Origin of the sequence: Paraburkholderia sp. GAS348, from assembly GCF_050434205.1 — a bacterium.
Classification (GTDB): domain Bacteria; phylum Pseudomonadota; class Gammaproteobacteria; order Burkholderiales; family Burkholderiaceae; genus Paraburkholderia.
Window position 1 is genome coordinate 460,224 of the sequence record NZ_JBNPVT010000003.1, and the last position, 57,509, is coordinate 517,732.

A 57,509-nucleotide genomic window follows, 5' to 3' on the forward strand; every position below is an offset into this window, starting at 1 on the left:
CGCATGGCGAAACACGTTCATGCCGCTGTTCGAATCGTCCTGATTGTAGGCGGCACGTGCGCCACGGCACGCCGCGAGCGAATCGAACTGCGCCTCTGCCCGCGTGACCAGTACGCTCGAATACTCCGCGCCTTTGCAGCCGGGCGCGTCGAAGCGCGGCGTGGCGATCAACTGAACCTGTTCGTTCAAACCATGCATCAAGGGATAGCCGCAGGTTTGCGAGAGCAGTACGTTGGGGCGCCGCCAGAAGCCATGCAGTTCCTCGTCGGGTTCGACGACGCGGCACGCCGGCTTCACCATGCGCAAGACGTCGTCCAGCCACTCGCGCCACGCAGTGGCGAGCGTGGGCGTCACGTTGTACATCGGCAGGGCGGCGATCCAGGTCATGGACGCGATTCTGGCATGCCTAATGTCTGACCATTCGGAATTCGTCGAGCCCCAGCCGCACGGGCTCGATCTGTTTGAACGGCCATTTACACACCACCACCTTCAATATTTCCAGTTGCGCGTTTTCGAACGCGATGAGCAAATCGCGGCGCCGCTTGCTGGCGGCTCCGCAATAGGTCATCAGTGCCTCGGCGCTGACCTCGAAGATCTGCACCCGTTCGTCAAAACAGACCCGGAAGGCGACCGTTGCGCATTCCGTGACACAGGGCCTGAATCCTTCATCGACATATACCGACATGGCTTTCTCCTGCCGCCCGCCCGAGTAATCAGGATAACCGGCCGTCAGTTTTCGGTATGTGGGAAAGCCGGCATTCGGTGTGAAAATGCCTGACACCCGCTTCACCTTGCTGACCTTGCCGGTCGGAAACAGAACTCGCCCGCGTGGAGGCGTGCGTAATCCGATTTTGCGCTAGGATGCCGGGCCCGTCATTCAGCGTTCGAGCGACAGTCCGTCCGGCGCGGCAACGTCCTCGGCAACCGGTGGCCCCATGCAGAAGAGCGCATGGCCTTCGTCGATGGTGGCGTCTGCGGGTTCTTCGTGCACGGCGGCGAGCCTGAGCTTCTTACACCGCGACTTGATCGGTGCAGTCGGCAAGGAGGCGGCCAATGCAGCAGGCAATCAGGCGGGTGTCGCGAACCGTGGCGCATAGGCGACGTCAGACCAGCGAAACGGCAACGCCTCGCGACTGCGCCGCACTTCGGTAATACGAAAGCGCACCAGGCGCTCGGCCAGGGGGAATCGATGTGATCAGGAAAAGGCTTGAATCGCCGGTGGACGGCTAGCGTCTGCCAGACCATCGTCTTTAAAGCGAGTCGGATCGATCTTCCCTGAAACCCGGCAGTAGTGCGGGATATCTCAACTGTTCTTCGCGCGTGCGGATACGCGGGTCCGATTGCCGGACTTGCGCGAACGTGATTCGACCGTGTCCGAACGTTGCGTCTCCGGTTGCTTGCTAAAGACGAGTGCCTCGACCATCTGCCAATACGCCTCAACGACCTTGGGATCGGACGCAGAAACATTGCTGGTGGCGAGCATTTCCGGGCCGAATCCAGAAAGCGTTGATGTCAGGCTGATCATGAGATAGTGCAGGAGGATCGGTTCGACTTGGGGCAAGGTGTGTTCATCCTGCGCCTCGCGAATCTGCGGAATGATCCAGCTGATCAATGGCTTGAGCACCGTGTCGGCGAGCCACTGTAACCGAGGGCTGTACACCAGGAACTCCTGGAGCATGAAGCGATGAAACTCGGGGAAATCAACCGTGAAGCGAAACAAAGACCGATACACAAGTTTTACGCGGTCCGCCGCCATGGCAGGGGGCGTATCGGTCAGATAGGCATCCCACTCATGGCGAATGCGTTCGAACACATACTCCGCTACCGCCTGCCAGAGATCGTCCTTGGATCGGTAATGGTATGTGATAAGCGGATGTTGCAATCCGATGCGATCCGCGATGCTACGAATACTCGCAGCCTCAAAGCCCTTCGAGGCGAATTCGGCAAGTGCCGCGTTCAGGATCGCGGAGCGGGTTTCCTGCGACCGCTGCTGCTCTGCGCGTTTGAGTTCGGTTGGTCTGCTTTTGTTACCAACGCTCCTGGAACCTGTGCTGTCCGCCATTTGGTTTCTCGATTCGGAATTTCGTTATTCAGTTGCGTCCGTGCTCCAGTGCCGTTCGCCTTCCGACAGACCAACACCGTGCAGGCGTTGCAGGATCCGCGATCGTCAACAAAGGTATCACACACTCGCACCGGATCTTGAGCGCCGCTGAACCCGTTGAGCGCAGTCGATTTGCGCCGGCACAGTAACACACTATTTGCATCGCACATGCCGCATGCCCAGTCGATCCGCCGTCCCATGCTGTCCATTTTCCTTTTAAATTTACTGTTCGTAAAGTATAATATGCGTAAGTTGCCGGCTCCTGGTGTTCCGCCCGGCCCACGACAGAACTGAGTCCGACTACAGATTTACAGATTTGATTCACGGATCAAGGGCACATGGAAAGCAAAATCACGCTGACGTCAAATAACGACATCGCCTTCGTTACGATGGTGAACGAAACACGCGCGAACTCGATCGACAAGGCGTTCTGCGATGAGCTGCTGGGCGCCTTCGAGGATATTGAGGCGTCGTCCACGTATCGCGCAGTGATACTTCAAGCCAGAGGCAGAATATTTTCAGCCGGCGGAGATCTTCGTCAAATTCTTGACGGGCTGCAGCGTTCCGATTCCTCCCTCGAATCGTTGATTAGCGCACTGAACACCACGATCATGGCGATGCGGCGCTTGCCAATACCTGTGATCGCTAGCGTTCAGGGAGCGGCGGCAGGTGCGGGTTTTTCGCTGGCAATGGCGTGCGACCTGGTGGTGGCGTCGAGCGCTGCCCGCTTCGTCGTCGGCTATGCCAAGCTAGGAACATCCAGCGACGGTGGTCTGTCTTTTCATCTGGCGCGTCGATTGGGGGCCGCGAGGGCATTGGAGATCATGCTGACGCGGGACTCGTTGAGTGCCGACGAGGCTAGCCTGCTAGGACTCGTCCAGCGTATTGCCGAACCCGCTTCCTTGCAGGACGCCACCCTGGCGCTCGCGCGGAAAGTCATGGATGTACCCGCGGCGGCGGTTAGAGAAACAAAATCGCTGGTTGGAATGGCAGCCGAAGATGGCCTTGAGCGCCAGCTTGAAGAAGAAAAACGTGCGTTCCTGAGATGCGCGTCGACGAAAGCGTTTTCCCAGCGAGTCGCACAATTCGTCGCGGACTCTGCTTCGCCCAGAAGCGCATCGACCTGACGATAAAAACCTGGTCTCAAGGAAGGTCAGCAAACGTCCTGACCTGATGGCGCTTTTGTCCGATGCCGGCGTGCCGGGTTGGACGGCCGCGTGACGCTTAAGTTGGTCGAATGCACGATCCTGTGTGCAAGCCGATGCGGGATAACAACGCGTTGGCGTCCTCGTAACGTCGCTACCACACGACGCCACCATCGGCTTCCGATCCGTTGGACTGCCAGATTCAATCCCCTTCTCGTGGTGTCACGCACCCGTTCTCTTCATCATCAGGCGAAATATACCTGGGGATACTCCTATCCAAATTAAACTATACGACTGGAAAATTTAGACCTATCCTTCTTTCAGCGCCTCTGATGTACCGGTTGGTAGTGAATTCAAAATTGCAGGGGAGACTGGAGATGAAGAGATTGTCCTGGGCCGCGGCGCTGCTTTGTATCACGCCTGCGGTGGTGTACGCCCAAAGTTCCGTGACACTGTACGGTCTGCTGGATGAAGGCTTGACCTACTCAAGCAATCAAAACGGACATTCTGCGTGGTTGCTTCAGAGCGGAGGTGGATCGTTGTCCAGATGGGGACTGCGCGGTGCCGAAGACCTGGGGGGCGGTTACAAAGCGGTTTTCACATTAGAAAACGGCTTTGATCTGTCTAGCGGAAACCTCTCGAACAATGGGCGTCTGTTTGGACGGCAGGCGTACGTTGGCATTTCAAGTCCGTATGGGACGATTACCCTGGGTCGTCAGTACGAGGAAGTGGCCGAAATGCTCTCCACCGTCGCTGCCGGGTTGAACTGGGCGGTCTACTTCGCTCATGCCGGCGACGTTGACAACGCTGGAGGGAGCATACGAATCAACAACTCGGTCAAATACGCCAGTCCGAAAATCGGCGGCTTCACATTCGGTGCGCTCTATAGCTTTGGTGGGCAGCCCGGACAATTCTCCACGAATAGCGTGACGTCGGTGGGACTGAGCTACACGGGAATAAACCTCCCGCTGTATATAGCGGCCGCCTATACGATCATCAAGAATCCGTACGCCGCCGCATTCGATAGCACCGCGCCGCGAAACATCATTTACGCCCCGTACGTGCAGAGCGCGGAGAGCGAATCCATCGCAGGGGTAGGTACATCGTACAAGATCGGCAGTGCTTCAGTTGCCTTTGAGTACACAACGACGCGATTCAAGAAAGGCTTCCTTGGCAGTGACGTGCGGTTTGACAACTACGAGGCAAACGTCGGTTATTTCATTACACCCTTTCTGTTCGCAGGTGCGGCGTACATCTACACGCACGGCAAAGTGGGGGCGACCTCCGCGAGCCCAATCTATCGGGCAATCGATCTCTACACCAATTATTTCCTGTCGAAGCGGACGGATATTTACTTTGCCGCCGAACTGCTGAAAGCGGCGGGCTCGGCGACTCAGGCGCAGATCACGCTGATTCCTTCACCGTCGAGCGGACAGACTCAGGGCTTGTTGCGAGTCGGAATCCGTCACCGGTTTTAACGGCCCTGTGATGTCGGTGCTGTCGAGCGACAAGTGAAACCCGGTCGACCCCGGAACCCGGTGGTCGATCATCAAGGATGATGCGATGAAAAGCATAGGCTATGCCCAGCGGGATGTGCGCAAGATTTTTAACGATATGCCCGTGGGGCGAAAGCAGTGGACGGTGCTCCTCATCTGCTTCGCCGCAACGGCAATCGAGGGTTTCGACACGATCGTGATCAGTTTTATCGCGCCTGCAATAAGCCAGCACTGGCAGCTTTCGAGCGCGGCGCTCTCGCCTCTGGTGGCCTTTGGATTAACCGGACTGCTGATTGGCTCGATCGTTGGAGGAACAATGGCTGACCGTGTCGGTCGTCGAACGGTAAGCATCGTGGCCATCGCCTGGTTTGGAATCGCGGGTGTGATGTCGAGCGAAGCGCAGTCGATATTTCAGCTGGTTGCCTGGCGTTTTATAACCGGCCTCGGCATCGGGGCAGCGATGCCCGCTACGTCAGCGATCGTCGCGGAATATAGCCCCGACCGTTCACGGTCAGCGATGCTCGCATCGACATACTGTGGATTTCTTTTCGGTGCGGCAGCCGCTGGTTTCGTGACGTCGTCGGCTATTGGGACGTTGGGTTGGCGAGGCATGCTTGTATTGAGTGGTCTTATGCCGCTTGGCGTTGCCGCGTTATTCGCATGGCAAGTACCGGAGTCACCGCTCTACATCGTGGCCAGCCGGAAGTCCAGCGAGCAGGCGAAACGAATTCTTGGCAAAGTGTTTCCGGCCTTAGACCTTTCTGGAATGCATTTATTCATCGCCGAAACGCGCGAATCGTTCAGCGGAAGCGGGGCGCTATTGAGCGGTGAATACCGGCTCGGCACCGTGTTGACGTGGTTTACCGAGTTTGCCGGTTATCTGGCGTTCTTTCTGATTGGGAGCTGGTTGCCGACGCACCTGAAGCAGGTGGGGCTATCGATGCACGACGCCTCGCAGGTATCGTCGATGTTCCAGTTCGGTGCGCTTGGCGGGGCGGTTCTTTTCGCTATCCTCGTGCGTCGCTATAACGTGGCGTCGGTCATTTCAGTGGCTTTCGGCGCAGGCTCCCTGCTTGTCATCGCTTTAGGCATGTCCGAAACCAATCAGTGGCATACGGGCGTGGTCTTCTTGTCCGGGATAGCTGTTGGGGGCCCGCTGATCTGTGTCAACACCATTCCGGGCATCTTCTATCCCACTGCGCTCCGTGCCTCCGGTGGGGGCTGGAACGTTGCGATCGGACGGCTGGGATCAATTGTCGGTACGTCGTTGATTGGCTTGATAGTCATATCGGGCTTTCCATATCTGTTCACCTGTGTGCTGTTGTCGATACCGCTCTTGATGGCTTGCGTATGCATGACCGTCATGGCGCGAGTTCTCTCTGCGCAACGGCGAAAACTGAACGAACACGCACTGAACATCAGTACGGTATCGGCAGGGGATCCACCGTTGCCGAACACCACCATGCAGTGACGTAGGGCACCGGCAGGAGCGGCCGATTGTGCTCCTGTTTTTCCGGCACTTTGACGGCACATGGCACGTTTTTCCCCAGGAGAGTCGCGGTCCAACAACGCGGATCTCCTGAACGGGAAAATGCTGCCCGGTTGCTCGCACGTTAGGTGTACGGGCATTCAGTCCACCAAGCTTTACAAAATTGCAGACGAAGATGCTCTTTGGACTTGAAGAGGCACGTAGTTCGTCTTGCATACTTTACGAACGTGAAGTATAGTGAATTGCGGAACCTGCTTGATCGTGCGACTTTCCCAAAGAGCGAACACGAAAGCGCATGTCGGCAGGTAAGGAATATTTTCAGACCGGACACGGCTGTCTGTCGAGGCCATACGTGCCAACGAAACAGGAGGAGAGATGATTGAGCAACGCGACGTTATCGTAACGATGCGGGACGGCACCCGTCTTGCGGTAGACGTCTATCGGCCGGATGCGGATGGTAAGTATCCCGTACTGTACGCTTCGGCTCTGCACAACAAGGATCTTCAAGGTCCGGATATTGCGGATGTCTTGCCCCCGCAGCCCGCGCATGCTCCGCTCTGGTTCGGACCTATCGAAGCAGGGGACACGCGCCGCTTTCTTGCGAATGGTTATATACACGTTATTGCGCAACCGCGCGGCTCAGCCAAGTCGGAAGGCCACTATGGCGAGGAGAATACCGACCATTACGACATGATCGAATGGATCACGCAGCAGCCGTGGTCAGACGGCAAGGTCGGGATGGTGGGTATCTCGGGCTTTGCCGGTGAACAATGGCGTGCGGCGGCGCAAGGCCACCCCGCGCTCAAGGCGATCTTTCCGTACGACGCTTGTAGTGCGTACGGCGGTATGTTCGGGTTTCGGGACTTCAATCCTGGTGGTGTCGTCCACACATTCCCTTACTTGCTCGACGTTTTCAGTACTGTGCACGAGCCGCGCGGTGTGCCGGGTACGTTACCCGATGCGCAGGAGGAGCTCTGGCGCGCAGCCATGCGCAATCCCGACTACAAGATGTACATCAACCTGTACAACATCCTGACGCAGAAGGGGCAGAGAACGGGGGTGATGTACCACATCATGACGAACCCGTGGGAGCCGGACGGGACAGTTGAGCGAGCCGAAGAAGTCTTCAAGTCGATCAAGGTGCCGTTCTATACGGGTTCCGGCGCCTATGCCTACACCTACAAATTGCACTGGCTTGGCGCCCAGCATTACTTCAAGAATGTCAAACAGCCGCGTAAGCTGATCTTTACGGGTCCCGCGCATCTGGAACGGCCATTCCATCAATACCACGACGAGGTCATTCGCTGGTACGACTATTGGTTGAAGGGTATCGATACGGGCATCATGGATGAGCCCCCGGTCCGCTACTGGGTCATGGGCGCCAACGAATGGCGAACAGGTAGTGACTGGCCGTTGCCTGAAACGCAATGGGCGAAGTACTACCTCGCAGGCTGGGAGCAGCTTTCTACAGACGCCCCTCGGCCTTCGGCGGAGGTCGGCAATGCACATCGGGAGCCGGATGTCTTCACGCAAATGCCGCTCAAAAAGACATCCAGGGTTGAGCGCCTGCGCTACATGACCGATCCGCTTGCGCAAGACGTATTGGTAGCGGGGCCGATTTCGCTGACGCTTTACGCAGAGATTGACCAGCCAGACACGAACTGGATCGTCGTCCTCAAGGACGTGGGTCCGGACGTATCGGTCGTTACCGCACGCGTCGGCGAACGGACGGTTGCGGAGACGTTGCCGGAGCGTGAACTTACCCGCGGCTGGTTGAAAGCGTCATATCGCGCAACGGATCCTGACCGATCTACGCCTGCGGAACCGTTCCACAAATTGACGAAAGGTTCGATCGAGCCGGTCACACCAGGCGAGATCGTCAAATATGAAATCCAGGTGCTCGCGACGGCAAACCAGTTTAAGGCCGGACATCGAATCTGTATCGAGATATGTAGTCTCGACGTGCCTACGGGAACGGGCGCGATGACCGACGTCGAGTACATTCCGTATCACGTTACCAGCAGCAATACGGTCACTCACAAGATTTACCGGGACGCGGATCGCCCCTCACATTTGCTGCTTCCAATCATTCCCTTGAATGGACAGTAATCCTGCATTGCGAATTCCAGCGGGGCGTCATGGACGCGTGGTGACTTTGACTGAAAAACGAGGTTAGACGATGAAAAGCATACGTTTTGAACGCGACGGGAAAGTTGGGAATATCGTCCTGGCGAATCCGCCCTACAACCGGCTCGATACGCGGTTTGCACAGTGTCTCCGGGAGGCGGTTCACGAAGCTAGCGAAAGCGACATTCGGGTGCTGGTGATCCGGGCAGAGGGGCCGAACTTCAGTCTCGGTGGAGAAGTTCGCGAATGGCCAGATAAGGATCTGAACTGGTTCCGCACATTCGTCGCGGAAATCAACAGTTCGTATCGTGCAATCGAAGCGCTTCGCGTCCCGACGGTAGCGGTGGTGCAGGGCCTGGCTTTCGGCGGTGGCTTCGAACTCGCATTGAACTGTGACTTCATTGTGGCGGCGACCGACGCGGTGTTCCGATGCGTCGAGGTAACGACGGCGATGCTTCCTATTGCGGGAGCGCTGCAGCGGTTGGCCGAGCGAGTAGGGCGTAGCAACGCGTCCCGCTTCGCGATGCTGGGCGAACCGATTCCCGGCAGCGTGGCCGGAGAGCTCGGGATTGCGACGTACGTGGCTGAACCGGATGCGCTCGAACGTGTTGCTGCGGAGCTGGTTACGCGGCTTTCCGACGGCCCCACGCTGTCGTACGCAGCTACCCGCACACTGCTCAAGGTGTGGTCAAGCGGTGGCGTCAATGGTGCGGATGCCGCCATGCTGGATGTTTGCATGGACTTATACAACACCGAGGACGCCACGCGGGGTTTCATCAACTCGGCCAAGGCATTCGACGTCGACCAGGAGCCAGCGGAGATGGTCTTTCACGGGAAATAGGCTAACGTTTCCCAGTCATCAAGTTACGAAATCGTAACAATGATCAGCAATCCTGACCGTGAAATCGACCTACGCGTCTTTGCCGTGCAGCGTTCGGTAAAGTCCGGCGGCATTGCAAACACGACATAGCCTCGGTTCCACGGACTCCTGGTTAGAAACGTGTAGCAACGATTGGAGGATGGTTTCATGCATACTTTACCCGGTTCCCTTACGCTCGATGCGCCTGCCGATGGCGTTGCCTACGTAAGGGGTTCGACGGACGTTCCGTTGAGCGAGTCTACAGTCGGCCAGTTTTTAAGGGAAACAGCACGCCGGTTGCCTGATCAGCAAGCCGTGGTATTCCGCGAGCAACAGGTGCGGTGGACATGGAGGAAATTTGACGATCATGTCGATCAACTCGCCGCAGGTTTCCTGTCATTGGGAATAGGAACGGGGGATCGGGTCGGCATCTGGTCTCCGAACCGGTTCGAATGGTTGCTCACGCAGTTTGCGACGGCACGCATCGGCGCTGTATTGGTCAACATCAACCCTGCCTATCGCGTAGCGGAACTCGAGTACGCGCTGCGGAAAGTAGGATGTAAAGCGCTCGTCACTGCCGAGAGTTTCAAAACGTCGAACTACATTTCGATGTTGCTCGACATAGCGCCTGAACTGGCGTCGCAGAACCCGGACGAGTTGAGGGCCGCACGCCTGCCCGACCTTCGTGCGGTGATTTCCATGGGTGATTGGCGCGTGTCGGGCGTCATGTCATTCCACGCGGTGATGCAGCACGGAGAGGAGATTCTTCGAGACAAAGGGCGTGAGGCAATCGATAAAATCGAGCAAACACTTTCGCCCTACGACCCGATCAATGTCCAGTTCACGAGTGGCACCACCGGTAGCCCGAAGGGTGCAACGCTGACACATCGGAACATCGTCAACAACGCGCGTTTTGTCGCTATGGCGATGAAGCTGTCCGAAGCCGACTCACTTTGTATTCCTGTCCCGCTATACCATTGTTTCGGAATGGTGCTCGGCGTACTTGCGTGCGTGTCGGTTGGCGCGCAGATGGTCTTCCCGGGCGAAGGATTCGACGCAGGTGCGACTCTCGCGGCAGTCTCGGAAGAGCGTTGTACCGCGCTTCACGGGGTGCCGACCATGTTTATCGCTGAGCTTGGGCATCCGGACTTTTCATCGTTCGACCTGAGCAGTCTCAGGACCGGCATCATGGCGGGATCGCCTTGTCCTATCGAAACAATGAATCAGGTTGTGGCCAAAATGCATATGCGGGAGGTCACCATTGCGTATGGAATGACAGAGACCAGCCCCGTGTCGTTTCAGAGTGCAACCATGGATCCGCTAGATAAGCGCACCACAACAGTCGGGCGGATTCAACCTCATCTCGAGGTCAAGATCGTTGATTTCGATGGCAATACTGTACCTGTCGGTGAAACCGGGGAACTCTGTACAAGAGGATACTCTGTGATGCTGGGGTACTGGGAAGACGAAACGAAAACGCGCGAAAGCATCGTTGACGGATGGATGCATACAGGCGATCTCGCAACGATCGACGCCGATGGCTATTGCAATATCGTCGGTAGGCTGAAGGACATGGTGATTCGAGGGGGAGAGAACATCTATCCCCGCGAAGTTGAGGAATACCTCTTCAGGCATCCAAAGATACAGAACGTGCAGGTGTTTGGCGTGCCGGACGAAAAGAACGGCGAGGAGTTGTGTGCCTGGGTCGTGCTTCGGCAAGGTGAGGGTTCCACCGAGGAGGACATCAAAGACTTTTGCCGAGGGCAGATCGCTCACTATAAGGTGCCTAAATATATTCGCTTCGTGAGCGAATTGCCGATGACTGTTACCGGAAAAGTACAGAAGTTCGCAATGCGTGAGGAAATGATCCGCTATCTTAATCTGACCGAGCACAAGACCGCCTGACAGGTTCGCGAAAACCGAGCAGGTTCGCAAAAATCGAGACTCGTAAACTCGCTATGGATTAGGTATCCGAAATATATGGGCGCGGCGGGGTGCGAAAGTTTGAAAAATGGAGGTGTCGAATGTATGAAATAACCACGGATGTACTCATCGTCGGGACGGGGCCAGCCGGCTCCGCCTCTGCCGCGCTGCTTTCGACGTACGGTATCGATAACCTGGTCATCAACCAATATCGTTGGTTGGCCAACACGCCCCGAGCGCACATCACAAACCTGCGCACTATGGAAGTCCTGCGCGACCTCGGCCAGCAAGTGGAGCAGGAGGCTTACCTGCACGCGACCGATCAGGATCTGATGGGCGGGACGGTTTTCTGCGAAAGTCTGACCGGTGAGGAGATTGGCAGGGTGCCCAGTTGGGGACTGCATCCGCTGTCACGAGCGGAACGTCAATTGTCGAGTCCGACAAAGATGAACGATTTGCCGCAGACGTTCATGGAGCCGCTGCTGTTCAAGACGGCCTGCGCACGCGGTACTGAGGCGCGGATGAGCACGGAATATCTGAGTCATACGCAGACCGGAGACGGTGTGATCACGCTGTGTCGCGATCGCTTGTCGGGGGAGGAATTCACGGTCAGATCAAAATACCTGATCGGCGCAGACGGAGGAAATTCCAAGGTCGCAAAGGACGCGGCTCTGCCTTTCGAAGGGCAGATGGGTGTGCGGGGGTCGATGAACATCTGGTTCCGCGCGGACCTGTCTGAATTCGTTGCGCACCGCCCTGCAGTGTTGTACCCGATCATGCAACCGGGCGCGGAAGTGGGCGGTATCGGAATGGGCCTGATCCGGATGGTTCGGCCTTGGCACGAGTGGTTGATTGTTTGGGGTTATGACATCAATGAGCCTGCTCCGGTTGTGGACGAGGCAAAGGCCACCACGATCGCACGCCAACTGGTGGGCAAGCCGGATCTCGAAATCGAACTGTTGGGCGCGAATACCTGGACAGTGAACAACATGTACGCAACCCGCATGCAGGCGGGGAGAGTGTTCTGCATGGGCGATGCGACTCACCGACACCCACCTTCCGGCGGATTGGGCTCCAACACATCGATTCAGGACGCATTTAACCTCGCGTGGAAGCTTGCAGCAGTCATCAAGGGTCACGCAGGCGAAGCGCTTCTGGATACCTATACGGCTGAGCGTGCGCCGATCGCCAGGCAGGTCGTCACCCGCGCGAACCAATCGATTGCCGAATTCGCCCCGCTCTATAGCGCGCTTGGCATCGACAAATCGAACGACGCGGAAGTCTTGCAAGCGAATATGCATGCTCGAAGCGCGAGCACGGAGGCGGCGGAAAAGCAGCGGGAAGCCATTCGGGAAGCGTTGGCGTTCAAGCGATATGAACTGGACGCCCATGGCGTGGAGATGAATCAGCGCTATCAATCGAGCGCTGCGGTGACCGACGGGCAAGCCGAACCGACGTTCACGCGTGACCGTGAGCTGTATTACCACGCCACGACATGGCCCGGTGCGCGTCTGCCGCATGCCTGGATTTCCGACTCCCGTGGACGGCCGCACTCCACGCTTGACCTCGCGGGACATGGGCGATTCGTGCTGTTCACCGGGCTTGGAGGCGAAGCATGGGTTGAAGCTGCCTCAAGAGTTGGCGAGGAGCTGGGGTTGAAGGTCGACGTACACGTTATTGGTCCGCGGCAGCCCTATGCGGACCACACTGGCGACTGGGCTCGCGTGCGCGAAATCAGCGACAGTGGTTGCGTATTGACCCGCCCCGACCATCATGTGGCGTGGCGTAGCCTCACGTTGCCGAATGATCCGGCAGCGGAGCTTCGCCGGGTATTGGCGCAGGTGCTTTCGAGGTAAATGCTGAAGGCGAGCGTCTCGCCTGGATTCGTGTGATGACCAATCCACGGCGAGACGTATACACAATTCGAGCACCGTCGGTCCTGCTAGTGGCAGGCATGCGGTCTCATTCTTTCACGGAGCTGCTTCTGCGGTGTCGCAATCGTGCCCCATGTCGCGGGTGTTGCTCCTTGCCACGAAATGGAGTCCAAAATGAATCAACAGGAGCCTTTGAGCGCCGGCACGGTTAGTGGTCTTCCACGGCACGTACGCGTTGTTGAGGTCGGCCCCAGGGACGGTCTGCAGGCGGAAAGCAAGTTCATACCAACCGACACCAAGATTGAACTGGTCAATCGGCTCGTTGGTGCCGGCGTACGACGAATCGAAGCGGCTTCCTTCGTGTCGCCAAAATGGATTCCGCAAATGGCCGACGGCGCGGCAGTCCTGGCTGGGATCGATCGCGAAGCGGGCGTCTCGTATGCCGCACTGACACCCAACATGAGAGGGCTTGAGGCCGCGCTTGAGAGCAAGGTCGACGAGGTCGTCATTTTCGGGGCGGCGAGCGAAGCATTTTCGATGCGCAACATCAATTGTTCTGTCACGGAATCCCTCGAACGCTTTTCCCCGGTGGCACGTATGGCGAAAGCAGCGGGATTGCGATTGCGCGCCAGCGTTTCATGCTCCTTCGGATGTCCGTATCAGGGGCCGGTGAGCGTTGATGCCGTCGTCGATATGGTCAGGCGCTTTCGCGATCTGGGGTGTGACGAAATCGACATTGCCGATACGATTGGGGTGGGCACGGTACACCATGTTCAGCGGGTTGTTGAGGCGGCTGCCAGAGAGTTTCCATTGGAGTGTCTCGCCGGCCACTTTCATGACACTTATGGGCAGGCATTGGCCAATATCGTCGGCGCGCTTCAGGTCGGAATGTCGATGTTCCACGCATCCGTTGGCGGACTGGGCGGTTGCCCCTATGCCAAAGGCGCCACCGGCAATGTTGCGACAGAAGATCTGCTCTACCTGCTGGACGGTCTCGGGATTGAAACGGGAATTGACCTGGACGCCATCGTTTCGATTGGCGATTGGGTGAGTCAGGAAATGGACAGGGAGAATGGCGCGCGCGCGGGTAAGGCACTGACAGCGCGCAAGGCACGCAACTGAGCTTGGTACCTGGTGTGCCAACGGGGATCGCCTAACGTGATGCAGATGCGCCAAACACGAGCTGCTCCACGGTGCACCAATATTCTTTAGCCAGCGCCGGATCGGACGGTGATAGATTACTGGTCACCGAAATTTCCGGAGCGAAGCCCGACAGGGTCGACGTCAGACTAATCAACATGTAGTGGAAAACAATCGGGTCGACGTTGGGTACCGCGTGCTCCTCCTGGACCGCGCGGATTTGCGGCAGCAGCCAATCGAGCAGTGGTTTCAAGATGATATCCGCGAGCCATTGCAGCCGCGAGCTGTAACCTAGCGATTCCTGAAGGACGAAGCGGTGAAATTCGGGAAAGTCTACAGTGAAGCGAAACAGCGCCCTATACGCCAGCTTGAGCCGATCGACTGCACTAGCTGGGCCAAAACTGAGTAGACTTGCATCGCGTTCTTGCTGGACACGTTCGAATACATATTCGGCCACCGCCTGCCACAGAATTTCTTTGGAACGAAAGTGATAGGTAATGAGCGGATGCTGCTTCCCGATTCGTTCTGCAATGCTGCGAATACTCGTGGCCTCGAAACCCTTTGATGAAAACTCGGTAAGCGCCGCATTTAAAATGGCCGAACGAGTTTCCTGCGCACGTTGCTGCTCAGTACGCTTCAGTTTCGCCGGGCGACGCGCCCGGGCGATTCTTTCATCAGGGAGTGCTCGTGACGCCATTTGCGAATACGCTGCGACATTTTGAAACGAATATCAATGAGTCACAGTAGCATAAAATTAAATAATCTACCGATTTTAAACCAGGGTCTGCTCCATAATTATCGATTGTGTCGACAGTACTTTGTATGAGCGCTGTAAATGCACTTTTGATAGAGTGACACGCAAACCGGAACTCGCTTTACAAGCCATCATTTGGCGCGCTACCGTCGAATGCCCGCTGCAACAATGCGCGAATCGCGCCGCGTTCTAGCGGACGCGGATTCCAGTAAGCGTTGTTGCACGCAATGTCGGCGGCCTGGTCGAGTTGTTCCTCGAGCATGCCGATTTCCTTCAGTGCGACGGGCGCACCGTTTGCGCGCGCGAGTTCGTATAGACCTTGCGCGGCATTGTCGTGTCCGATCGCCCGCGCGATCCGTCGCACCGCGTCGGGCACAGCGTCGGCGTTGTACGCCAATGCGTGTGGCAGCACAATGGTGTGGGTGGGTGCGTGCGGCAGATTGAAACTGCCGCCGAGCGTATGGCATAGCTTGTGATGCAACGCCATACCGACGCTTCCGAGCACTGTGCCGCAAAGCCAGGCGCCATAGAGCGCATCGGCGCGCGCAGATGGGTCGTTGGGCTGTGCGACGATTTTGGGTAAGCTGCGCGCAAGCGCCGCGATGCCCTCTTCGGCCATCAGGCTGGTAAGAGGATTTGCATCACGCGAATACAGACCTTCTGCCGCGTGTGCGATTGCATTGATGCCGCTTGTCACTGACAGGCTTACTGGCAGGGTCAGGGTCAGGTCTGGATCGTAGACTACCGTTTTGGGCAATACGCGCAAATCAGTGCCAGTCCGTTTCAGGCCTGATTCGGTCAACCCGAATATGGGCGTCATTTCACTGCCAGCGTAGGTGGTCGGCACGGCGAGAATGGGCAGGCTCGTCTCAAGGGCAAGACCCTTCGCGAGGCCAATTGCGGAGCCGCCGCCCACGGCGATGACGCAGTCGGCATTCAGCGATGCGGCAAGCGTGCGCACTTCCGTGACCAGCTCAACCGGCACGTGCATGGCAGCGCGATCAAACACACCCGCTGCGAGCGAACCTAACTGGTCGGCAACCGCTACACCCAGTGTGCGCTGCTCCTGACTACAGAGAACCAGAGCGCGCCGTACGTGCAGCGTGTGCAATTCACGTTCGATGTGGGTGCGTGAGCCGCTCCCAAAGACGACGCGTGTAGCGCGCCCGTTATAGACGAATTCAGATGTTGACATCGTGGGTCCCTTCTTCGGTGTGCCCGTTCTCTGGCACGTGCTGCGTATCGATATGCGCGCTCATGCTCCCTGCTCCGAAGGGTTAAGAACGAAGTCATAGTCGAGCGTGTAAAACCGGGTCTCCATCGCAGTGCCGTCCGGTGCGATACCCGGCGGATGCTCGACCCAGTCGACGATCAACGTTGAGCGCACGCCGAACACGGCGTCCGAGTCGAGATACTTGTCCCCATTCCGGAACACGTGTGTAATCAAAGGTTCGTACCCTGGCGCCTTGATCCAGAAGTGCAGGTGGGCCGGGCGCCACGGATGGCGTCCGAGCGCATCAAGCATTCTGCCAACCGGTCCGTCGTGCGGAATGGGATAGGCCTCGGCGAGAATCGAGCGGAAATGAAAGAGCCCGTCAGGCAGCGTCTGCAAACGACCACGGGCTTGATACTCTACCTTTTCTTCCAGAGGGTCCCCGTACTGCACGTCGTAGTACCCGTCTTCATCGGATTGCCAGACTTCGATCGCTGCCCCGGCGACAGGTTCTCCCGAAAGACCCCGAACGCTGCCGGTAACAAAACAGGGGAGGCCTGCCGCACCGTTGGAAATATCGTCTCCGTTCGCGTATTCGGGGGCGCCTGAAACAAAGAAGGGACCAAGAACGGTTGCTTCCGTGCATTCGGCCGGCTTGCGGTTGTTCTGTGTCGTAACCAGCATCGACAAACCGAGCGTATCCGACAGAAGTACGAACTCCTGACGTTTTTGATCAGTGATATGACCAACGTCGGTGAGAAAGTTAATTGCGTACAGCCATTCATTCTCGGTCAGTTTCACGTCTCTTGCGAACGAATGCAAATGCTGGACAAGGCTCGTCATCACGGTGCGCAGCCTGTCGTTGGTACAGCCGGTCATCGCCGCGAGCACCGCCTGGGTGATGGTGTCTTCGTTGATATTGCGCATGGTCTTTCCTTGAAATCCACGTTGCTGACCTCAGCCCTTGGATGGGGTCTCTTCCTACTGTAACGGCGTTCTTCGAGGAGAAATATGAGCTATAGTAAAAACATATTTCCAGTAAGCGGAAAAGTCGTCACATGGATCGCTACACGCAAATGGAGTTCTTCGTGCTGACGGCAGACCTCGGCAGCCTGTCCCAGGCGGCGGAGCGGCTTGGCATTTCAAACGCCGCGGCGAGCCGCATGTTGAGCGCGCTGGAAGACCGGTTGGGAGCGCGCCTCGTCGAGCGGACCACGCGCCGACTATGGCTAACGGATGCAGGGCGCGAGTATCAACGTCGCTGCGTGTCGATCCTTGCTGACCTTGCCGAAGCGGATATCGCAGTCAGCGACATGGCCCAGAGGCCAAGGGGCGTGTTGCGTGTGACAAGCTCGATATCGTTCGCGATGTTGCACATCGCACCGTGGCTGCCGGAATTCAATCAACGCTACCCTGAACTCGTTGTCCAGATAACGGCGGCGAACCGTTACCCGAATTTCATCGAGGCGGGCATCGATGTCGCGATCCGCACGCGTGAGCACGAGGGCGACTCGGGCATTACTGTGCGGCGGCTCGCGCATACGCGCCGCGTGCTGGCCGCGTCGCCTGCCTATCTGGCGCAGCACGGCGTGCCGGAGACGCCCGAAGACATCGCACAGCATAACTTGCTCGTCTATAGCTACGCGGCGAACCCACATCTGTTGCAATTGAAGCGGGGCCGGGAACGACGCAACATTCCGATCAGTGCGGCGCTGGAGTCAAACGAAGGGCAGGTCATTTGCGCCGCAGGGCGCGCCGGGCTGGGGATCGTCATTCAGCCGCTGTACATCGTGCATGAGGATATCGTTGCAGGCCGGCTGATACCGCTATTGAGCGACTGGGAGTTGCCGCCTCTGACGATCAACCTCGCATATCAGAGCCGGCGGAACCAGCCTGCGAAAATTCGCGTGTTTGCGGATGCATTGAGCGAGCATGTCAAGAAACAGGATCTGGAAGCTCGCTGGAACACCGTGCCGAAGATTGCCTTCAGCGCACGCACTTCGCAGACAAACCAGGCCCGCTAATGGTCCAGCGAACGTGGCAAATCCAATCGAGGTCGTCGCGGCCGCCGTGGGATGCGTCAACTGGAACCGTTGACTCCGCGCAAAAAAACCGACCACTGGAGCGAGGTTAAGGCAGATCGTCAAGCGCGCCTGAGTTTTCGTACAACCTGAGCAACATGGAGCGCAACACCTTGACGTCGCCTGCGGCGAAGCCTGAGAGAACCACCGACTCATGGCGCTTTGCGACAGGGACGATGCGCAGAGCAAGCTCTTCTCCCCTTTCCGTTAGAACGACCCTGATCGACCGTCCATCTGTCTCACTCCTCTCCCGTCGCACCAACTCCTGCCCCTCGAGACGATCGATGATTCTGGAGAGCGCCGAAATATCCGATGATGCATGGACAGACAGTTCAGACAAAGTCTGACCCGGAACATACAGAAGCGAGGCACAGACTCGCCACTCGCTGAGGTTCAGGCCAAACGGTTTAAGTGCCTTCGAGAACGCGTTTCCCATTCGGCTGGTGGCACGTGCCATCAGGAAGGGAATCGCCTTTTCCAGTTCTTCTGGTCGCTTTGGAGTGTTCACGATCGTCGCCGGGATTGAGGGTTTACGTGAGCCAATATGTTTGATAATTCAATTATACCTTGCGCCCCAGTAATTGAATAATCAAATAATACGTCACCCGACTTAACCTGTGCGGTGCGATAGCGCCAGCGTTCTCGCACAACTTGAGCACCATCGAGCGAAGCGTCCGACCATCTCCTGCGGTGAAACCTGAAGGGGCCACCGACTCATGGCGTTTCGTGGCCGCAACGATGGGGGGCGCAAATCCTTCTCCCTTTACCGCCGGGACAACCCCGATCGACCGTCTGCCAGTCGAGCTCCGCTCGCGTCTCACCGGTTCTCGACTCTCGAGACAGTTGACGATTCTGGAAAGAGGCGAACTGGCCCAGGGTTTACATGGGGTATACGTACTTGAAAAATCAAGTAAAGTTCGGCACATATAGTTGAAAAATCAAATATCTCGCCGGGCGGGACAAACCCATGTGATGCCCCTCATCGTCCTTTTCACAGATGAGGTTGCGACGCGTTGAATTGGAGCAGATCAATGAGAAACAAGATTGCGCTTGAAGAGCACTTTGCGATAGACCTCACCATTGAGCAGTCGAAAATTTATGCGCCTGGTGCTGTTTGGGAAATGCTGAAGTCCAATCTGATGGACATTGAGCAGCAGCGACTCGAGCGCATGGAGCAGGGCGGAACGGAGTATTCGATCCTGTCGCTCAACTCACCCGGCATCCAGGGTATCCCGGACGCCAAACAGGCGATTGAAGTCGCGAGGCGGGCCAATGATGTCCTCGCTGAACACGTTGCCCGTCATCCGTCTCGCCTGGGCGGATTCGCCGCGTTGCCAATGCAGGACCCCGAAGCAGCGGCACGTGAACTCGAGCGCAGCGTAAAGGATCTCGGTTTCCATGGCTTCATGGTGAATGGCTTTTCCCAGGTGGGCGATGCGGAAAATGTCGTGTACTACGACGCTCCGCAGTTCGCCGATTTCTGGGCGAGCGCAGCGGGCCTCGGCAAGCCTTTCTATATGCATCCGCGGGATCCGCTGCCATCGCGTGAACCGATTTACGACGGTTTTCCGTGGCTGACCGCGGCGACCTGGGCGTTCGCGGTGGAAACGAGTATTCACGCGCTGAGACTGATGACGTCCGGTCTGTTCGACCGCAATCCCGGGTTGCAGATGATTCTTGGCCATCTCGGCGAGGGCATTCCGTACAACGTCTGGCGCATCGACCACATTCTCAAAAAGGCGCCACGAGGGCTGCCGTGCAAGCGCAGCGTGGGCGAATATCTCCAGGAGAACGTCTACCTCACGACGAGCGGGAATTTCAGAACGCAGACGCTTCAGTCCGCGATGCTGGAGGTTGGCAGTGACCGGATCATGTATTCGGTCGACTACCCGTTCGAAACGCATGACGAGGCGTCACAGTGGTTCGACACGTGCTCGATCAGCGAAACCGATCGCGTGAAGATTGGACGGGAAAACGCACGGCGTCTGTTCGGTCTTGAATGATTCGGGAAACAGGAGAAACAGGATGTCGGTGACAGAATTGGCGCCAGCAAACGTGTGGCATAACAAAATCTATAGTGGCGGATGGAAACCTGGCGGCGCGGGTACGATCCCGGTGACCGAGAAGGCTACCGGCGCGGAAATGGGATCGATCGGCTGTGCGTCCGCCGCCGACGTGTCCGCCGCCGCCGCTATCGCGAAAGAGGCGCAGTCTGCCTGGGCCGCGAGACCAGGTCCTCAGCGTGGGGATATTCTGCGTGAGGTCGTTCGTTTGCTGCATGTTCATCGTGACGAGATTGCACTTCAGATTGTCCGCGAGACCGGGTCGATACGGCAGAAGGGGCAGATGGAGGTACAGATGGCGATTCGGGAGATCCTCGAAGGTGCCGCGTTGGGCAGCCGGCCATCGGGCGTGATTACGAGCAGCGACGTGAAGGGGCGGCATAGCGTTGCGCGCCGGATTCCCCTGGGCGTGGTCGGCGTCATTACGCCGTGGAATTCCCCCTTCATCCTGGCCGCACGAGCCATCGCGCCTGCGCTCGCAACTGGCAACGCCGTGCTGCTCAAGCCCGATCCTCAATCGCCGGTCAGCGGCGGCGTCCTGTATGCGCGGCTGTTCGAGGCTGCGGGGCTGCCCGAGGGGCTGTTGCATGTCCTTCCCGGTGGCGCGGAAACGGGTGACGCCCTGGTGCGGGATCCGTTTGTCAACATGATCAGCTTCACGGGATCCACGCGGGTTGGGCAAGCGATCGGCGCAGTAGCGGGCGGCCTGCTCAAGCGAGCGAACCTCGAACTCGGTGGCAAGAATCCCTACGTCGTACTTAGCGACGTCGATGTCGAAGCCGCGGCGAGCGCCGGGGCATGGGGATCGTTTTTGCATCAGGGTCAAATCTGCATGGCCGTGGGCCGGCATCTGGTTCACGAAAGCATTGCCGACGCCTACATTGAAAGCCTCGTCAGGCGAGCCAGGGCGCTGACGGTGGGAGATCCCTTCAAGGACAATGTTCACCTGGGCCCCATCATCAATGAACGGCAGGCCGCAAACGTCGATCGCATCGTAGCGGACTCTGTAGGCCAAGGTGCGAAGATTCTCGCCGGTGGGTCCCGCGACGGGCTGTTCTTTAAACCGACCGTCATGGTGGACGTCTCGCCGGGAATGCCTGCGTTCGAGGAAGAGATCTTCGGTCCCGTCGCCGCAGTGACCGTGTTCAAGAACGATGACGAAGCGGTAACGCTCGCCAATCAGACCCGGTATGGCCTGGTTGCGGCAGTGGCTTCCTCCGATTTGCGGCGAGCCCAGCGGATCGCGGACCGACTGCACGCCGGCATCGTCCATATCAATGACCAGACGGTCAATCACGAGGTGTTTGGCCCGATGGGCGGTCTGGGTTTGTCCGGCAACGGGCATAACTACAGCACCCTGACCAACGCGGACCAGTTCACGGAATGGCAGTGGGTGACAAGCCGCGATGATCTTCCGGCTTATCCGTTCTAGCAAGGTGCTGTGCCGGGCTCGCCGGATACGGGCAAGGATTCGCGTCACCCGGCGGCAATGTTGAGAAGACAGAAATGACCCATTGGCAGATGATTTCATGCTCAAACGGAGCGAGGTGAATAGTGACTCCTGATACTGCGCAGCGAGTGGAAGAGGCGCCTGCTTCGATCGTCGACATTGGCGCGCTGATCGATGGCCAGCCGTTGAGCACCTTTCAGAAATGGATCATGGTAATGATCGGGTGTTCGGTGGTGATGGATGGGTTCGACGTGCAGACAATGGGTTTTGTCGCACCTGCGATTGTCCGGGCGTGGGGCATCAGCGCGGCCGAGCTCGGCCCCATTTTCGGCGCCGGCTTGCTGGGGATGCTCGTGGGCTCGATCGTTCTCGGCGCCATGGCCGATCGCGCGGGGCGCCGGCCGGTGCTGATCGGCGCGACCGTCTTCTATGGCCTATGCATGCTCGGTACCACCCTGGTTCAGAGTGTGCCGGAGTTTCTTGTCATTCGTTTCTTGACCGGTTTCGGTATCGGTGGCGTGATGGGTAACGCTATCGCGCTGGTCAGCGAGTACAGTCCGCAGAAACATCGGGCGTCGCTGATGACATGGGTCTCGTGTGGCTTCACGGGTGGGGCAATCGCTGGAGGGATCCTCTGCGCGACCCTGCTCCCGTCGATGGGCTGGAGGTCGGTGTTCCTCGTTGGGGGCATATTACCGCTGGTCATTGCCGTCGCGATGGCCAGGTATCTGCCAGAATCGCTCCAGTTGCTGGTGATCAGGCAGCGCAGCCCGGAAAGGGTTGCTCGGTGGCTCGCGCGAATCGCGCCGAACGTCCAGGTCGGTCCGGCGACCCGCTTTGCCGTTCACGGGCAGCCGCAAGCGAAAACCTCAGTTGGCGAGCTCTTTCGCCATGGCCGCGGCACGATGACGCTGTTGCTCTGGGGTATCAACTTCGCGAACCTGCTTGATCTCTTTTTCCTGTCGAACTGGCTTCCGATGCTTTCCTTGCGAGTTGGCCACGAGGTGTCGACGGCTGTGCTCATCGGTACCTCATTGCAGATCGGCGGTACTGCGGGTGCGCTGCTGTTGGGCCCATTGATGGACCGCTTCGGTTTCTATCGTGTTCTGGCGCTCAGCTTTCTGGTGGCGACGTTTTCGGTTGCATCCGTCGGTCTGCCTGATCTCTCAACAGGATTGCGCTATGCCGTCGTGCTGATAAGCGGCATCTGCATTGTAGGCGGGCAGCCGGCGGTCAACGCGTTGACCGCGACGCTCTATCCAACCTCGCTGCGGGCCACCGGGGTGGGCTGGAGTCTGGGAATTGGCCGGGCGGGTTCAATTATCGGTCCTGTAGTTGCCGGGCAATTGATCAAACTGCAGTGGTCGAACACCGCGCTGTTTGTCGCGGCCGCGGTGCCCGCACTGGCATCGTGTCTGATGCTTGTTTTCCTCAGCCGTGTTTCGGCGCGAAATCGGATCGATTGCGTCGAGTGTTAGCGGGGCAAGCTCGAACTTGCGAGAATATCTCGATCATTAAATTAGTATTGCCAATATAAAAATAGTATTCGCGATAAAAGTTTCGGCGTCGGGTTTTTGATCCACAAAAAATGCATCAGGGATGAGAATTCAAGGGAGATGACATGGGCATTTCGATCGCGGTGAATGGCAAGCGACACTTTCTGACGGTGGCAGCTAATACCCCACTGCTCTACGTGCTGCGCAACGATCTCCAGTTGAACGGTCCAAAGTTCGGTTGCGGCGAGGCGCAGTGTGGTGCATGCACGGTCATGGTCGGCAACGATGCGACGCCCTCATGTGTTTTTCCGGTCGGTGCGGTAGGCGCGGCTCAGGTGACTACTGTCGAAGGCCTGGGCCATGGCGAACGGCTTCATGCGTTACAGAGGGCCTTCCTCGCTGAGCAGGCCGCACAGTGCGGCTATTGCTCGAGCGGGATGCTGATGGCCGCAAAAGCGCTGCTGGAACGAATCCCCGATCCGGACCCGGCGGCCATACGGCGCGAGTTGGCCGGCCAGAAATGCCGGTGTGGCGCGCACAACCGAATCGTCCGTGCGATTCAGCGCGCAGCGGCGGAGTTGCGCGGATGAACACCTTAAGACTTTCTCGACGCGCGTTCGGCAAGCTGGCCGGGGCGGTGGTTGCGACGTTCTCGCTGGCGCCATTTTCAGAGTTTGCGCGGGCCGAACCGGGGCTCCCGGTTGATCTTCGCGCCAATCGCAGGCTTGACGGTTGGATTCGAGTCGACGACCAGGGCACGGTCACGATCTTCACGGGAAAGGCTGAGCTGGGGCAGGGTATTCTCACCGCGCTCTTACAGATCGCCGCGGACGAACTCGATGTGGATTTGGCTAGGGTGCGCATGATTTCCGCGGATACGGCTCGCAGCCCGAACGAGACCTATACCTTCGGCAGCCAGTCGGTCGAGCAAGGCGGGGCGGCGTTGCGCGCTGCCGCGGCCCAGGCGAGGGCGGTCCTGCTTGGCGTGGCAGGCCAGCGATTCAACGCTTCGGCGGCAGATCTTCGCGTCGAGAACGGGGTGATTCTGACCGCCGACGGCCGCCGCATGACCTACGCGGAGATCGTGAGGGACGAACGCGAGCTTCTCGCGCGCGAGGTGACCGCGGACGCCACGCCGAAGCGTCCGTCGGAATACAAGCTGGTCGGCAAGTCAGTGCCGCGCATAGACTTGCCGGCAAAGTTCACCGGTGGTGCGGCATTCGTTCAGGATATGCGTCTGCCGGGCATGCTTTTCGGCCGCGTCGTGCGGCCTCCGAGGTATGGCGCGCAGCTGGTTTCGCTCGACGATGCATCGGTCAGGGCGCTCGCGGGTGTAGTTGCCATTGTTCGCAATGGCAACTTCCTCGGTGTTGTCGCCGAGCGCGAAGAGCAGGCGATAGCCGCGCGCCGTGCGTTGCAGGAGGCGGCGCAGTGGAGTGCGGATTATGTCGCGTTGCCGGACGTGGACCATCTCCAGCCGGCATTGCAACGCTGGCGAAGCGAAGATGCCGTGGTTGGCGAATCGGGACAGAATACGCCCGCGCCCGATAGCGCGACGCAACTGGACGCTACTTACTCTCGCCCCTACCTTTCCCACGCGTCAATTGGGCCGTCGTGTTCCGTTGCGCTGCTCAAGGACGGGCACATGACCGTCTGGTCTCATACGCAGGGCGCGTTTCCGCTGCGCGGCAATCTCGCTACGGTGCTTGAAATGCCCATGAACGCGGTCGACGTGGTGCACGTGCCGGGTTCGGGTTGCTACGGCCACAATGGTGCTGACGATGTGGCGCTGGACGCGGCGCTGCTTGCTCGTGAGGTGGCGGGGCGGCCGGTCAAGCTTCAATGGATGCGCGATGACGAATTCGCATGGGCGCCAATCAGTCCAGCCATGGTGATGCGGGTCAAGGCAGGCCTTTCCAGGGAAGGCCGCATTGTCGACTGGAACTATGAGGTATGGAGCAATTCGCACGCAATGCGGCCGGGCCAACCCGGTGGGGTGAATCTGCTGGCCGCGTGGCACCTCGCCAAGCCCTTTCAGCCGTCGGCGCCCGTACCGATTCCACAGCCATACGGCAATGGCGACCGCAATGCAGTGCCGCTCTACGATCTGGCGCGCAAGCGAGTGACGAACCATCTGCTGCTGGACTCGCCGATTCGCACGAGTTCGCTCCGCACGTTGGGCGCTTACGGAAACGTATTTGCGATCGAGTCGTTCATGGACGAGTTGGCGCTCGCGGCAAATGCCGATCCGGTCGCGTTTCGCCTCGCGCACCTCAGTGATCCGCGTGCGATTGCCGTGGTGCGGGAGGCGGCAGGCCAGTCCGGATGGCAGGCCGGGTTGAAGGGCGACGGGCAGCGCGGGCGCGGCTTCGCGTATGCCCGTTACAAAAACATTGGGGCGTACGCGGCGATCGTCGTCGAGGTGCACGTTGACCGCTCCACGGGATTGGTCAGTGTGACAAAGGTAAATGCGGCGATCGACGTGGGTCGCGTGATCAATCCTGACGGTGTGAAGAATCAGATCGAGGGTGGCATCGTCCAGGCATTGAGCTGGGCGCTCAAGGAGCGCGTCATGTTCAATCACACCGAAATCACTACGCGTGGTTGGCAGGACTACCCAATCCTGAGCTTCGCCGAGGTGCCCCCGATCGACGTGGTGCTGCTGGACATTCCGGATGCGGCTTCCCTGGGCGCAGGCGAATGTTCGCTCGGCCCGACGGCCGCCGCGCTAGCGAACGCGGTGGCCCATGCAAGCGGTGCCCGCATGCGCGATCTGCCTATGGTGCCGGCCAAAGTTCTCGAAAGTCTCGTCTGATGTGTGCTCGCCCCCGATCGGGGGCGAGTTGAATATGACACAGCCTTGAAGCTGCGTCTGGTAGACAAGAAATAGAAACAGGAGATCGGGTTTGGATACTCAAGTCATCATTGTCGGAGCCGGACCGGTAGGACTGACGCTTGCGATCGACCTTGACGCGTCGCTGGGATACCGCGCCTGGTTGGCCGAGGTGCGCCCGGAGATCGGAGACGATACGCCCTCTGGGGCGGCTGCTCGCGCTCACCTTGCCGAAGTGGCGAACGTGGAGCAGCGCAAGTCGAATGAAATGATCGGCGCAGAGCTGGGCTATCGCTATGTGGACTCACCCATTATTGACAACGTGCCGGGCGGCCCGCAGCACGATCTGCGTGCCTATCTTCCCACTGCCTGGCCGGGCGCGCGACTTCCCCATATGTGGCTCTGCGCGCGAAGGTGACCGGCCTTAGCAACATGAACCGCGCATCGGATTCGATCAGCCGCCGCTGATCGAGCCGGGCTGAATCGAATCGATATTCGATCGGCCCTACGTTGCAGGCCCGACGCGCGACGGCGCAGGTGTGCCGTCGCCTTGTTGGGTGCTTCACCCGGAAGCACCGCGTGACCTTGTACCTAACCGATGACGAAGGCCTCGCCTATACGTCCGGGCAGAGCGTGAGTTACGGAGATCAGTATAACTTATTAAATTGAACCAGAATTGGAGGCAGACAAATGAGTTCACAGTTGAATCGGGCCAGAGGTGGCCATTCATGGCGCCAGGTGTTTGGGTGGGCGTTCTCGTTTCTTGCGGCGTTTGCGTCGAGCGCATCGCATGCGCAGAGCTCTGTCACGCTATATGGGGTCATCGACACCGGCGTTGAATATGTGACAAACGTCGGTCCTCAAAAATCCAGTTCAGTGCACATGCCCTCTCTCACGGCGTCGCTGCCATCACTGTGGGGTCTCCGTGGCAAAGAGGATCTGGGTGGTGGTCTGAAGGCGATTTTTGTATTGGAGTCGGGCTTTGCGCCAGCACAGGGGACGCTGAATCAAGGGGGGCGTCTGTTTGGCAGGCAGGCCTATGTCGGGCTTTCCGGGCGGTGGGGGACCTTGACCCTCGGCCGTCAATATTCGCAAATCTTTTGGGCGGTATTAACGGGCGACACGCTGGCGCCGAATATCTTTGCCGCTGCCGATCTGGACCCCTACTTGACCCAGCCGCGCGTTGACAATGCGATCGCCTACACCTTCACCTCATCGGGCCTGACCGTGGCCGTGACATATTCGCTCGGACGCGACGCGGTGGATAGTGCGCCGGCCGGAGGGTGCGCCGGCCAGTCGCCGACCGACTGGCGAGCGTGCAAGGCAATGTCTGGCATGGTGAAATATGACGCGGGGAAATGGGGCGTAGCGGCGGCCGTCGATCGCAACTATGGAGGGGGCGGCACCGGCTCGCCCCTGCCGCATAGCTCGCAAACCGATACGCGCGCCGTCATCGATGGCTACGTGAAGTTTGGCAACTCGACCTTGGGCGCGGGATTCCTTCATCGGATCAATCACGGCGTGCAGACGCCGGCCATTTTCGATGCGACCAGCAACTACTGGTGGGTCGGTGGCTCCTATCTTCCCCTTCCGGATATTGCTCTTGACGCACAGTTCGGCCATATCACCGTGAGCGGCCACGCCGCAGGGGGCTCCGTGATCGCAGCGCGCGCGATGTACTTTTTCTCCAAGGCCACCTCGGTGTACGTCAATGCAGGGCGTGTGTTCAATCAGCGCAACGCAGCGTTCTCGATTGACGGTGGTGTGGTCCCGCCCGCTTCGACGCCGTTGCCCGGCGTGGATCAAACCGGCGCGATGGTGGGTATTCGCCACCTGTTCTAAATGGTGCGTGGCCGCTCGATACCGCTGCACAGTAGGCCTGGGCCGGTCGCCGAGGCGGCGGCCCTGCGCCTTCTGACCATGCGTCGCTAATTCCTGTGTTACGACATACCTTGACTCTATACTTTCCATATGTATAGTATTGCGCAGGGACTGGTCGGGCCTATGCCACTTGCGCGGCATAGGCGCCGATAGCGAGTTCTGAACTGCCGTCGATCATTTCGGGTCGGACCAATGCGCCGGCCTTCATGATTGGCGGCCGCGCCGCCGAACTGATCAAGGCTGTCCATTAACGCAGGAATATGACCATGTCCCTCACTATCGACGTTCACCACCACTTCCTTCCCGACGTCTTCTGGCGCGCAACGAACGACGCGCACAGCCCCGTCGGCGGCATCGTGCCCGCGCCCTGGTCGAAGGAGTCCACGCTATCGTTCATGGATGACGCCGGGATCGACGTTGCGATTACATCCATCAGCACGCCAGGCGTCCATATGGGCGATGATGCCGCCGCCCGCGATCTTGCCCGCCGCGTGAACGAACTGTCGGCAGAGTTGATCCAGGAGCGTCCCGACCGCTTCGGCGGATACGCGGCACTGCCGTTGCCCGATGTCGACGGTGCGTTGCGCGAGTTGGAATATGCTCTGGACGTTCTTAAGCTGGATGGTGTCGTCCTTTTTTCCAATGCGCGCGGCATTTATCTCGGCGATACGCGATTCCGTCCGCTGTTCGACGAGTTGGAAAGGCGCGGCGCTGTCGTCTTCGTGCACCCAACGTCGTCCCCAGACGCCGCCGCCCGCAGCCTTGGACTGCCGGATACGCTGATCGATTTCACTGCTGACACGACGCGAGCGGTGGCGCAACTCCACTATGGCAATACCTTCGCACGCACCCCGAACGTGAAGTACATTATTTCTCACGCCGGCGGCACGATTCCCTATCTGGCAGCACGTTTTTCAGTCGTCGACGAGATGAGTGTGATCCCCGGTGGTGAAGAGCGCGGGACCGCTGCGGACACGCTTCGCAGGCTCTATTGGGACACGGCGGTGTCGTGGCAGCCAGCTGTCCTGCAGATGCTTCGTTCTGTAGTCGGCATGGACCAGGTGCTTTTCGGCTCCGACTATCCGTATCTTCGCCGAGATCTAGCCGTCGCTTGCCGCCATGAGGTCGAGACAGGCGCGGGGCTGAACAGCGACGAAAGCCGGGCGGTCCTGGCCGATAATGCGCTGAAGCTGTTCCCGCGGCTGGCGGCGCTGAGGGCGACCGGGAAGGAAAGCGCCTGAACGCCGCGAACTCGGCCTTCATGGTGACGGTCTGCGAGCGCGGAGAGGGGACTTCGGCTAGCGCGCTTGCGGAACTGGAAATGATGATTGATCGCGCTGCCGCGTTTCCGGTATCGCGGCAGAGTCCAGGTAGTCAAGCGCCGGTGCTATCCCACATCAGGCAGGATTTCTTTAGATCAATTGCACCCATTGGTTGCGACCGTCGATGAAGGCAACTTCCCGGCGATACGTCTTTCCAGTGAAGTCAGGACCTTGCTTCGAGCATCTGCTCGTTCGCATCAAAAAGCTTGAACGAAGACACGGTCGTTTTAAGCGTGTTTGCCTGTTCCTCAAGTAGTTGAGTAGCAGACGTAGCCTGTTCGATCAGCGCCGCGTTAGCTTGCGCGATCTTGTCCATCTGAATGACTGCCTGATTGACCTGTTCCAGGCCATGACTCTGCTCGACAGAGGCTGCCGTAATTTCGCTGACCATCTGTGATGCATGCGTAATCGCGGATTGCAACGATCGCGCCTGCCACCGTACGTCCAAAAATTGCCATGCCTTGTCTTCGACCCGGTTGTTACTCTTCCGAAGAAGTTATTTGAATAAAAGGAATGGCAAAAAAGTGTACTACTGATGAAATGAGAGGCTGAAAAATTCAGACGTTTATTCCAGCAGATCGCTTGTCCCTGATCGTCGCAGCTTGCCGGTGTTGAATTCAACAATAATGAATGAGATAATTTATGTTGAACACTATTGGGGTCACCCCTAGACGTGTCAACATGGCGACCGTCCATAGAAACCCGGGGCGGTGATTTTTTGTGACTTCCATATGGCCGAAAAATGACCAATGTGACTGCGAGGCGCGGCATTCAGTCTGTCGAGATTGCGTTCCGAATCCTCTCCGCGTTGCAGACGAGTGAGCGAGCACTCCCGCTCAAGGAGATTGCTGCCTTGTCCGAACTGTCGCCGAGCGCGACGAGCAACTACATGATTAGTCTGGTGCGAACCGGGCTTGCGTCGACGGACGAAAAGCCAGGGTGCTACAAGCTCGGGCCGGCGTCGCTTGCTTTGGGTATGAGCGCGATTAACCAGCTGGACGGATTCGATATCGTTCGCCGGGAGGTGATCGCCTTGCGGGAAGCAACACTGAGTGGCGCGGCCGTGACCGCATGGACCGAGGATGGCCCGGTTAGTCTCTTTAAGCAGGAGGGGCAGACGCGCAGTATTCTCGAGTTGAGAACCGGTCTGATTCCGCTGGTCACGACGGCGGCGGGAAAGCTGTTCATTGCCTGCCTTCAGCCCGGGCGCACCGACGATCTCATCAGCCGCGAACTGTCTGCGGAACAGGAATGGAGTCCGGCTTCCTTGCGGGGAGAAGCGATCACTGAATTGCGTACCTGTGGCTTCACAACGGTCCATCGCGGGGACATGGGTTACGTGTCTGTCGCGGCCCCGATCTGGGACAGGGACGGATATCTTCGATTTGCCATCAGTCTCATCGGATCGCCCGCAACACTGGACACGGAAATTGAAGGTAAGCAGATAAAAGCGCTACTCGATAGCGCGGTTCGAGCTACGGTTGCACTGGGCGGAAAGGTCCCCAGCAAAATTGGGTAGAAGCCGGGCGCGCGATACCGATGCGCGCCATCTGTCCCGGCGAGCGACAAGCAATGGACACATTAGGGCCTGTTATTAGCGTGAACAGGCCCTGAAGCGAGGGCAGCGGCCTGCGCCGCAGCCTCCTCATTGCATTCATCCTTCCATCAGTCTGTCCCGGCTGCGGCAGCTGCCAACACGATGGAATTGAATGCCCCCGGCGCTTCGAGCTTCGGCATGTGGCCGATTGCATCGAGTACGTGGAGTGTCGAATCGTGAGCAGCCTCGTGAATCGGCCGGGCATGGTCGTCGATGGGAGCGACGCGGTCCAGGTTGCCGATAATGACGGAGAGCGGCGCCTGGATCGAAGCAACGACGGATGGCGTATATGTGGAGAAAAGCATATCCACGGCGTGTTCCCAGCCTGTGGCGGTCACCGCGTCTCTCAGCCGTGATACGACCGCGCGAACCAGGGGACCGGCGTTCGGAGCGACCAGCGCGTTGACCACAGCGGCGCGCGCCTCGGGCGATTGTGCCGCTGCGCTTCGCATCAGGACTTCTCGCGCCTGGTCGCGCTCCGCACCGGATAGATGTCCTCGTGCAACATTGGGCGCGCTCAATACGAGAGCGCGTGTAGCCGACGGGTACCGCGCCGCAAACGTTGCAGCGATGACACTCCCCCATGAACTGCCTACGACGGTCGCACGCGCAATGCCGAGCGCGGACAGCAGGGCCATGAGCGCATCCGCATAATCCGTGGCGGCCGGCGTGCCGATCGCAAAGGGGCTGCTTTGTCCATAGCCGGGTGCATCCCAGGCAATCACCCGATGGTGCCTGCACAGTGCGGCGAGCTGCGCGCGATATCCCGCCGAGCTCGAACCAATGCCATGCAGCAGCACGATGGCGGGCGCGCGCTCGTCGCCGGCAACCCGATACGTGATGACCCGTTTGTCGCCAAGTGTCGGGAGATTCAATGCTGCCTGTTCGATGGCGGGCAGCGAGGATTCAAGTAGTTGGCTATCTGTTTCAGTCATGATGGGAGTTTGGCCGATATATTGGTCGCTTTAACTTGGGCAAATGCCAATTCACGCGTCTCCCAATGCAGCGGAGATCTCGTGTGCGGCGTCCCTGAGGGCTTCTGCACAAGGGCTGTCAGCCGCGGCATCGAAATGCTCTGCTGGGCCGATCGCCGTCAGTGCCAGCACGGCCAGTCCGCTCGGGGAAAGAATGGGCACGCTGATGGCGTTGGCGAGCACCCGGTCGTCATAAAACGGCCCGGGGCGCCTTGTCGCGACATGCGAAGCCCTGACGGATTCAAGTACGCTGGCGAATGATTCCGCGGTGAGGGTCAGTTCGCCAGACGCTTGTCGTCCGTTATCACGCAGCTCCGCCGTCACGAATCGATCGACCGCTTCAGGCGGAAGAAACGCCGCGAGAGCCAGGCCCGAAGCGGAAGTCGTCACCGGTAGCACAAGTCCCAGCGGCAGATCGGCGACCACGGGCGTGGTCGCGGCTTGCCACGCGATCACCGTGGGACCGTGATTGCCCCACGCTACCAGCGCAAGCGTCTTGTCCAGTGTATGCGCGAGCCGCAACATGGCGCGGCTGGCCAGCCGGACAGCATGCGGCTGCGATTTCATCGCACCCTCCGTTCCGACCGGTGCGCGGCCGAGGTCGTGCGGGTCGGCGACCAGATACTGCCCGCCGCCGAATACCAGTGGCCGCCGCGTGCTCTGGCGAATGCAATCCACCGATCCGACAAAAATCACATGGTCTCCGCCTGGAAAGCGGGAGACCACCTTGCACTCCAGCCATGCGCTGCAATTGCGCAGTAGCGGCAGCCCGTCGACCCCAAGGTCATAGTCGATGCCGGAGAATTTGTCCGGCGAGCGGGTCGCAAAGTGATTGGCGAGGTCGTATTGGTGCTCTGCCAGGATGTTGATGGTGAATCGTTCGGCATCCTTGAACGCAGAATGGCTTCCCGCGGAGGTCGCCTGGCTCCATAAAACGAGGGGTGGATCCAAAGAAACTGAGGAAAACGAATTTGCGGTGAGGCCGTGCATGCCTCCCTCGGCATCGCGGGTGGTGACCACGGTGACACCGGTGACAAAGGACCCTAATACGTCTCTCAACTGGCGTTTGTCGAACGTCCTGATTGGAGGACGTTCGTGGTCTACCAGAGTGCTGCCATTCATGATGGAACCTTTTGCAACTCGCTGAACGCGGGCATGACGGACTCGTGAAAAAGCCCAATAGATGTCTTGGCTTCGGCGACGGACATGTCGCCGAACATGAACGTTCCGATGAGGTAGTTGAAGTCCCCATCGTGCGCCTGCTCCAGCAGTTTTTCACGAACGGTTTCCGGGCGGCCCACTACGGCGAGGCCCGATTCCACGAGCGTTGCGATGGTCGGCGGAAGCTTCTGGTTGACCGGTTCCGTCCCGTGCTTTTTCCAGAGCTTGTAAAAGTTCGGATAGAAGACTGACCATGCCCGCGAGGCAATTTTCATGGCCTCCTGGTCCGTTTCCGCGACAACAATATAGCGATTCACGCCGATGAGCGGCTCAGCGGCGGACGGATGCCGTTTGGAGAATTCTTCGCGATATCGCTCGGTGATGGCTCTGACGCGTTGGACCGGGCCGCCGCACACGATGTTCATCTTCTCCTGGGCTGGCCATACCGTCGACTCCGGCGACGCCAGCGCGTACCAGGTCGGAGGGGGCGTCTGCAGCGGCTTGAGTTCGACCGGCATGTCGTTGAATTGCCAGAACGTCCCCTGATAGTCGAGGGTATCCGAACTGAGATACCGCTTGATGATTTCATACGACTCGATGTATCTGGCCTGAGCCGTGGCCGGATCGATACCGAGCGCCGCGATTTCGTGGGGCGAGGCGCCTCGCCCCACGCCATACTCCAGGCGGCCGCCGCTCAGATTGTCGAGCATGCAGATTTCTTCGGCAAGACGCACGGGGTGGTGGATCGGGAGAATGTAGACCAGCGGAGACAGGCGCAGTGTCCTGGTGCGCTGCGCGGCAGCGGCAAGAAACACGCTTTGCGACGGGCAAGCGCTCAGCGTGGTCGCATGGTGTTCCGACATGTGATAACAATGGAAGCCGAGCCTGTCGTAAAACTCGATAATTTCCATTCTATCTTCGTACTGCTTATGAATAGGCAGTCCATTGCGATCGTTTTGGTCAAATATACCGAATTTCATCGATTTTCCAGTAAGGTGCGAATTGAGTGGTCTTCTGACTTGGCGCGACTTAGTGCGCCGGAGATTTGCTGAATACCTGAAAGATGTTTTCTTCCGGATCCTTGTAGGTGGCAACAATGCCGTGCGTACCCATGTCGCGCTCTGCGAGTAACTGGCCGCCGGCGGACAGGATTTTCTGCCGAACCTCGTCCTGGGCCTCCCCGGCGACCTGGAAGACGGGGACGGCCCCGACGGCTCCTTGTGCCGCTTCTTCTACCGAGCACAGTGCGAATGCGCTGCGCTGCAGGCGGAATTGAGTCCACTTGTTCTCGTCGCGGAACTGGACAGGCATCCCCAGCGCCGAACCATAGAAATTTTCCAGCCGGCCAATATCCTTCGCGACGAAATAGACGGTTTGTATATCGACTTCTGCCATGGCAGCACTCCGGTAAAGTGTGACAACGGGATTGATGTGATCTCATCGCCGAGGAGCGTCACGCTGTGTGTTGTTCTTTCAGTCCAAGCTCGTCGGTCATGATTTTCCGTATCTGGTACTTCTGGATTTTTCCCGTCACGGTGGTGGGAAACGAGTCGACAAAGCGGATCTACTTGGGGACCTTGCGCAGCTGCAAGCCGGTCTTCCGCGCCATGGGCCTGTCTGATGGCTCATTTGCCGAGAAAAACGACCGGAGCCGGTTCTTCGCCGCGCGCGACGGCTTCTGCACGTGCAGTTCGCCCTTTCCTGGCGTCTTCCGTCATGTGCAGCCCCATGGTGAGATCGAGGACCAGCGCGTCGGCACCGGGCACGCCGCCGCCTGACCATGCCTTGAGGAGGGCGCGAATGGCGCCATACGAGCGCGTAGGGCCGTTGGCAAGTTTGATGGCGAGATCCTCGGCGACGTTCTCGACCTGATCTTCGCCGACGACGAAGGCGGCAACGCCGAGCTGACCGGCGGTCGCGCCGGACATGGGTTCGCTTAGCATCGCGTAGCGCGCCGCATACGCACGGCCCACTCGTTCCGCCAGGCGTTGCACGCCGCCCGCGACAGGTGCCGAGCCAACGGACGCTTCAATACACCGGAAGGTGGCGTTCTCTGCGGCGACAATGAAGTCGCAAGCGAGAGCCAGCTCGAATGCGCCGCCGAATGCCGCACCGCGCACTGCGGCAATCGTTGGAATCTGGAGGGATTCGATTGACCGATAGGTGTGGTGAATCTGCGATATGAACGTCCGCCAATCATCGAAACCTTTGTCGATGAAATCGAGGACGTCGCCGCCCTTGCTGAAGTCGGGCCCCTGTGCACGGATCAGGAGCGACCGGATATCGGCCTTGCTGGCTTCCCGGACGGCCCTCTCAAGGCAGTCGGCGAAATCAGCCGCGATGAGATTCGAGGGAGGATTGGCCAATACGATATGGCCTACGTTCTGACGACGTTCAAAATAGATGCTGTCCATTGAAAGTAATCCTTAATAAATGATGGCGATCCTGAAACTTCGATGTCTCCTGCCAGGCGCTGTGCTGTGTATTCAACAATAGTGAATGCGTACAGCATTGTTGTATATTAGGATGCCGGTGGAGGCGTGTCAACCCATTCGTCGATGACGGCATGCTTGGGACCGCATCTCGGGTCCAAGCCGGAAAGGGTCGGCGTGAAGCGATTCACTAAGTGTTGGCGTTCAAGCGACACGAATGCGGCGTCCGTGGCGTGGGCCTTTATCGTCCTACGGCGCGCAATGGTGCTTTGCGATTCGGGACATGTGCGAACTGTGGTTGTGGAGATAGCATTCCCGGCGGGTCGAACCAGCGGTAATTTCATTGGTTACCGACAGGGCAACTCTGGAGTTTCATCGTGACGAAAGCGAACACTCCGGAACGACACAATTTGCAAGGCGACGCTTCCCGGGTCGACTACGCGACATTCGCCAAAATGCTTTGTTACAAGAATCGCCACAACAGTCTTTGGAGCCAATTCGGCTGCTGTGGCTGACACAAAGGATGGCTGAACGATGTGGAAAGCAATGGTGGATGTTGCGATCGCGATCGCGAGCGCGCGCGATGGCAGGAAGCTGGACATCGATCGGGCGAAGAGCCCATCCAGTACTTGCTCGAACTCTTTATCGATGTCGCGGTTGAGCTGGCTTCAGATGGTTATCAGCGCGGGCAACCTCAATTGCCGGTGGTAGCGTTCACCGCCGAGGAGCATCCTGTCACGCTTTCGCGTACCAATCCTGGCCAGGAGTTTCGAGCACTATTGATGCGGCTGGCAGTTGCCGCAAACGCAGTGGATGCCGGGGTGCTGACGGATACGTTGGTGATGCTTTGGGAGGGTGCAACATCCAATTTCAAATCGAGCAGCGATTCCCGGCGGATCGCTCAGCGTTTGCCGGCCTTGGTCGACCACATAGTCAAGAGCTACGTCCCAGGTCCGGGAGGTGCGTAGCCGTGGCAGTCCGACAACTGGCAGATTCCGGGCGTTACCGAAACGAGTAGGCCATATAGGAACGCCGTTGCTCTAACTACGATGCTGTCAGCAAGTTCACTTCAACTAAAAACAAGGAGTAGCTAATGCGTTCATCCGTGAGCAAGGCGACTTTCGTTGCTGTAGCGCTGCTGCTGGGCCACGTCGTACTACCCGCAGAGCTTGCAGGATGCACAAAAAAAGGCTGCCGCCACAGTGTAATTAACGACTGTAATTAACGACTGTTGCGGGATGGCCGTCGCGCCGCTTTGGTTCGAGATGTTGACTCGATGTTTTCGGTGTCTTCGATTGCCGGGACGTTCAATTCCTCCATCAGGGCCAAGGTACGCAAACAGAACTCCGTACCGCTTGCCCGCTCGGTTTCCGTAAAGTGCGCCATAGCAGGTGCGATCGAAGACTCTTCCGCAAGCTTCACAATGGCTTTTTCGACAACGTCAAGGCCCTTCCTGGTCAGATGAACGATCGACCCGCCGCCGTGACTCGGGTCGGACTGGCGTTCGACCATGCCAAGGCTCGCGAGCCGATCGATCTTCTTGGTTATTGCGCCCGAAGTAACGAGCAGGGAGCGATACAGATCGGTCGGCCGCTTTGCATACGGGTGGCCGCTGCGACGCAGCGCCAGCAGGACACGCATGTCTGACCCGCTGATACCCCAACGTTCCTGGCACCTCTTGTCAAACGCGACTTCGACGAGCGTACCGATGCGCATGAAATAAACCGCGAGCAGGAAGTTCGAAAGATCCAGATTTCTGTATTCCCGCTGCCACTGCTGGGTGATGAATTCGACGTTGCTGCTGCCCGGAGAATGTGGGTTCGTGGCAGCTTCGGCGCGGCCAGCTTCGGCGCGGCCGGCTTCGGGCTGGGTCGAGACAGACTTCTTGCGGGTTCGAGCGGACGTGGCTTGCTTGCTGGCGGCTAGGCTCATTTTCGCGGCTTCCTGGGAAGGTCATGCAATCGCGACCGATTGTAACTCAGCGACAGCAATCGTCTGTAGTGACGAATGGATCCGCGAAATGGTCACCCGTGTTGGCTGATTGTTGCGGCTTTAGCAACAGAGAGTTGGGGAAATTAGTACTTACCCTAGTTATTTTTGCCCATTAGACTCGGTTCAACCGTGACAGGGAAACTCTCGTAGCGCCACTAACAAAAATCGTTGAGGTACGTCATCATGAAGTCGTTCACCAGGATGGTTCTTATCGCTGCCCTTTTTGCAGCACCGGTTGTGTCGTTCGCACAGTCCAGTCAGCCGGAAAGTCGTGCGCAGGTGCGTGCCGATCTGGTGCAGCTCGAGAAAGCGGGCTATGACCCGCACGACTGGATTCACTACCCGGAGAACATCCAGGCCGCTGAAGCAAAAGTCGCGGCTCAGAACGCCATCGCTCAAGCCCAAGCCCCCGTTTCGGGATACGGCGGTGCTGTTGACGGAACGTCTCGTTCGGGCGCGGCAAGCGGTATGTAATATTGGGCGTTAGGCGCCATTTTCGAACATCGCGCAATTTACGGCTGAGTGTTTCCCGCCTGTATCGGTAGGAAACCTCGGCCGTTTTGTTTTAGGTGCGTCTGCCGTGCGTCGTGTCCCGCACAGACGTTGGCCTGCTTATCGACGACCGGGTCCTGGTTGGGCTTCCGTGAGGCGCTGCTCCCGCGAATCGCGAGTCCTTCAAGTTCATGGCATTGAGTGCCGGCCCGCATACTGCACGCTGAAACCGCGGCGCAAGTTGCAGGACACAACGCAACGCGGGCGGCCGCTCTAGCGCTGCCGGTTCAGATCGTCGAATCCCGCAACGAGCGCATCGAGCAGGTGACGGACGGCCGGAACCATGCCTCGGCGCGTGGGGAAGATCGCATGCACAAGCCCCGGCGTGGTAGCCATGCCGGGCAGCAGGTGCTGCAGACGGCCGGCCTGAATATCGGCCTCAACCAGCTCCCTCGGCAGCATTGCCACGCCGACGCCCGATATTGCCGCAATCCGAAGGCTCGCCAGATCGTCGGTCGCCAAGCGGGGCTGATGCGCCCATGAGGTCACGCGCCCTTCAGCGTCGACCAGGTTCCAGACAAATCGCTCGCCGCTGCTGGCCATGGAGAGGGTAGGCCATGCCTTCACGGATTCGATTGAGCCGGGCGCCGGATGGCGTGCCGCCAACGCGGGACTGGCAACCAGAATGTGGATCGACAAGCCTAGCTGGCGGACCGCGAGATCGGTGTTTTCCAGCGGCGGAAGCCTGACCCGGATGGCAAAGTCCAAGCCTTCCTCGACGACATCCACGCGGCGGTTGGTTGCATCCAGCAGAACCTGGACGTCGGGGTTGTCCGCGACGTATCGCGCAATGATCGTGGAGATGCCGGACTCCAGCAGGGCCACGGGGCAGGCGATGCGGATGGTGCCCTGCGGCCTGGAACGCGTGCGGTCCACGATATCTTTGGCGGCCTTGGCTTCCGCTACCAGCGCAAGGCAATGCTGGTGGAACTGCCGCCCGGTTTCCGTCAAAGACAGGCTACGGCTCGTGCGATTGAGCAGGCGGACGCCAAGTTCTTCTTCCAAGGCACGAACGCGACGGCTGAGCTTCGAGGTCTGCAGGCCGAGGGCGCGCGCGGCCGCCGTGTAGCTTCCATGCTGGACCACCTCCGCGAAGAGCCGAAGATCATTGAGGTCAGTGATTGCGTTCATGGGCAGACTTCAATCCCCTCTAATCGTTCTACTGAGGGCAATGATACGTTTCATTGTTGGATCTATGCATGAGTTCGTTGCAAATATAGCATCCTTCCCATCACCTGCATCAGCGCCGCATTCGGTCGGTCGCACAGGCGACAGGCGCCGCATTTGCGGCGGCGGGAAACGGAGGCGGACATGCTCGCACACAGGCGTTGGGAATCATTGGACAGGGCGGAACGAAATTGGCTGCGCGCGAAATACCATTTCGCGGTTAGCGCCGATGGTAATCCCGAGCATGGAGCATTGGGTCCCCTGATCGTCTGGAACGACGACGAGATTGCTGCCGGCAGCGGGTTTCCCATGCACGGGCACCGTGACGTGGAGATCATCACCTATGTACGCCAGGGCCTGCTTGGGCATCGAGACACTGTGGGATCCGACGGAACGATTCAGGCAGGCGATGTCCAGGTCATGAGCGCCGGTACGGGCATACGCCACACCGAGTTCAACAAGGGCGAGGTGCCGCTCAAGGTCTATCAGATCTGGCTGCTGCCTCGTGAAGCCGGTGGCGAACCCGCGTGGGATACCAAGCCGTTTCCCAAAGTCGACCGGTCAGGGCGCTTCGTAGTCCTTGCCAGCGGGTTCGCCGGCGATGAAGAGGCGCTTCCCATTCGCGCCGATGCGCGTGTGCTTGGCGCAATGCTAAAGGCAGGCGAAAGCGTTCGACACGAGTTGGGTCCATCGCGTCGTGCCTATCTTGTCGTGGCCTCGGGACGCATCGAATTGAATGGCGAGCCCGTTGGGCCGCTAGACGGTGTGGCGATCACGAAAGTCGCCGCGGCGCAGATTTCCGCTCTTGAAGATTCCGAGCTGGTGATGGTGGACGCCGGCTAATTCCCTCTCTTGTACTCCACCTGCGCAAATCCATTTCAGGAGATAGTAATGGAACGTTTCAAATTTCTTCCGCTGTTGGGTCGCATTCTGATCGGGGCACCGTTTGTCATGAGCGGGCTGGGCAAGCTCGCAGCGTATGGTGCGACGGTTGGTTATATTGCAGCCATCGGCCTGCCCGTGCCGCCACTCGCGTTCGTTGTTGCCGTGCTGACCGAACTGGGCGGCGGCTTGCTGCTGTTGTCGGGCTACCGGGCTCGTGTCGTCTCGCTGGCAATGGCGGTGTTCTGCGTGGTCACGGCGATGTTCTTTCACCATAACTTCGCAGATCAAAACCAGATGATTCACTTTCTCAAGAACGTGATGATGGCCGGTGGCCTGCTGCAGATCGCCTACTTCGGTGCCGGCGCCTTCAGTCTGGATGCGCGCGCCGGTCGGTCGGGCTCGCGTGCAGCATCGCTGAGCGCGGGTTGAGAAGGCGGCTCCGCTGAGACGGCCAGGCGGAATTCCGTCTGGCCGACACCGATCTGGATATCGAAATGGACAATCTGTTCTGGTGGACCGACATCCTCCTTAACAAGCTCCGTGCGGCCAGATCGCGGCAATCAGCCTACTTCCCCAGTTGTGCAATGAAGGCGCGGGCAGCCGGTCCCGGCGGCGCGTCTTTGCGGTAAACAACCTTCATCGGCATCATCACGTCGCGCGGTAGACCTTCAAGGCGAATCTTCACCAGCGTGCCGCTTTCGAGCTCCGCCTTGACCATGTGCAGGGGCATATGGCCCCAGCCCAGGCCCGCCTTCAGAAAGGCATGCTTGGCCCCCAGATCCGCGAGCCTCCACGTCGAGGTGGCCAATACACCGAATTCGCGTCCCTGGGACAGTGCGGTTCGGTCGCTCAGGACGAGTTGCACGTGCTTCTTGATTGCGGCCGCCGAAATGACGCCTCGGAAACTGGCGAGCGGATGAGAGGGACTGACGACCGTAACCAGTTCGAGCTCGCGCAAGGATTCGACCTGCAGTTCGTCCGTCACGATCGGCAGAGTGCCAATCACGCCAATGTTGCACATCTGATCAAGCACCAGTTTCATCACACCACCCAGCGTCTCGACATAGAGCCGCAGCGGCGTGTGCGGATAATCCTTTTGGGATTGAGCCGCCGCGCTCGTCAAGCTGTCCATGGGGTACATCACGTCCATCGCAACGGAGAGCTCGGGCTCCAGACCCTCTCGCATCGCGCGCGCTCGCGCCTTGAAGCCATCGATCGTGTCCGCTACGGAACGGGCGTCAAGCAGCAAGCTCTTGCCTGCGTCGGTGAGTTGCGGGTAACGGGCAGTGCGGTCGAACAGCTTCACCTCGAGCTGTGCCTCGAGATTCGCGAGGGTCTGGCTGACCACCGATTGCGCGCGCCGGAGCTTCCGTCCGGCTGCTGAGAAGCTGCCTTCATCGACCGCCGCGATGAAGGTCCGGATCTGGTCCAGGGTAATGCCGTCGAGCATATCCATCGCTCCTGTCGATATATAGGATCTAAAAATATAGGCTTTTAAGATGGAGTACAAGCCCTTACCTTACGTGTATCGCGTTTTCTTGAGGTAGAGCCATGAACATCGACACAGCCGTACTCAACCCGATTCCTGAAACAACGCTGGCGCCGCGCCGGATCGCTTTTCGCACCCGTGGCAGTGCGCACGGCGGCATTGCTCGTCTGGCCAGTCCCTCCGATATCGGCGAGTTGATCAAGCCTTTCGTGTTCCTCGATCACGCCGTGGTCGTGCCGACTGGCAAGCCGATGTTCGGGTTCCACCCGCACTCGGGCATCGCAACCCTCACGACCGTGCTGAGTGGCGGAATCTCCTATGCGGACACGACCGGCAAGCATGGCGAACTTCCAGCCGGCGGCCTCGAATGGATGAAGGCCGGCAATGGTGTCTGGCACGACGGAAACGTATTGCAAGGCGAACCCGTACGTCTCTTTCAGCTCTGGGTCGCCCTTCCGCCCGCGCTGGAGAATTCGCCGCCGGAAAGCCAGTACATCTCGCCAGCCCAGGTCCAGCGGGATGGTCCGGTCCGCGTCATCCTCGGCCGCTACGGATCGGCGGCGAGCGATATCCGCGCGCCTGAGGGCATGAACTACTTCCATGTTGAACTGGGCGCTGGGCAGACGTGGCGATACGTGCCACCTGCCGGGCACAACGTCGCGTTCCTGGCGATCGACAAGGGCCGGCTGAACGCATCCGAGCCGATCGAGGCAGGGGATCTCGCCGTGTTCGAGGAATCCGACGGGGCGCCCATCGAGCTGCATGCGGAGGGCGCGACGTCGTTTGTCATCGGCTCCGCTATCAAGCATCCCCACCCCCTGGTGCTCGGCCACTACTCGGTGCACACGAACCCGGACGCGCTTGCACAAGGTGAGGCCGAGATCCGCCGCGTCGGTCGCGATCTGGCCGCGCAGCGTCGCACCGCTGCGGCGTGAAAAACCTGATTCGCGCTTCGTACGGAATGGTCCTGTATTCCGCGAAAGCCATGCCGCAGGGGCAGTCCGCCGACGTGTTCGCCATGATCCGTGAAAATTTATAGGCGTTGCCGGGTTAAGCGGGGCGGGCGGACGAGTCGATCGCCGTCTTTGCGATCGTGCGGAGACGAGGGATAGGTGTGCGCGAAGCGTCCTCATTTCCTGGTTTGGCTGTTTCGCACTGGCAGGAGTAGACTCGCCGGGTTTACTCCGTGATACCCCACCGATCGGCGCTTTGCGCCGATGCATGCGCGTGAACGGGAGGAGTCGAAAATACAGTTCGAGTGGCGTCGGGGAATTCGAAAATGCGTCTGTCAAAGGTTGATCTGAATCTCTTCGTGGTCTTCGAAGCTGTCTACAGAACGCGAAACCTGACGCGCGCAGCGGAGCTGCTGTTCATCACTCAGCCTGCTGTCAGCAATGCGTTGGCGCGCATGCGCAAAGCATTCGACGATCCGCTTTTTGTCAGTACGTCGGCCGGCATGATGCCGACGCCCGTTTCGGAAAACATCATCGGCCAGGTTCGCGAGGCGCTGCAGCTGCTTGACTCGAGTACTCACGTCGGGGGACGCTTCGACCCCGCCTCGTCTGAGCGTACGTTCCGGCTCAGCATGACCGACCTCACGGAGGCGCTCCTTCTGCCTGCACTGGAGGAGGTGCTGCAGCGGCTGGCGCCCGGCATCCGCATCGAAAGCTACTTCACGACGCGCAGAGAGGTTCCGGAAGCATTAGCCAGCGGTGCGGTCAATCTTGCCATCGACGCGCCGCTGATTGACGACCCCTACCTCGAGCAGGGGCCGCTGGGTCGCGACCGGTATGCGTGCATGCTGCGCCACGACCATCCGTTCAAGAGGAAGAAGCTGACGATCGACGACTACCTCGGGTTCGGTCATATTCACGTATCCAGCCGCCCCCAGGGACCTGGCCTTGTCGATGCGGAAATGAACAAGCTGGGCCTCAGGCGATCGATTCAGACGCGGGTTCAACACTATATGGTCGCTCCGTTGATCGCGATGCGAACCGATCTCGTCCTCACGGCCCCCCTCGTGCTCCTGCAGCGCTATGACGCGCGAATCCTGGAGCTGCCGTTCGATCTTCCGGATCTCGAGTCTCATTGCTACTGGCATCGAAGCGTGACCGGGGACCCGGCGCATCGCTGGTTGCGCGAGCAGATTGCCCGCCTCATGCAGGAAATGAACCAGTAGCCGGGTCTGCGGGGGCCTGGCGGCCATAGGTCCCCGGTGTCACCAAAATTTATGGCGAGCTATCACAACAATCAATTTCCTGAATGATGCGGCGCTGGGTATTCTGCTAGCCATACTGAGACGAGGATGGCATGGCAGAACTCTATCTTGTACGGCATGGCCAGGCGTCTTTCGGCGCCGAAAATTATGACGAGCTATCTCCTTCCGGCCGCACGCAATCACGTTGGCTCGGCGAGTACTTCGCGCAGGCGAAATTGCGCTTCGATCGCGTTGTCATCGGCACCATGCAGCGGCATCGGCAAACGGCCGATGCCATTCTCGCCGCAATGGGTGGCCCGCAAGTCGAGATCGCCCACGACGCGGGTCTGAACGAATACGATTTCCAGGCATTGTTCGCCGCCCTCGGCGAACAGGGCATGCCGCTGGGTTTGTCGGTCTCAAGTTCGAAGAAGGACTTTTACAAAGGGCTCCGGCACGTGCTGCAGCTGTGGGCCGATGACCGCTTGCCGGGCTCTGTTCCAGAGACATGGCATCAATTCCAGACACGTGTCCAGCGTGCGCGCCTCGATATCCAGCGGGCCGGCGGCAAGCGCGTTCTGGTGGTGAGTTCGGGCGGTCCGATCGCGGTAACCGCCCAACAGGTTCTGCAGGCGCCTGCTGCGGCCGCGATTGCACTGAACATGCAGATTCGAAACAGCAGCGTTTGCCAGTATGTCTTTAACGACGGCGCGATGTCGCTAGTCAGCTTCAATTCAGTGCCTCATCTCGAACATGCCGAGCGGCATGAATTTGTCACCTACGGCTGACCTCGATCCGGATTCTCACTCAATGAACCACCCCCACGCTCACTCACGTTCGCTGCCCCCCAAGGGGGCTGTTGCCTCCCTCGGGACGGCCCAGCGGGAGGCAACATGAACGGCAGCCTTCATTTCGACATCGAAGATCTCACACGTTATCTGACGGCGCACGTGTCCGGATTTCAAGGGCCGTTGTCCGTCGAGAAATTTCCCGGCGGACAGTCCAATCCGACGTTTCTTTTGAAGGCGCACAGCGGGCGCTACGTGCTGAGGCGTCAACCTCCCGGCGCACTGCTCAAGTCCGCCCATGCCGTTGACCGTGAGTTTCGCGTGCTGTCGGCGCTCGGCCGAACACCAGTCCCTGTCGCGCGTGCCTGGCACCTTTGCGAGGACCGCGACGTCATCGGCAGTCTGTTTTACGTCATGAGCTACGAAGATGGGCGAATCTTCTGGAATCCGGCGCTGCCCGAAGTCCCCGTCGAGGAGCGCGGCGCCATCTACGACGCACTGCTCGGCACGATGGCGGCGCTCCACGACGTGGATATCGACGATGCCGGATTGTCGGACTACGGCCGCCCGGGCAACTATTTCGCGCGTCAAATCGACATCTGGACCAGGCAATATCGCGCCGCGCAGACCGATAAATTGGAGGCGATGGAGTCGCTGATCGAGTGGCTGCCTGCGCACTGTCCGGCGGAAGCCGGAAAGCAGTCGCTCGTGCACGGCGATTTCCGTATCGACAACCTCATTTTCATGCGCGATGCGCCGCAAGTTCGCGCTGTTCTCGACTGGGAGCTATCCACGCTAGGCAATCCTCTGGCTGACATTGCGTACTTCTGCATGTGTTTGCGGCTCCCGCCCAGCAGTCATATCGCCGGACTCGAGGGCTTGAATCGAGAGGCGTTGGGGGTGCCGGACGAGGCGTCGATTGTCGAGCGGTATTGCGAGCTGCGGGGCATTTCGTCGATTGAGAACTGGAACTTTTACCTGGCGTTCAGTTTCTTCCGGCTCGCCTCTATCGCGCAGGGCGTGAAGAAGCGGGCCTTGAGCGGTAACGCATCGAATGACAAGGCGCGCCAGGTGGGGGAGATGGCTGAAGTGCTTGCGAAGATGGGCGTTGACCTGATCTGAAGACAGGCAGGAGAAGCGGAACGTAGACATATTGGAGGAGATTGTGACTACTAATTTGTTTGACCTGAAAGGAAAGATTGCGCTGGTGACGGGCGCGAGCCGCGGTATCGGTGAGGAGATCGCCAAACTGCTCGCCGAGCAGGGTGCCCATGTGATTGTGTCGAGCCGCAAGCTGGAAGATTGCGAATCGGTGGCGCGCGAGATCAAGGAAGCGGGCGGGAGCGCTGAAGCGCAACCGTGCCATGTCGGGCGTGTCGAGGACATTCTCGCGATCTTCCAGCATATTCGCGCACGGCATGGCCGGCTGGACATCCTCGTCAACAACGCGGCGACGAATCCGTATTTTGGCCACATTCTCGACACCGATCTGACGTCGTTCGAAAAGACGGTGGAAGTCAACCTGCGCGGTTACTTCTTCATGTCCGTGGAAGCGGGCAAGTTGATGCGGGAGCACGGCGGCGGCGCGATCGTCAACACGGCTTCGGTCAATGCGTTGCAGCCTGGCGACCGGCAGGGAATCTACTCGATCACCAAAGCCGCCGTTGTCAACATGACGCGGGCATTCGCGAAGGAGTGCGGGCCGTTGGGGATTCGAGTGAATGCGCTGCTCCCTGGACTGACCAAAACCCGCTTTGCGGGGGCACTGTTTGAAGACCAGGCCATGTACGAAAACTGGATGTCCAAAATCCCGCTGCGGCGTCACGCGGAACCTCGTGAGATGGCGGGTACCGTGCTTTACCTGGTGTCCAACGCTGCGAGCTATACCAATGGAGAGTGTGTCGTCGTCGACGGTGGACTGACGATCTAGTCACGTGGTCGAGGCACGCCGTTGGCTGATGCGTCGACGACATTAACCAGGAACAAGGAAGAGTAAAAATGGATTTTGCATATAGCCCGAAAGTCGAAGCGCTGCGCACCCAGGTGCGTGCGTTCATGGACGCTCACATCGTTCCGCGCATCCGCCAATGGCACGACGAAGTGAGTGCAGGTCAATATCCGGTTTCCTTTATGGAAACCTTGAAGGAGCAGGCACGTGAAGAGGGTCTCTGGAACCTGTTCCTTCCGCATCTGCGCGATGACGAGCCCGGTACCCGCCTGACGAATCTCGAGTACGCGCCGCTGGCTGAAATCATGGGGCGGGTGTCGTGGGCGTCCGAGGTGTTCAACTGCAATGCACCGGACACGGGCAATATGGAGTTGCTCCATATGTTTGCCACGCCCGCTCAGCGCGAAGCGTGGCTCAAGCCCCTTCTTGACGGCAAGATCCGCTCGGCGTTTGCGATGACGGAGCCGGCTGTGGCCTCCTCGGACGCGACCAATATCACGACGTCGATTCGTCGTGATGGAGATGACTATGTCATCGACGGCCGCAAGTGGTTCATCACGAATGCAGCGCACCCGAATTGCACGCTCTTCATCGTGATGGGCAAAACGGATCCGGACGCACCGAGCCACCGTCAGCAGAGCATGATTCTCGTGCCCCGCGATACACCCGGCGTCAAGGTGATCCGCAATATCACGGTGGTCAATCACGTGGCACCGGAAGGCCACTGCGAGATCGAGTTCAAAGGCGTGCGCGTACCTAGGGCGAATCTCCTCGGTGAAGAGGGCGGCGGCTTTGCGCTCGCGCAGGCGCGCCTTGGCCCGGGACGGATTCACCACTGCATGCGTTCGATCGGCGCCGCGGAGTTGGCGCTTGAATTGATGGTGGAACGGGCCCAGGCTCGCACGACATTCGGAAAGAAGCTGTACGAGCACGGGGCCGTCGCCGAATGGATCGCGAAGTCCAGAATCGAAATCGATCAAGCGAGGCTGTTTGTTCTCAAAGCCGCGTGGATGATCGACAACGTGGGTGCGAAGGAGGCGCGCAAGGAGATCTCGATGATCAAGGCGCTCGTACCGAGTGTTCACACCGCCGTTTGCGAGCGGGCGATGCAGGTGTTTGGCGCGATGGGGCTGAGTCCCGACACGCCATTGGCTGATAGCTGGACGTGGGGCCGTGCGTTGCGGTTCGCGGATGGCCCGGACGAAGTTCACTTGCAGAGCATTGCACGTATGGAAATCAAGGCGCAGCCCTATGAGCCGGGGAAGGATAGTCCGTACCTGACGGCGTCGGTGTAACGCATAGGGTCATTTCCAAAAAGTGGCCTTGCGGGGGGGGCTTGGGTTTCCGACGCGTGGGCGAGACGACTAGCGCTCGCCGTCAGATCCGCCTCCCAGCAGGGACCGCGTTTCCTTCGACGGTTCTGCCGCGAGTACGCTTTCAAAGCTGTCCATCAAGCTGGACACCGCGTATTGCGGCGACCAGAGCCCTCCCGAATCGCCACTGTCCCGGCTTGCTTCCCACGCTGCCAGTGCGGCATTGCCGTAGATGCTGACGAGCGACAGCCGGTGGTCGACGATGGCTGCCGGAATCTCGGCAAGCAGGTCCCGGAGCAGGGCGTTGCAACGCTGATAGCCCAGATTCCACTTGTTTTCCAGCGCTTCCCGCAAGAACGCGCGGTTGTTCAACTGCAAGTTGGCGATCATGCGGATGTACGTCGCCTGACCCGTACGATCCGCCAGCTCAAGCATCGGAAAGAGCAGCGCGCCTAATACCGCTCGCACGGTTATCCCTTCCTCCGCCTCCAGTCTGTCGAGCCGCGCCTGACGGTCTTCGTCTATCAGACGCGCGCCGTCGACGACCAGCTCACGTGCCAGTTCCAGTTTGTTGCCGAAGTAATAGCGCAGCGAGGCGCTGTTGCGCTGCCCAGCGGCGGAGATGATGTCCTGCACGGACACGCCGTCCAGTCCACGCAGCGCGAACAGGCGCTGGGCTTCTTCTTTTAAGCGAATTCGTGTCTCCGCCCCATCCGAGCGAAGGGTTTTCCCTGGCGTTGTCATTACTTTACCGTGTCGAGTTAATTAACTAAACTTGAATAACTAACCGAGAAGGAGAAACTTAGTATGAAAGTCATAGTTGTTGGAGGAGGCATTGGTGGCTTAACGACCGCTCTGGCGCTGCTGCGCCACGGCATCGAGCCGATTGTACTGGAGCGCGCGCCGCAATTGACCGAGGTCGGGGCGGGTGTCCAGATCGCTGCGAACGGCACGATTGTGCTGCGGGAATTGGGGCTCGAGCCGGCGCTGGCGAGCATTGCGACCGTGCCGGAGCGCTTTGATTACCTCGAGTTGTCAACGGGACGTCTCCTGTACGTTGCCCCGCTCGGCAAGGAGGCAGAGGCCCGTTACGGCGCGCTGCTCTACAACGTCCACCGCGCCGACCTGATCGACCTGCTCGCGAAGGCTGTGCCGCCCGGTGTGATCCGGCTGGGGGCCGAATGCGCGTCGGTTTCCCAGGATGACGAGGGCGCCTGCGTCACGCTGCAAAACGGCGAAGTGATTCGTGGCGACGCCGTGATCGGCGCGGACGGCATTCACTCTGCCGTCCGGACGGCCCTTCGGGGACCGGAGGAGAAGCAGTTCGCCAACATCCTGATGTGGCGCTCGCTGATCCCTGCCGACCGGCTCAAGGGCCTGAGGCTGCCGGTGGCGGGGAACAACTGGTTCGGCGTGGGCCGGAATATCGTCTCCTACTGGGTGCGCAAGGACCTCTACAGCATTCTCGCGTCGGTGCCGGCAACCGAAGTGAGCCGCGAGTCGTGGACGCAATCGGGCGACGTCGCGCAACTGCGGCGCTCGTTCGAGGGGGCCGAGCCGACCGTCCAGAAAATGCTGGAAGCCGTGGACTCGACGTTCATCACGGGGATGTACCACCGGGATCCGATCGAACACTGGAGTACCGGACGGATCGCGCTGCTGGGCGACGCCGCGCATGCGATGGTGCCCTACCTGGCGCAAGGCGCCTGCCAGGCGATCGAAGACGCCTGGGTGCTCGCCACCTGTCTCGCGAACCATGGCCCGGCTGGCGTTCAGGACGCGCTGCTGGAATACGAACGGCGCCGCCAGCCGCGTACGACGCGGATTCAGGCGGGCGCGCGATTTGTCGTCGATTGGGCCCACGAGCCCGACGAGGCACGGGTACGCCAGCGTAATGGACGCCTGAAGGGACTCTCGCGGATCGATCCGCTGGCCGAGGCTTCGTGGTCGTTCGCCTGGGGGCACGACGTCCTCGAGGCCGCCAGGCTGCCGCCGGGCGAGGTCGTTGGCTTGAGCGCGGCACGCGAAGGAAAGCGGATGGTGCGCCCCGAGAGCCAGCGCGCTTTCGATCTCTGGAAAGGCGTGTTCAAGCCGGATGACATTGCGCGCGGCGACCGGGGGCAGCGTGCAGCCTACGAACGGTTCCTTCTGGAGCAGTTCCCGGCGCCCGCAAGCACCGAAGCGACGGACGTCGATCTTCACGGGGTGAGCGCGTTGCGCGTGGTTGCGGCGGGAGCAGGGCACAAGGCGACCGTGTTGCACTTCCACGGCGGCGGCTACGTGCTCGGAACGGCTAAGAGCTCGGTTGAATACGCCAGCCGTCTCTCGCACGCCCTGAACGGTCCGTGCTACACGGTCGACTATCGCCTCGCGCCCGAGCATCCGTATCCGGCGGCGTTCGACGACGCATTCAGCGCTTATCGCGGCTTGCTCGCTGCGGGTGTCGATGCGTCGACGGTGTTCCTGAGCGGCGAATCGTCCGGCGGCGGCCTGGCACTCGCGCTGGCGGCTGCGTTACGTCGCGCGGGCCTGCCGTTGCCGGCCGGCGTGATTGCAATCTGCCCGCTCACCGACCTCACGCTTGGTGGCCCCTCCGTCATGGCGAATTCGGGAGACGACCCGGCCGCGAATCGCGAGACGCTTTCCAACCTCGTCGCGTCTTACTTCCAGGGCCACGAGCCGACCGATCCGATGGTGTCGCCGCTGTTCGCGGACCTCGCCGACCTTCCGCCGGTATTCCTTTCGGCCGTGAACGGAGAGGTGCTGGAAAGCGACACGACTCGCTTTGCGGAGCGGGCAAAGGCAGCCGGCGCGAACGTGCAGTTGAAGATGGTGGCCGATTCGGTTCACGTCTTCACGCTCTTCCCGTTCCTGCCGGAAACCGCTGAGACGCTCGAAGAAATCGGCCGGTGGAGCCGTCAGCTCCTTCAGAAGTAGCGCGACGCATCCGCCTCGCGAATTGCGACATGAAGTCGAAGCGCTGGCCGGATTCCTGCGGCAGCGCTGCGGCATCGCCTGGGGTGAGCGCGTGGGGCTGGCGTCGCCTTCGTCGGCGAGCACGCGACGGAACAAGAAGATGAAACGCGGAGTCGCAATGCCCAATTCGAAGGCCGCCCCTGAAACAGGGCGGGGGGAGAGGTTCTCGTTCTATGGCGCCTGTGCGATCTGCTTTGCCAGGCGCCAGGGTTATCCCGCACGCCTGTTCAACGCGGCGGAATAAGGCGTGCCGCGGTGGTCGCTGCGTTCGCAGCACGGAATGTAAATTTTCTGGCAGTTGCAGTCCCCGTTTCCGGGCAACGTGTGGTTGTGGGCACAACGCCTCGATCGGAGCCGGTGCCTCCAGAGGACGAAGTTTTCGTCGAGCCGGCAGGTTGATCAAGTCGTCTCGACCCATCGGGTCACGCAACGCGAATAAATCAAGCGCTCAAACTCCGCTGGCAATAAATCAGGTCTAGACGTTATTCATATAGTTCGTAGTACAACATAATCATAATATTGGAGTCTGTAAATGAGGAAGGTAAGGAGATTGTCCGGAAAGGTGTTGCATCGACGCAAGGCCGGCTTGTTGGCTGCCATCATGTCGACTGCGACGATGTACTCCGTCCCGGCAGCGGCGCAGTCGTCGGTAACGCTTTTCGGCCTCGTCGATCAGGGAATTCGGTACGCGACTCATGCGGATCCGCAAGGCGATTCTCGCGTCCAGCTCGCCAACGGCGCAAGCGAGAGCGCTTGGGGACTCAAGGGCGCGGAAGACATCGGCGGCGGAACGAAGGTCGTGTTCCAGCTCGAGAATCGCTTCTTCCCGAATTCCGGGGCGACCGATCCTGCTTATCCGTTCTTCAACACCGCATTTGTTGGCGTGCAGTCGAGCAGTTACGGAAAGCTGACAATGGGCCGCCAGCTCAACCCACTTGCCGACGCGGTTCTGAGCGCCTTCATCACCAATCCATGGCTGCCGACTTTCTACCAGTTTCGGCCGGAAGTCACGATGGCTCAGGGCGTGTGGACCAGCAACATGGTCAAGTACGCGGCGCGATGGCAATACTTGACGACTGAGGTGTCCTACGCGTTTGGTGGCAATGCGGGCGCATTCGGCTCGGGAAGTCAGATTGGGGCATCGATTCTCTATCTGCCCGGCGTACCATTGCGTCTGGCTGCCGCGTACCTCGACTCGCGCGATGCCGTGAACGGTTCCGCGCACTTCAAATCCTGGACGGCAGGTGGGTCCTATTCGTTCGGCGATACGACGGTCATGGCCGGCTGGGCCGTGAACAGGCAGGACGCCAAGTTCGTCGGCAATTTCCCTAACGGTCCCTTCAGCCAGCCGGAATTGTCCGCGCTGGAATTCAATACGTTCAGTGCCCGGCAGATGTTTTATGGTGGGGTCACACAGCTGATAGGGAACGCGACGCACCTTTCTGCGAACGTGTGGCGCACGATTCAGACCGGGAAGACGCAGGCAGCCAACGGGAACGCGACGCAATTCCAGCTGCTCGCGGACTATAACTGGTCGAAACGCACGGATACCTATCTGGAAGCCGATTACTCGCTGTACCGCGGCGGAATGGTTGGCGCACAGTTCCAGGGCATCAACGCCCTGAGCTCGGCGTACGGCACGACCCAGCTAGGCATCACGGCTGGCTTGCGGCATACGTTCTAGCGCCGGGACGGCGAGCGGTTCGAGAGTGCACCGGCGGGAGCGATCATTAAGAATCCTGACAGGACGCGAGGACGTCCTTCGAACATATTTCGATTCGACCATACCGGAGAGCGATCGCTCCTTTTTCGGCCAATGCCTTGAGCTCCAGCGACAGTGTCTGGCGCGTGATGCCCAACATCATGGCCAGCGTGTCCTGCGAGACGCTGACATTCTGGCGACTCTGCGGCCACATGGTCACGTCGCCCGACGCGAGCAGCAGCAGGCGGCGGGCAACGCGTGCGCGTGTCGAGTGCAGCGTGGCATCTTCGATTATGCGATAGAGCCAATTCATATGGATGGACTGCAACTCGGCGATGGCCCGGAGGAACGCCTGACTCTGCATCAGTTCGTCAAAGGCAGGTGTCCTGACCACGAAGACGGTCGATCGCTCGATCGCGACGACATCGCGCGGGCGTGGGTGGCGACCGGTCATGGAGGTCTGTCCAAACCAGTTGCCGGCCTCGATGACGGCCAGGATCGCCTCCTTGCCGTCTTCACGAAGCGTAAAGGCCTTGAGTCTGCCGTCCTTGAGACCATAGAAGCCGCTCGGCGTATCTCCCCGGCGGAACAGAAATTCGCCAGGCTGCAGCGCGATCAATTCGCTTCGTTGGATAAGCGCCTCCTGCTCGGCCGCAGGCAAGGAGCAGAACCACTGGTTTGCCCGCATTTCTTCGGACGTTTCGGTCATGAATGCCATGTTGAAGCGGTCAATGTACACATCTGCTGAAAACACGACGGAGGATCGCAAGTCCAGCGGCGAGACGCGGGAAGTACGGGACATGCGAACGCCTGTCTCCCCAGACTGTATCCCCCGGCTGTATCCGCAGCATTCCCCCATTCGGGGGGTACTTCCCGAGCCCTGACACTCGGATCATTGTGCGAACGCGATGCCACGGCAGGCAGAGAAAAATAAGTAGATCAGTATTCGCTGGCAATCCATTGTTGGACTAAAGGAGATATCGATGCAGGACGAAGTCAAGACGCAAGGGTCCACGGCCTACGCCTATCCGTTGCTGATCAAGCAGCTGTTGCTCACGCCGTTCGTTCAGGCGCAGGACGAGGAGATCGTCTACCGGGATCAGTTCCGGATGACCTATGCGACGTTGCGCGAGCGTATCGCACGCCTCGCCAACGGTTTGAGCCAGCTTGGCGTGCAGCACGGCAGCACGGTTGGGGTGATGGATTGGGACAGCCACCGCTACCTCGAGTCCTATTTCGCCGTTCCGATGATGGGCGCTGTCTTGCAGACCGTGAACGTGCGTCTGTCCCCGGCGGAAATCGCCTACACGATCAATCACGCCGGCGCTGAGGTCCTGCTGGTTCACACGGATTTTCTGCCGGTCGTCGAAGCGATCAAGGACAAACTGGAAACGGTGCGTACGTTTATCTGGATCGATGAGCCAGGTAGCGAAGCGGGTGCACACAGTATTCCCTTCTCGGCTGAATACGAGTCGATGCTGGCGGCGAACAGCACGAGCTACACGTTCCCCGATTTTGACGAGAATACGCGTGCAACGACGTTCTACACCACCGGTACGACCGGTCTTCCCAAGGGCGTCTACTTTACGCATCGGCAACTGGTGCTGCATACCATCACCCTGATGGCGGCACTGGCGAGCCCTGTCTCGGGACAGCGTTTCCATCGTGGCGACGTGTACATGCCGCTCACCCCGATGTTTCACGTCCACGCATGGGGCGTGCCGTATATCGCCACGGTCATGGGTGTGAAGCAGGTCTATCCCGGGCGTTATATGCCGGACCGGCTCGCGCGACTCGTGCGCGAAGAGGGCGTCACGTTCTCGCATTGCGTCGGCACGATCCTGCACATGCTGCTCTCGTGCGAGGAGGGCAAGGCGACGGACATGAGCAAGTGGAAGGTCATCATCGGCGGCGGCGCGTTGCCGCAAGGCCTCGCCAAGGCGGCGCTGGACCGGGGCATCGACGTGTTCGTCGGCTACGGGATGTCGGAAACCTGCCCCGTGCTCAGTCTCGCGCAACTGCCGCCCGGAGCCGAAAAACTCGACGCCGACGAGCAGCTTCGCCTGCGCTGCAAAACGGGCCGGCCCGTTCCGCTGGTTGACCTGCGTGTCGTCGACGACAACATGGACCAACTCGTCCACGACGGCAATGCCGCCGGCGAGATCGTCGTGCGCGCCCCGTGGCTCACACAGGGCTACCTGAATAATCCCGAAGCTTCCCAGCAGCTTTGGGCCGGCGGCTATCTCCATACGCAGGACATTGCCAATATCGATCCGACGGGCAACATACAAATCACCGACCGTTCGAAGGACGTGATCAAGTCCGGCGGCGAGTGGGTTTCGTCGCTCGAGATAGAAAATCTGATCTCGCAATACGCTGGTGTTTCCGAGGTGGCCGTCATCGGCATCAAGGATGAGAAGTGGGGCGAGCGGCCAGTGGCGCTGGTCGTGCTCGAGGAGGGGATAGCAGTCACGGAGGACGACATCAAGCAGCACGTACTGTCGTTCAGCACATCCGGAAAGATATCGAAATATGCGGTGCCGCAGATCGTGAAGTTCGTCGATGCACTCGGAAAGACGAGTGTCGGCAAGATCAACAAGAAGTGGCTGCGCGAGCAGTTCGCCTGATTGGCGAGCAAATTTCCGGGAGTGGAAGCGAAGAGTATGGGAAATGACTGCGTCGGGAATTACAGCGTCGCCACCATCGGCGACTTCGTGGGTCGCGAGCTGGGGGTGTCGGACTGGGTGGTGGTCGATCAGGCGCGCATCAATGCGTTCGCCGAGTGCACGGGCGACAGGCAATGGATTCACGTGGACGAGGAGCGGGCGAAGCGCGAGAGTCCGTTCGGCGGCACGATCGCACACGGTTATCTGACGCTGTCGTTGCTGGCGGCCATGGCGATCGAGATCGGCATCGTTCCAAAGGACGCTTCGGCGGGCCTCAACTACGGTCTGGACAAAGTGCGCTTCATGACGCCCGTCAAGGCAGGTGCGCGTGTGCGTGGTCGTGTCACGCTCGTGTCGGCGCAGAGCAAGGGCGGCGGCCGCATCCTCATCAAGGCAATGAACGAGTTGCAGATCGATGGCGAGGACAAGCCGGCACTGGTGGCAGAAACCCTCGCGATGCTGGTCGCGTGATCCATGACTTTTTGCGTAGCGGAAGACTTTCCCGAAGGAGCGGCAAAATGGCGGTAACGACTGAAAGCCCACGGCAAAGCGAAAAGGCTGATGATCTCGCGGCGTCGGCTGCCGAGGGAGTGCTGGGTCCCAATCCCTTTGTCGGCCTGCGGCTGTGCGATATCGTCGCAACCGCGCAGCAAATCGGCGCTCAGGCATGGCGGCAACCGGGGTTGGTCATGGAGCAGGAAGTGGCTTTCGCTCGCGAGCTTTTCGGGCTCTTCTCGGGTAGTGCGGAATCGACACCGCCCAAGGGCGACAAACGCTTCACCGACGCCGCATGGCAGAACAATTCGCTGTATCGCGTGACGCTGCAAGGCTACCTCGCGTGGCGCAATGCCCTTGCGGGTTTCGTCGAGCGCTCCGGGCTGGATCCCGATAACAAGGAGCGGGCGCGGTTTGTGATGTCGCTGATTACCGACGCGGCGTCCCCGACTAACACGCTGCTGGGCAATCCTGCGGCGCTCAAGAAGGTCATCGATACGGGTGGCGCCAGCCTGCTGGACGGCTGCAACAACATCGTAATGGACCTGCTCAAGAATCGCGGCATGCCCGCGCAGGTCAACAAGACGGCTTTCGAGGTCGGCAAGAACCTCGGTACATCCACCGGCGCGGTCGTTTTTCGCAACGAAGTGCTGGAACTGATCCAGTATGCGCCGACGACGCAGGACGTCTACAGCCGGCCGCAACTGATCGTGCCGCCGCAGATCAACAAGTTCTACATCTTCGATCTGTCCGAGGGCAAGAGCATCGTCGACTACCTGGTGAAGAACGAACTCCAGGCGTTTGTCGTCAGTTGGCGCAATCCCACCGCGGCTCAAAGCCACTGGGATCTGGACACCTATGTCAGCGCGCTCGTGGAAGCCATCGCGGCTGTGCGCGAGATCACCGGGTGCGACGACGTCAACCTGCACGGCGCCTGCTCCGGTGCGATGACCATCTCGGCTTTGCTTGGACATCTCGCGAGCCGGGGGGATACCACGGTCAATGCCACCACACTGATGGTCGCCGTACTCGACAATACCGCCGACTCGCAACTCGGCCTCTTTGCAACGCCCGAGGCCATTGCGGCGGCCAAGCAGCACAGCATTTCACGCGGGGTGCTAGCGGGCGAGGAGATGGGGCGCGTCTTCGCCTGGATGAGGCCCAACGATCTGGTATGGAACTACTGGGTCAACAATTACCTGCTGGGCAACGCACCGCCCGCCTTTGACGTCCTTTACTGGAACAACGACACGACCCGGCTTCCGGCGAAGCTGCACGGGCAATTGCTCGACATTTTCACGCAGAACTTCTTCAGCAAGCCAGGCGCGCTGACGATACTGGGCACGCCGGTCGATCTGTCCCAGGTCAAGTGCGACAAGTATGTAGTGGCAGGCATGACGGATCACATTACGCCGTGGAAGGGGGTGTACAACACCGCCACGACGTTTGGCGGCAATACCCGTTTCGTCCTGAGTTCAAGCGGTCATATCCAGAGCCTGATCAATCCTCCCGGCAATCCGAAGGCGAAGTACTACCTCAACCCCGAGTTGCCGGCGAACGCCGATGCGTGGCTTGCCGGCGCACAGGCTGAAACGGATTCGTGGTGGGGCAACTGGAGAGACTGGCTGGTCGCCCGCTCCGGCGACAAGCGGGCAGCGCCAGCGGAACTTGGCAGCGAACGGCACCCAGCCGGTGTGAAAGCACCCGGGACTTATGTTTCGGAAGCCTAACCGGAATCATCGCCAGATAGCAAAAACGAATTTATTTGCAACTACTTTAACGGAGTCGTCATGGCAGCAACCCAACCCAGCAATATCTTTGGTGAATATACGAAGCTCATCACGCAGTTCAAGCTGCCGGGCCTCGACGTAGCCGCCATCCTCGAAACGCGCCGCAAGGACATTGAAGCGCTCGCCGAGGCGAATATG

Annotated in this window: 52 protein-coding genes (2 of these 52 cut by a window edge); 34 read left to right on the top strand and 18 right to left on the bottom strand. The window is 59.5% G+C overall.

The genetic code is table 11. The features are described from left to right. The 3 genes from P3T22_RS07545 to P3T22_RS07555 all read right to left on the bottom strand — a co-directional run. Positions 1–387, bottom strand: partial view of a phosphate/phosphite/phosphonate ABC transporter substrate-binding protein gene (locus P3T22_RS07545; RefSeq protein WP_063499492.1) — the 5' portion only. It extends 405 nt beyond the left edge of the window; only the first 387 of its 792 coding nucleotides appear in the window; its start codon is at positions 385–387; the stop codon falls past the left edge of the window. A gap of 19 nt (positions 388–406) precedes the next feature. Beyond that, entirely contained in the window at positions 407–685 is a 279-nt protein-coding gene (locus P3T22_RS07550) for a hypothetical protein (protein WP_063500775.1), read from the bottom strand. Between the two features lie 618 nt (positions 686–1,303). After that, positions 1,304–2,062, bottom strand: coding sequence for a TetR/AcrR family transcriptional regulator (locus tag P3T22_RS07555; RefSeq protein WP_063499491.1), 759 nt, complete (start codon positions 2,060–2,062; stop codon positions 1,304–1,306). A gap of 377 nt (positions 2,063–2,439) precedes the next feature. Between P3T22_RS07555 and P3T22_RS07560 the strand changes: the two genes are divergently transcribed. The 8 genes from P3T22_RS07560 to P3T22_RS07595 all read left to right on the top strand — a co-directional run bounded on the left by P3T22_RS07560 (position 2,440) and on the right by P3T22_RS07595 (position 14,136). Next, a complete protein-coding gene (locus tag P3T22_RS07560) occupies positions 2,440–3,228 on the top strand; it encodes an enoyl-CoA hydratase/isomerase family protein (RefSeq protein WP_063499490.1) in 789 nt (262 codons plus the stop codon). Positions 3,229–3,632: 404 nt separating this feature from the next. Next, positions 3,633–4,724, top strand: coding sequence for a porin (locus tag P3T22_RS07565; RefSeq protein ID WP_429324649.1), 1,092 nt, complete (start codon positions 3,633–3,635; stop codon positions 4,722–4,724). 85 nt (positions 4,725–4,809) lie between these two features. Next, positions 4,810–6,213, top strand: a complete 1,404-nt coding sequence (locus P3T22_RS07570; RefSeq protein WP_063499488.1) for an MFS transporter — start codon at positions 4,810–4,812, stop codon at positions 6,211–6,213. A 393-nt stretch (positions 6,214–6,606) separates the two neighbouring features. Next, positions 6,607–8,340, top strand: a complete 1,734-nt coding sequence (locus P3T22_RS07575) for a CocE/NonD family hydrolase (protein ID WP_429324650.1) — start codon at positions 6,607–6,609, stop codon at positions 8,338–8,340. A gap of 70 nt (positions 8,341–8,410) precedes the next feature. Further along, positions 8,411–9,199, top strand: coding sequence for an enoyl-CoA hydratase/isomerase family protein (locus P3T22_RS07580; RefSeq protein ID WP_429324651.1), 789 nt, complete (start codon positions 8,411–8,413; stop codon positions 9,197–9,199). Between the two features lie 186 nt (positions 9,200–9,385). Beyond that, positions 9,386–11,122 carry an AMP-binding protein gene (locus tag P3T22_RS07585; RefSeq protein ID WP_063499485.1) on the top strand — a complete coding sequence of 579 codons (1,737 nt, stop codon included), beginning with the start codon at positions 9,386–9,388 and terminating at the stop codon, positions 11,120–11,122. A 119-nt stretch (positions 11,123–11,241) separates the two neighbouring features. Next, positions 11,242–12,996: an FAD-dependent oxidoreductase gene (locus tag P3T22_RS07590; protein WP_063499484.1), complete on the top strand. Its 1,755-nt coding sequence runs from the start codon at positions 11,242–11,244 to the stop codon at positions 12,994–12,996. A gap of 192 nt (positions 12,997–13,188) precedes the next feature. Then, positions 13,189–14,136 (top strand): hydroxymethylglutaryl-CoA lyase, encoded by a 948-nt coding sequence (locus P3T22_RS07595; RefSeq protein WP_429324652.1) that lies wholly within the window; start codon positions 13,189–13,191, stop codon positions 14,134–14,136. A gap of 31 nt (positions 14,137–14,167) precedes the next feature. On the opposite strand, the gene P3T22_RS07600 is transcribed toward P3T22_RS07595, so the two are convergent. From P3T22_RS07600 to P3T22_RS07610, 3 genes are all read right to left on the bottom strand, one after another. Continuing rightward, entirely contained in the window at positions 14,168–14,851 is a 684-nt protein-coding gene (locus P3T22_RS07600) for a TetR/AcrR family transcriptional regulator (RefSeq protein ID WP_429324653.1), read from the bottom strand. 178 nt (positions 14,852–15,029) lie between these two features. Next, positions 15,030–16,103, bottom strand: coding sequence for a maleylacetate reductase (locus tag P3T22_RS07605; RefSeq protein ID WP_063499481.1), 1,074 nt, complete (start codon positions 16,101–16,103; stop codon positions 15,030–15,032). A 60-nt stretch (positions 16,104–16,163) separates the two neighbouring features. Continuing rightward, complete coding sequence (locus P3T22_RS07610; protein WP_063499480.1) at positions 16,164–17,048, bottom strand: intradiol ring-cleavage dioxygenase; 885 nt, start codon at positions 17,046–17,048, stop codon at positions 16,164–16,166. A 131-nt stretch (positions 17,049–17,179) separates the two neighbouring features. Between P3T22_RS07610 and P3T22_RS07615 the strand changes: the two genes are divergently transcribed. Further along, positions 17,180–18,145 carry a LysR family transcriptional regulator gene (locus P3T22_RS07615; RefSeq protein WP_429324654.1) on the top strand — a complete coding sequence of 322 codons (966 nt, stop codon included), beginning with the start codon at positions 17,180–17,182 and terminating at the stop codon, positions 18,143–18,145. Positions 18,146–18,251: 106 nt separating this feature from the next. On the opposite strand, the gene P3T22_RS07620 is transcribed toward P3T22_RS07615, so the two are convergent. Beyond that, positions 18,252–18,710, bottom strand: a complete 459-nt coding sequence (locus P3T22_RS07620; RefSeq protein ID WP_335341202.1) for a MarR family winged helix-turn-helix transcriptional regulator — start codon at positions 18,708–18,710, stop codon at positions 18,252–18,254. Between the two features lie 523 nt (positions 18,711–19,233). Between P3T22_RS07620 and P3T22_RS07625 the strand changes: the two genes are divergently transcribed. From P3T22_RS07625 to P3T22_RS07660, 8 genes are all read left to right on the top strand, one after another. Continuing rightward, positions 19,234–20,205 carry an amidohydrolase family protein gene (locus P3T22_RS07625; protein WP_429324655.1) on the top strand — a complete coding sequence of 324 codons (972 nt, stop codon included), beginning with the start codon at positions 19,234–19,236 and terminating at the stop codon, positions 20,203–20,205. 22 nt (positions 20,206–20,227) lie between these two features. Continuing rightward, positions 20,228–21,697 carry an aldehyde dehydrogenase family protein gene (locus P3T22_RS07630; protein ID WP_429324656.1) on the top strand — a complete coding sequence of 490 codons (1,470 nt, stop codon included), beginning with the start codon at positions 20,228–20,230 and terminating at the stop codon, positions 21,695–21,697. 122 nt (positions 21,698–21,819) lie between these two features. Further along, entirely contained in the window at positions 21,820–23,193 is a 1,374-nt protein-coding gene (locus P3T22_RS07635; protein WP_063499476.1) for an MFS transporter, read from the top strand. Between the two features lie 143 nt (positions 23,194–23,336). Then, complete coding sequence (locus P3T22_RS07640; protein ID WP_063499475.1) at positions 23,337–23,801, top strand: (2Fe-2S)-binding protein; 465 nt, start codon at positions 23,337–23,339, stop codon at positions 23,799–23,801. Next, entirely contained in the window at positions 23,798–26,026 is a 2,229-nt protein-coding gene (locus P3T22_RS07645; RefSeq protein WP_429324657.1) for a molybdopterin cofactor-binding domain-containing protein, read from the top strand. Before P3T22_RS07640 ends, P3T22_RS07645 begins: the two co-directional genes overlap by 4 nt. 91 nt (positions 26,027–26,117) lie before the next feature. Next, on the top strand, positions 26,118–26,462 hold the full coding sequence (locus P3T22_RS07650; protein WP_429324658.1) for a hypothetical protein: 345 nt from the start codon (positions 26,118–26,120) through the stop codon (positions 26,460–26,462). A 272-nt stretch (positions 26,463–26,734) separates the two neighbouring features. Then, complete coding sequence (locus tag P3T22_RS07655; protein WP_429324659.1) at positions 26,735–27,886, top strand: porin; 1,152 nt, start codon at positions 26,735–26,737, stop codon at positions 27,884–27,886. A 305-nt stretch (positions 27,887–28,191) separates the two neighbouring features. Next, positions 28,192–29,166: an amidohydrolase family protein gene (locus P3T22_RS07660; RefSeq protein WP_158515342.1), complete on the top strand. Its 975-nt coding sequence runs from the start codon at positions 28,192–28,194 to the stop codon at positions 29,164–29,166. A gap of 244 nt (positions 29,167–29,410) precedes the next feature. Here the strand turns inward: P3T22_RS07660 and P3T22_RS07665 are convergent, their stop codons facing one another. Beyond that, positions 29,411–29,638 carry a hypothetical protein gene (locus P3T22_RS07665; RefSeq protein WP_429324660.1) on the bottom strand — a complete coding sequence of 76 codons (228 nt, stop codon included), beginning with the start codon at positions 29,636–29,638 and terminating at the stop codon, positions 29,411–29,413. A 351-nt stretch (positions 29,639–29,989) separates the two neighbouring features. On the opposite strand from P3T22_RS07665, the gene P3T22_RS07670 reads away from it, so the two are divergent. Then, on the top strand, positions 29,990–30,766 hold the full coding sequence (locus tag P3T22_RS07670) for an IclR family transcriptional regulator (protein WP_429324661.1): 777 nt from the start codon (positions 29,990–29,992) through the stop codon (positions 30,764–30,766). 146 nt (positions 30,767–30,912) lie between these two features. Here P3T22_RS07670 and P3T22_RS07675 read toward each other — a convergent pair whose 3' ends face one another. The 5 genes from P3T22_RS07675 to P3T22_RS07695 form a co-directional block, all read right to left on the bottom strand. Further along, positions 30,913–31,779 carry an alpha/beta fold hydrolase gene (locus tag P3T22_RS07675; RefSeq protein WP_082855364.1) on the bottom strand — a complete coding sequence of 289 codons (867 nt, stop codon included), beginning with the start codon at positions 31,777–31,779 and terminating at the stop codon, positions 30,913–30,915. A 51-nt stretch (positions 31,780–31,830) separates the two neighbouring features. After that, positions 31,831–32,940 carry a flavin reductase gene (locus P3T22_RS07680; RefSeq protein WP_082855363.1) on the bottom strand — a complete coding sequence of 370 codons (1,110 nt, stop codon included), beginning with the start codon at positions 32,938–32,940 and terminating at the stop codon, positions 31,831–31,833. Beyond that, positions 32,937–33,959, bottom strand: a complete 1,023-nt coding sequence (locus tag P3T22_RS07685) for an LLM class flavin-dependent oxidoreductase (protein ID WP_063499468.1) — start codon at positions 33,957–33,959, stop codon at positions 32,937–32,939. The genes P3T22_RS07680 and P3T22_RS07685 overlap by 4 nt, the downstream gene beginning before the upstream one ends. Before the next feature lie 49 nt (positions 33,960–34,008). Beyond that, the gene (locus P3T22_RS07690) at positions 34,009–34,374 is read right to left on the bottom strand and encodes a VOC family protein (RefSeq protein ID WP_063499467.1); all 366 of its coding nucleotides are present in this window, start codon (positions 34,372–34,374) and stop codon (positions 34,009–34,011) included. 230 nt (positions 34,375–34,604) lie between these two features. Then, entirely contained in the window at positions 34,605–35,393 is a 789-nt protein-coding gene (locus tag P3T22_RS07695; protein ID WP_063499466.1) for an enoyl-CoA hydratase/isomerase family protein, read from the bottom strand. A gap of 647 nt (positions 35,394–36,040) precedes the next feature. Here P3T22_RS07695 and P3T22_RS07700 point away from each other — a divergent pair. Further along, the gene (locus P3T22_RS07700) at positions 36,041–36,379 is read left to right on the top strand and encodes a hypothetical protein (RefSeq protein WP_148662321.1); all 339 of its coding nucleotides are present in this window, start codon (positions 36,041–36,043) and stop codon (positions 36,377–36,379) included. Between the two features lie 253 nt (positions 36,380–36,632). On the opposite strand, the gene P3T22_RS07705 is transcribed toward P3T22_RS07700, so the two are convergent. After that, positions 36,633–37,343 (bottom strand): MarR family winged helix-turn-helix transcriptional regulator, encoded by a 711-nt coding sequence (locus tag P3T22_RS07705; protein WP_429324662.1) that lies wholly within the window; start codon positions 37,341–37,343, stop codon positions 36,633–36,635. Positions 37,344–37,586: 243 nt separating this feature from the next. Here P3T22_RS07705 and P3T22_RS07710 point away from each other — a divergent pair, with 243 nt between their 5' ends. Continuing rightward, entirely contained in the window at positions 37,587–37,877 is a 291-nt protein-coding gene (locus tag P3T22_RS07710; RefSeq protein WP_063499464.1) for a DUF4148 domain-containing protein, read from the top strand. Between the two features lie 291 nt (positions 37,878–38,168). On the opposite strand, the gene P3T22_RS07715 is transcribed toward P3T22_RS07710, so the two are convergent. Then, positions 38,169–39,086: a LysR substrate-binding domain-containing protein gene (locus P3T22_RS07715; RefSeq protein WP_429324663.1), complete on the bottom strand. Its 918-nt coding sequence runs from the start codon at positions 39,084–39,086 to the stop codon at positions 38,169–38,171. 180 nt (positions 39,087–39,266) lie between these two features. Between P3T22_RS07715 and P3T22_RS07720 the strand changes: the two genes are divergently transcribed. Both P3T22_RS07720 and P3T22_RS07725 read left to right on the top strand, forming a co-directional pair. Next, entirely contained in the window at positions 39,267–39,965 is a 699-nt protein-coding gene (locus P3T22_RS07720; protein WP_063499462.1) for a pirin family protein, read from the top strand. A gap of 48 nt (positions 39,966–40,013) precedes the next feature. Beyond that, a complete protein-coding gene (locus P3T22_RS07725; RefSeq protein WP_063499461.1) occupies positions 40,014–40,436 on the top strand; it encodes a DoxX family protein in 423 nt (140 codons plus the stop codon). A gap of 136 nt (positions 40,437–40,572) precedes the next feature. On the opposite strand, the gene P3T22_RS07730 is transcribed toward P3T22_RS07725, so the two are convergent. Then, the gene (locus P3T22_RS07730; RefSeq protein WP_429324698.1) at positions 40,573–41,457 is read right to left on the bottom strand and encodes a LysR family transcriptional regulator; all 885 of its coding nucleotides are present in this window, start codon (positions 41,455–41,457) and stop codon (positions 40,573–40,575) included. 101 nt (positions 41,458–41,558) lie between these two features. Here P3T22_RS07730 and P3T22_RS07735 point away from each other — a divergent pair, with 101 nt between their 5' ends. The 6 genes from P3T22_RS07735 (at position 41,559) to P3T22_RS07760 (ending at position 47,724) form a co-directional block, all read left to right on the top strand. After that, complete coding sequence (locus P3T22_RS07735) at positions 41,559–42,431, top strand: pirin family protein (protein ID WP_429324664.1); 873 nt, start codon at positions 41,559–41,561, stop codon at positions 42,429–42,431. A 344-nt stretch (positions 42,432–42,775) separates the two neighbouring features. Further along, the gene (locus P3T22_RS07740; protein ID WP_063499458.1) at positions 42,776–43,675 is read left to right on the top strand and encodes a LysR family transcriptional regulator; all 900 of its coding nucleotides are present in this window, start codon (positions 42,776–42,778) and stop codon (positions 43,673–43,675) included. A 131-nt stretch (positions 43,676–43,806) separates the two neighbouring features. Then, entirely contained in the window at positions 43,807–44,481 is a 675-nt protein-coding gene (locus P3T22_RS07745; RefSeq protein ID WP_063499457.1) for a histidine phosphatase family protein, read from the top strand. Between the two features lie 105 nt (positions 44,482–44,586). After that, positions 44,587–45,603: a phosphotransferase gene (locus tag P3T22_RS07750; protein WP_429324665.1), complete on the top strand. Its 1,017-nt coding sequence runs from the start codon at positions 44,587–44,589 to the stop codon at positions 45,601–45,603. A gap of 43 nt (positions 45,604–45,646) precedes the next feature. Beyond that, entirely contained in the window at positions 45,647–46,411 is a 765-nt protein-coding gene (locus tag P3T22_RS07755; protein WP_063500770.1) for an SDR family oxidoreductase, read from the top strand. A gap of 68 nt (positions 46,412–46,479) precedes the next feature. After that, a complete protein-coding gene (locus tag P3T22_RS07760) occupies positions 46,480–47,724 on the top strand; it encodes an acyl-CoA dehydrogenase family protein (protein WP_063499455.1) in 1,245 nt (414 codons plus the stop codon). 69 nt (positions 47,725–47,793) lie between these two features. On the opposite strand, the gene P3T22_RS07765 is transcribed toward P3T22_RS07760, so the two are convergent. Continuing rightward, positions 47,794–48,486, bottom strand: coding sequence for a TetR/AcrR family transcriptional regulator (locus P3T22_RS07765; protein ID WP_063499454.1), 693 nt, complete (start codon positions 48,484–48,486; stop codon positions 47,794–47,796). 63 nt (positions 48,487–48,549) lie between these two features. Between P3T22_RS07765 and P3T22_RS07770 the strand changes: the two genes are divergently transcribed. Both P3T22_RS07770 and P3T22_RS07775 read left to right on the top strand, forming a co-directional pair. Next, positions 48,550–50,679 (top strand): alpha/beta hydrolase fold domain-containing protein, encoded by a 2,130-nt coding sequence (locus tag P3T22_RS07770; protein WP_063499453.1) that lies wholly within the window; start codon positions 48,550–48,552, stop codon positions 50,677–50,679. 640 nt (positions 50,680–51,319) lie between these two features. Next, positions 51,320–52,402, top strand: coding sequence for a porin (locus tag P3T22_RS07775; protein WP_429324666.1), 1,083 nt, complete (start codon positions 51,320–51,322; stop codon positions 52,400–52,402). A 46-nt stretch (positions 52,403–52,448) separates the two neighbouring features. Here P3T22_RS07775 and P3T22_RS07780 read toward each other — a convergent pair whose 3' ends face one another. After that, a complete protein-coding gene (locus P3T22_RS07780) occupies positions 52,449–53,222 on the bottom strand; it encodes a Crp/Fnr family transcriptional regulator (protein ID WP_236720975.1) in 774 nt (257 codons plus the stop codon). Positions 53,223–53,403: 181 nt separating this feature from the next. Here P3T22_RS07780 and P3T22_RS07785 point away from each other — a divergent pair, with 181 nt between their 5' ends. The 4 genes in view from P3T22_RS07785 to phaP are tightly spaced (at most 60 nt apart) and all read left to right on the top strand, a layout consistent with a single transcriptional unit that may run on beyond the window. Continuing rightward, complete coding sequence (locus P3T22_RS07785; protein ID WP_429324667.1) at positions 53,404–55,047, top strand: fatty acid--CoA ligase; 1,644 nt, start codon at positions 53,404–53,406, stop codon at positions 55,045–55,047. A 36-nt stretch (positions 55,048–55,083) separates the two neighbouring features. Beyond that, the gene (locus P3T22_RS07790) at positions 55,084–55,557 is read left to right on the top strand and encodes a MaoC family dehydratase (RefSeq protein ID WP_429324668.1); all 474 of its coding nucleotides are present in this window, start codon (positions 55,084–55,086) and stop codon (positions 55,555–55,557) included. Between the two features lie 47 nt (positions 55,558–55,604). Further along, complete coding sequence (locus P3T22_RS07795; protein WP_429324669.1) at positions 55,605–57,311, top strand: alpha/beta fold hydrolase; 1,707 nt, start codon at positions 55,605–55,607, stop codon at positions 57,309–57,311. A 60-nt stretch (positions 57,312–57,371) separates the two neighbouring features. Next, positions 57,372–57,509 carry the 5' end (the start) of a TIGR01841 family phasin gene (gene phaP, locus P3T22_RS07800; protein ID WP_429324670.1) on the top strand. It continues 285 nt past the right edge of the window, so the window shows 138 of its 423 coding nt (coding positions 1–138); it begins with the start codon at positions 57,372–57,374; its stop codon lies off the right edge, out of view.

What these genes read in the sequence shown, in the direction of transcription:
- P3T22_RS07550 (WP_063500775.1), bottom strand. Translation starts at nt 685, where the DNA reads ATGTCGGTATATGTCGATGAAGGATTCAGGCCCTGTGTCACGGAATGC.
- P3T22_RS07555 (WP_063499491.1), bottom strand. Translation starts at nt 2,062, where the DNA reads ATGGCGGACAGCACAGGTTCCAGGAGCGTTGGTAACAAAAGCAGACCA.
- P3T22_RS07560 (WP_063499490.1), top strand. Translation starts at nt 2,440, where the DNA reads ATGGAAAGCAAAATCACGCTGACGTCAAATAACGACATCGCCTTCGTT.
- P3T22_RS07570 (WP_063499488.1), top strand. Translation starts at nt 4,810, where the DNA reads ATGAAAAGCATAGGCTATGCCCAGCGGGATGTGCGCAAGATTTTTAAC.
- P3T22_RS07575 (WP_429324650.1), top strand. Translation starts at nt 6,607, where the DNA reads ATGATTGAGCAACGCGACGTTATCGTAACGATGCGGGACGGCACCCGT.
- P3T22_RS07580 (WP_429324651.1), top strand. Translation starts at nt 8,411, where the DNA reads ATGAAAAGCATACGTTTTGAACGCGACGGGAAAGTTGGGAATATCGTC.
- P3T22_RS07585 (WP_063499485.1), top strand. Translation starts at nt 9,386, where the DNA reads ATGCATACTTTACCCGGTTCCCTTACGCTCGATGCGCCTGCCGATGGC.
- P3T22_RS07590 (WP_063499484.1), top strand. Translation starts at nt 11,242, where the DNA reads ATGTATGAAATAACCACGGATGTACTCATCGTCGGGACGGGGCCAGCC.
- P3T22_RS07595 (WP_429324652.1), top strand. Translation starts at nt 13,189, where the DNA reads ATGAATCAACAGGAGCCTTTGAGCGCCGGCACGGTTAGTGGTCTTCCA.
- P3T22_RS07600 (WP_429324653.1), bottom strand. Translation starts at nt 14,851, where the DNA reads ATGGCGTCACGAGCACTCCCTGATGAAAGAATCGCCCGGGCGCGTCGC.
- P3T22_RS07605 (WP_063499481.1), bottom strand. Translation starts at nt 16,103, where the DNA reads ATGTCAACATCTGAATTCGTCTATAACGGGCGCGCTACACGCGTCGTC.
- P3T22_RS07610 (WP_063499480.1), bottom strand. Translation starts at nt 17,048, where the DNA reads ATGCGCAATATCAACGAAGACACCATCACCCAGGCGGTGCTCGCGGCG.
- P3T22_RS07615 (WP_429324654.1), top strand. Translation starts at nt 17,180, where the DNA reads ATGGATCGCTACACGCAAATGGAGTTCTTCGTGCTGACGGCAGACCTC.
- P3T22_RS07625 (WP_429324655.1), top strand. Translation starts at nt 19,234, where the DNA reads ATGAGAAACAAGATTGCGCTTGAAGAGCACTTTGCGATAGACCTCACC.
- P3T22_RS07630 (WP_429324656.1), top strand. Translation starts at nt 20,228, where the DNA reads ATGTCGGTGACAGAATTGGCGCCAGCAAACGTGTGGCATAACAAAATC.
- P3T22_RS07640 (WP_063499475.1), top strand. Translation starts at nt 23,337, where the DNA reads ATGGGCATTTCGATCGCGGTGAATGGCAAGCGACACTTTCTGACGGTG.
- P3T22_RS07645 (WP_429324657.1), top strand. Translation starts at nt 23,798, where the DNA reads ATGAACACCTTAAGACTTTCTCGACGCGCGTTCGGCAAGCTGGCCGGG.
- P3T22_RS07655 (WP_429324659.1), top strand. Translation starts at nt 26,735, where the DNA reads ATGAGTTCACAGTTGAATCGGGCCAGAGGTGGCCATTCATGGCGCCAG.
- P3T22_RS07660 (WP_158515342.1), top strand. Translation starts at nt 28,192, where the DNA reads ATGTCCCTCACTATCGACGTTCACCACCACTTCCTTCCCGACGTCTTC.
- P3T22_RS07665 (WP_429324660.1), bottom strand. Translation starts at nt 29,638, where the DNA reads ATGGTCAGCGAAATTACGGCAGCCTCTGTCGAGCAGAGTCATGGCCTG.
- P3T22_RS07670 (WP_429324661.1), top strand. Translation starts at nt 29,990, where the DNA reads ATGACCAATGTGACTGCGAGGCGCGGCATTCAGTCTGTCGAGATTGCG.
- P3T22_RS07675 (WP_082855364.1), bottom strand. Translation starts at nt 31,779, where the DNA reads ATGACTGAAACAGATAGCCAACTACTTGAATCCTCGCTGCCCGCCATC.
- P3T22_RS07680 (WP_082855363.1), bottom strand. Translation starts at nt 32,940, where the DNA reads ATGAATGGCAGCACTCTGGTAGACCACGAACGTCCTCCAATCAGGACG.
- P3T22_RS07685 (WP_063499468.1), bottom strand. Translation starts at nt 33,959, where the DNA reads ATGAAATTCGGTATATTTGACCAAAACGATCGCAATGGACTGCCTATT.
- P3T22_RS07690 (WP_063499467.1), bottom strand. Translation starts at nt 34,374, where the DNA reads ATGGCAGAAGTCGATATACAAACCGTCTATTTCGTCGCGAAGGATATT.
- P3T22_RS07695 (WP_063499466.1), bottom strand. Translation starts at nt 35,393, where the DNA reads ATGGACAGCATCTATTTTGAACGTCGTCAGAACGTAGGCCATATCGTA.
- P3T22_RS07705 (WP_429324662.1), bottom strand. Translation starts at nt 37,343, where the DNA reads ATGAGCCTAGCCGCCAGCAAGCAAGCCACGTCCGCTCGAACCCGCAAG.
- P3T22_RS07710 (WP_063499464.1), top strand. Translation starts at nt 37,587, where the DNA reads ATGAAGTCGTTCACCAGGATGGTTCTTATCGCTGCCCTTTTTGCAGCA.
- P3T22_RS07715 (WP_429324663.1), bottom strand. Translation starts at nt 39,086, where the DNA reads ATGAACGCAATCACTGACCTCAATGATCTTCGGCTCTTCGCGGAGGTG.
- P3T22_RS07720 (WP_063499462.1), top strand. Translation starts at nt 39,267, where the DNA reads ATGCTCGCACACAGGCGTTGGGAATCATTGGACAGGGCGGAACGAAAT.
- P3T22_RS07725 (WP_063499461.1), top strand. Translation starts at nt 40,014, where the DNA reads ATGGAACGTTTCAAATTTCTTCCGCTGTTGGGTCGCATTCTGATCGGG.
- P3T22_RS07730 (WP_429324698.1), bottom strand. Translation starts at nt 41,457, where the DNA reads ATGCTCGACGGCATTACCCTGGACCAGATCCGGACCTTCATCGCGGCG.
- P3T22_RS07735 (WP_429324664.1), top strand. Translation starts at nt 41,559, where the DNA reads ATGAACATCGACACAGCCGTACTCAACCCGATTCCTGAAACAACGCTG.
- P3T22_RS07740 (WP_063499458.1), top strand. Translation starts at nt 42,776, where the DNA reads ATGCGTCTGTCAAAGGTTGATCTGAATCTCTTCGTGGTCTTCGAAGCT.
- P3T22_RS07745 (WP_063499457.1), top strand. Translation starts at nt 43,807, where the DNA reads ATGGCAGAACTCTATCTTGTACGGCATGGCCAGGCGTCTTTCGGCGCC.
- P3T22_RS07750 (WP_429324665.1), top strand. Translation starts at nt 44,587, where the DNA reads ATGAACGGCAGCCTTCATTTCGACATCGAAGATCTCACACGTTATCTG.
- P3T22_RS07760 (WP_063499455.1), top strand. Translation starts at nt 46,480, where the DNA reads ATGGATTTTGCATATAGCCCGAAAGTCGAAGCGCTGCGCACCCAGGTG.
- P3T22_RS07765 (WP_063499454.1), bottom strand. Translation starts at nt 48,486, where the DNA reads ATGACAACGCCAGGGAAAACCCTTCGCTCGGATGGGGCGGAGACACGA.
- P3T22_RS07770 (WP_063499453.1), top strand. Translation starts at nt 48,550, where the DNA reads ATGAAAGTCATAGTTGTTGGAGGAGGCATTGGTGGCTTAACGACCGCT.
- P3T22_RS07775 (WP_429324666.1), top strand. Translation starts at nt 51,320, where the DNA reads ATGTCGACTGCGACGATGTACTCCGTCCCGGCAGCGGCGCAGTCGTCG.
- P3T22_RS07780 (WP_236720975.1), bottom strand. Translation starts at nt 53,222, where the DNA reads ATGTCCCGTACTTCCCGCGTCTCGCCGCTGGACTTGCGATCCTCCGTC.
- P3T22_RS07785 (WP_429324667.1), top strand. Translation starts at nt 53,404, where the DNA reads ATGCAGGACGAAGTCAAGACGCAAGGGTCCACGGCCTACGCCTATCCG.
- P3T22_RS07790 (WP_429324668.1), top strand. Translation starts at nt 55,084, where the DNA reads ATGGGAAATGACTGCGTCGGGAATTACAGCGTCGCCACCATCGGCGAC.
- P3T22_RS07795 (WP_429324669.1), top strand. Translation starts at nt 55,605, where the DNA reads ATGGCGGTAACGACTGAAAGCCCACGGCAAAGCGAAAAGGCTGATGAT.